At 58.5% G+C, this 51779-nt stretch carries 49 protein-coding genes and 3 pseudogenes; 26 read left to right on the plus strand and 26 right to left on the minus strand.

All coding sequences use genetic code 11. From position 1 onward, the window contains the following. Positions 1-40 precede the first annotated feature (40 nt). Both APH41_RS20375 and APH41_RS20380 read right to left on the minus strand, forming a co-directional pair. The gene (locus APH41_RS20375; RefSeq protein ID WP_054897718.1) at positions 41-529 is read right to left on the minus strand and encodes a type II toxin-antitoxin system MqsA family antitoxin; all 489 of its coding nucleotides are present in this window, start codon (positions 527-529) and stop codon (positions 41-43) included. Beyond that, a complete protein-coding gene (locus APH41_RS20380) occupies positions 526-837 on the minus strand; it encodes a type II toxin-antitoxin system MqsR family toxin (RefSeq protein ID WP_054897719.1) in 312 nt (103 codons plus the stop codon). Before APH41_RS20380 ends, APH41_RS20375 begins: the two co-directional genes overlap by 4 nt. Before the next feature lie 159 nt (positions 838-996). Between APH41_RS20380 and APH41_RS20385 the strand changes: the two genes are divergently transcribed. Then, on the plus strand, positions 997-1656 hold the full coding sequence (locus APH41_RS20385) for a FadR/GntR family transcriptional regulator (protein ID WP_054897720.1): 660 nt from the start codon (positions 997-999) through the stop codon (positions 1654-1656). After that, positions 1646-2911 (plus strand): CynX/NimT family MFS transporter, encoded by a 1266-nt coding sequence (locus APH41_RS20390; protein WP_054921056.1) that lies wholly within the window; start codon positions 1646-1648, stop codon positions 2909-2911. Before APH41_RS20385 ends, APH41_RS20390 begins: the two co-directional genes overlap by 11 nt. Here the strand turns inward: APH41_RS20390 and APH41_RS20395 are convergent. The 8 genes from APH41_RS20395 to APH41_RS20430 all read right to left on the minus strand — a co-directional run bounded on the left by APH41_RS20395 (position 2908) and on the right by APH41_RS20430 (position 10623). Beyond that, positions 2908-3552 carry a DUF1120 domain-containing protein gene (locus tag APH41_RS20395; protein ID WP_034128692.1) on the minus strand — a complete coding sequence of 215 codons (645 nt, stop codon included), beginning with the start codon at positions 3550-3552 and terminating at the stop codon, positions 2908-2910. The two genes, APH41_RS20390 and APH41_RS20395, sit on opposite strands and share 4 nt — an antisense overlap. Positions 3553-3563: 11 nt before the next feature. Next, on the minus strand, positions 3564-4703 hold the full coding sequence (locus tag APH41_RS20400; RefSeq protein ID WP_054921059.1) for a DUF1120 domain-containing protein: 1140 nt from the start codon (positions 4701-4703) through the stop codon (positions 3564-3566). An 11-nt stretch (positions 4704-4714) separates the two neighbouring features. After that, positions 4715-7129, minus strand: coding sequence for a fimbria/pilus outer membrane usher protein (locus APH41_RS20405; protein WP_054921116.1), 2415 nt, complete (start codon positions 7127-7129; stop codon positions 4715-4717). Between the two features lie 138 nt (positions 7130-7267). Beyond that, positions 7268-7972 carry a fimbria/pilus chaperone family protein gene (locus APH41_RS20410; RefSeq protein WP_034128691.1) on the minus strand — a complete coding sequence of 235 codons (705 nt, stop codon included), beginning with the start codon at positions 7970-7972 and terminating at the stop codon, positions 7268-7270. A gap of 31 nt (positions 7973-8003) precedes the next feature. Beyond that, positions 8004-8633, minus strand: coding sequence for a DUF1120 domain-containing protein (locus tag APH41_RS20415; protein ID WP_054921061.1), 630 nt, complete (start codon positions 8631-8633; stop codon positions 8004-8006). 80 nt (positions 8634-8713) lie between these two features. After that, positions 8714-9337, minus strand: coding sequence for a DUF1120 domain-containing protein (locus APH41_RS20420; RefSeq protein WP_054921063.1), 624 nt, complete (start codon positions 9335-9337; stop codon positions 8714-8716). A 12-nt stretch (positions 9338-9349) separates the two neighbouring features. Then, positions 9350-9964: a DUF1120 domain-containing protein gene (locus tag APH41_RS20425; RefSeq protein ID WP_054921065.1), complete on the minus strand. Its 615-nt coding sequence runs from the start codon at positions 9962-9964 to the stop codon at positions 9350-9352. 35 nt (positions 9965-9999) lie between these two features. Beyond that, positions 10000-10623, minus strand: coding sequence for a DUF1120 domain-containing protein (locus APH41_RS20430; RefSeq protein WP_054921067.1), 624 nt, complete (start codon positions 10621-10623; stop codon positions 10000-10002). A gap of 396 nt (positions 10624-11019) precedes the next feature. Here APH41_RS20430 and APH41_RS20435 point away from each other — a divergent pair, with 396 nt between their 5' ends. From APH41_RS20435 to dacB, 6 genes are all read left to right on the plus strand, one after another. Next, a complete protein-coding gene (locus APH41_RS20435; protein ID WP_034128687.1) occupies positions 11020-11838 on the plus strand; it encodes a response regulator in 819 nt (272 codons plus the stop codon). Between the two features lie 196 nt (positions 11839-12034). Further along, entirely contained in the window at positions 12035-12670 is a 636-nt protein-coding gene (locus tag APH41_RS20440) for a response regulator transcription factor (RefSeq protein ID WP_034128686.1), read from the plus strand. Between the two features lie 422 nt (positions 12671-13092). Beyond that, entirely contained in the window at positions 13093-13563 is a 471-nt protein-coding gene (locus APH41_RS20445) for a nuclear transport factor 2 family protein (RefSeq protein ID WP_054921068.1), read from the plus strand. A gap of 37 nt (positions 13564-13600) precedes the next feature. After that, positions 13601-13906 carry a GIY-YIG nuclease family protein gene (locus APH41_RS20450; protein ID WP_034128684.1) on the plus strand — a complete coding sequence of 102 codons (306 nt, stop codon included), beginning with the start codon at positions 13601-13603 and terminating at the stop codon, positions 13904-13906. 83 nt (positions 13907-13989) lie between these two features. Beyond that, positions 13990-16404 carry a TonB-dependent receptor gene (locus APH41_RS20455; protein ID WP_054921075.1) on the plus strand — a complete coding sequence of 805 codons (2415 nt, stop codon included), beginning with the start codon at positions 13990-13992 and terminating at the stop codon, positions 16402-16404. Between the two features lie 169 nt (positions 16405-16573). Beyond that, complete coding sequence (gene dacB, locus APH41_RS20460; protein WP_054921076.1) at positions 16574-18031, plus strand: D-alanyl-D-alanine carboxypeptidase/D-alanyl-D-alanine-endopeptidase; 1458 nt, start codon at positions 16574-16576, stop codon at positions 18029-18031. Between the two features lies 1 nt (position 18032). Here the strand turns inward: dacB and APH41_RS20465 are convergent, their stop codons facing one another. After that, on the minus strand, positions 18033-18812 hold the full coding sequence (locus APH41_RS20465) for an IclR family transcriptional regulator (RefSeq protein ID WP_054897733.1): 780 nt from the start codon (positions 18810-18812) through the stop codon (positions 18033-18035). Between the two features lie 120 nt (positions 18813-18932). Here APH41_RS20465 and hmgA point away from each other — a divergent pair, with 120 nt between their 5' ends. From hmgA to APH41_RS20485, 4 genes and pseudogenes are all read left to right on the plus strand, one after another. Further along, positions 18933-20216 (plus strand): homogentisate 1,2-dioxygenase, encoded by a 1284-nt coding sequence (hmgA, locus tag APH41_RS20470; RefSeq protein ID WP_054921078.1) that lies wholly within the window; start codon positions 18933-18935, stop codon positions 20214-20216. A gap of 3 nt (positions 20217-20219) precedes the next feature. Then, entirely contained in the window at positions 20220-21506 is a 1287-nt protein-coding gene (fahA, locus tag APH41_RS20475; RefSeq protein ID WP_054921080.1) for a fumarylacetoacetase, read from the plus strand. 12 nt (positions 21507-21518) lie between these two features. After that, a complete protein-coding gene (gene maiA / locus APH41_RS20480; RefSeq protein ID WP_054921081.1) occupies positions 21519-22154 on the plus strand; it encodes a maleylacetoacetate isomerase in 636 nt (211 codons plus the stop codon). A gap of 147 nt (positions 22155-22301) precedes the next feature. Beyond that, a pseudogene (locus tag APH41_RS20485) lies at positions 22302-23618 on the plus strand (MFS transporter). Between the two features lie 99 nt (positions 23619-23717). On the opposite strand, the gene APH41_RS20490 reads toward APH41_RS20485, so the two are convergent. Then, positions 23718-24521, minus strand: a complete 804-nt coding sequence (locus tag APH41_RS20490) for a SirB1 family protein (RefSeq protein WP_054921083.1) — start codon at positions 24519-24521, stop codon at positions 23718-23720. Positions 24522-24708: 187 nt separating this feature from the next. Between APH41_RS20490 and APH41_RS20495 the strand changes: the two genes are divergently transcribed. Further along, the gene (locus tag APH41_RS20495; RefSeq protein ID WP_014717048.1) at positions 24709-25728 is read left to right on the plus strand and encodes a Glu/Leu/Phe/Val dehydrogenase dimerization domain-containing protein; all 1020 of its coding nucleotides are present in this window, start codon (positions 24709-24711) and stop codon (positions 25726-25728) included. Positions 25729-25783: 55 nt separating this feature from the next. Here the strand turns inward: APH41_RS20495 and APH41_RS20500 are convergent, their stop codons facing one another. Then, entirely contained in the window at positions 25784-26044 is a 261-nt protein-coding gene (locus APH41_RS20500) for a YebG family protein (protein ID WP_003188807.1), read from the minus strand. Positions 26045-26461: 417 nt separating this feature from the next. Here APH41_RS20500 and APH41_RS20505 point away from each other — a divergent pair, with 417 nt between their 5' ends. Together APH41_RS20505 and APH41_RS20510 are read left to right on the plus strand one after the other, a co-directional pair. Continuing rightward, positions 26462-26785 carry a phosphate-starvation-inducible protein PsiE gene (locus tag APH41_RS20505; protein WP_054921085.1) on the plus strand — a complete coding sequence of 108 codons (324 nt, stop codon included), beginning with the start codon at positions 26462-26464 and terminating at the stop codon, positions 26783-26785. 63 nt (positions 26786-26848) lie between these two features. Beyond that, positions 26849-27301, plus strand: coding sequence for a phosphate-starvation-inducible protein PsiE (locus APH41_RS20510; RefSeq protein WP_054921089.1), 453 nt, complete (start codon positions 26849-26851; stop codon positions 27299-27301). A gap of 83 nt (positions 27302-27384) precedes the next feature. On the opposite strand, the gene APH41_RS20515 is transcribed toward APH41_RS20510, so the two are convergent. Then, positions 27385-29025: a DUF4435 domain-containing protein gene (locus APH41_RS20515; RefSeq protein ID WP_054921092.1), complete on the minus strand. Its 1641-nt coding sequence runs from the start codon at positions 29023-29025 to the stop codon at positions 27385-27387. 481 nt (positions 29026-29506) lie between these two features. Here APH41_RS20515 and APH41_RS20520 point away from each other — a divergent pair. Next, positions 29507-29964 (plus strand): annotated as a pseudogene (locus APH41_RS20520) (phosphate-starvation-inducible protein PsiE). An 81-nt stretch (positions 29965-30045) separates the two neighbouring features. Here the strand turns inward: APH41_RS20520 and APH41_RS28875 are convergent. Genes APH41_RS28875 through APH41_RS20530 form a run of 3 tightly spaced genes read right to left on the minus strand, consistent with a single transcriptional unit; the run spans position 30046 to position 33067 of the window. Further along, positions 30046-30891, minus strand: coding sequence for a hypothetical protein (locus tag APH41_RS28875; RefSeq protein WP_156359072.1), 846 nt, complete (start codon positions 30889-30891; stop codon positions 30046-30048). A gap of 35 nt (positions 30892-30926) precedes the next feature. Continuing rightward, entirely contained in the window at positions 30927-31814 is an 888-nt protein-coding gene (locus tag APH41_RS20525; RefSeq protein WP_054921094.1) for a DUF4435 domain-containing protein, read from the minus strand. Next, positions 31811-33067: an AAA family ATPase gene (locus APH41_RS20530; protein WP_082430479.1), complete on the minus strand. Its 1257-nt coding sequence runs from the start codon at positions 33065-33067 to the stop codon at positions 31811-31813. The genes APH41_RS20525 and APH41_RS20530 overlap by 4 nt, the downstream gene beginning before the upstream one ends. A gap of 436 nt (positions 33068-33503) precedes the next feature. On the opposite strand from APH41_RS20530, the pseudogene APH41_RS20535 reads away from it, so the two are divergent. Next, positions 33504-33755 (plus strand): annotated as a pseudogene (locus tag APH41_RS20535) (phosphate-starvation-inducible PsiE family protein); the annotation flags it as partial. Here the strand turns inward: APH41_RS20535 and APH41_RS20540 are convergent. From APH41_RS20540 to APH41_RS20550, 3 genes are all read right to left on the minus strand, one after another. Beyond that, positions 33752-34069 (minus strand): DUF3509 domain-containing protein, encoded by a 318-nt coding sequence (locus APH41_RS20540; RefSeq protein WP_034128674.1) that lies wholly within the window; start codon positions 34067-34069, stop codon positions 33752-33754. The pseudogene APH41_RS20535 and the gene APH41_RS20540 sit on opposite strands and share 4 nt — an antisense overlap. Before the next feature lie 265 nt (positions 34070-34334). Continuing rightward, positions 34335-35624, minus strand: a complete 1290-nt coding sequence (locus APH41_RS20545) for a serine/threonine transporter (RefSeq protein WP_014717054.1) — start codon at positions 35622-35624, stop codon at positions 34335-34337. A gap of 61 nt (positions 35625-35685) precedes the next feature. Next, a complete protein-coding gene (locus APH41_RS20550; protein WP_054921101.1) occupies positions 35686-37062 on the minus strand; it encodes an L-serine ammonia-lyase in 1377 nt (458 codons plus the stop codon). 137 nt (positions 37063-37199) lie between these two features. On the opposite strand from APH41_RS20550, the gene APH41_RS20555 reads away from it, so the two are divergent. Both APH41_RS20555 and APH41_RS20560 read left to right on the plus strand, forming a co-directional pair. Next, positions 37200-38147 (plus strand): LysR substrate-binding domain-containing protein, encoded by a 948-nt coding sequence (locus APH41_RS20555; protein WP_034128671.1) that lies wholly within the window; start codon positions 37200-37202, stop codon positions 38145-38147. 213 nt (positions 38148-38360) lie between these two features. Then, positions 38361-38771, plus strand: coding sequence for an HPF/RaiA family ribosome-associated protein (locus tag APH41_RS20560; protein ID WP_003188815.1), 411 nt, complete (start codon positions 38361-38363; stop codon positions 38769-38771). A 54-nt stretch (positions 38772-38825) separates the two neighbouring features. Here the strand turns inward: APH41_RS20560 and APH41_RS20565 are convergent, their stop codons facing one another. Further along, positions 38826-40337, minus strand: coding sequence for an MFS transporter (locus APH41_RS20565; RefSeq protein ID WP_054921104.1), 1512 nt, complete (start codon positions 40335-40337; stop codon positions 38826-38828). A 104-nt stretch (positions 40338-40441) separates the two neighbouring features. Here APH41_RS20565 and APH41_RS20570 point away from each other — a divergent pair, with 104 nt between their 5' ends. Then, entirely contained in the window at positions 40442-41314 is an 873-nt protein-coding gene (locus tag APH41_RS20570; protein WP_054897742.1) for a LysR family transcriptional regulator, read from the plus strand. Between the two features lie 132 nt (positions 41315-41446). Here APH41_RS20570 and fecA read toward each other — a convergent pair whose 3' ends face one another. From fecA to APH41_RS20585, 3 genes are all read right to left on the minus strand, one after another. Continuing rightward, positions 41447-43783, minus strand: coding sequence for a TonB-dependent Fe(3+) dicitrate receptor FecA (gene fecA / locus APH41_RS20575; protein WP_054921107.1), 2337 nt, complete (start codon positions 43781-43783; stop codon positions 41447-41449). Positions 43784-44004: 221 nt separating this feature from the next. Beyond that, entirely contained in the window at positions 44005-44946 is a 942-nt protein-coding gene (locus APH41_RS20580) for a FecR domain-containing protein (RefSeq protein WP_054897744.1), read from the minus strand. Next, positions 44943-45431, minus strand: a complete 489-nt coding sequence (locus tag APH41_RS20585; RefSeq protein WP_014717061.1) for a sigma-70 family RNA polymerase sigma factor — start codon at positions 45429-45431, stop codon at positions 44943-44945. Before APH41_RS20585 ends, APH41_RS20580 begins: the two co-directional genes overlap by 4 nt. A 171-nt stretch (positions 45432-45602) precedes the next feature. On the opposite strand from APH41_RS20585, the gene APH41_RS20590 reads away from it, so the two are divergent. Genes APH41_RS20590 through APH41_RS20610 form a run of 5 tightly spaced genes read left to right on the plus strand, consistent with a single transcriptional unit; the run spans position 45603 to position 49362 of the window. Beyond that, on the plus strand, positions 45603-45905 hold the full coding sequence (locus APH41_RS20590) for a DUF3649 domain-containing protein (RefSeq protein ID WP_014717062.1): 303 nt from the start codon (positions 45603-45605) through the stop codon (positions 45903-45905). Next, a complete protein-coding gene (locus tag APH41_RS20595) occupies positions 45902-47476 on the plus strand; it encodes a PepSY domain-containing protein (protein WP_054921110.1) in 1575 nt (524 codons plus the stop codon). Before APH41_RS20590 ends, APH41_RS20595 begins: the two co-directional genes overlap by 4 nt. Further along, positions 47476-47802, plus strand: a complete 327-nt coding sequence (locus tag APH41_RS20600) for a DUF3325 domain-containing protein (protein ID WP_034128665.1) — start codon at positions 47476-47478, stop codon at positions 47800-47802. Before APH41_RS20595 ends, APH41_RS20600 begins: the two co-directional genes overlap by 1 nt. A 7-nt stretch (positions 47803-47809) precedes the next feature. Continuing rightward, entirely contained in the window at positions 47810-48388 is a 579-nt protein-coding gene (locus APH41_RS20605; protein ID WP_054897746.1) for an RNA polymerase sigma factor, read from the plus strand. Further along, complete coding sequence (locus APH41_RS20610) at positions 48385-49362, plus strand: FecR family protein (protein ID WP_054897747.1); 978 nt, start codon at positions 48385-48387, stop codon at positions 49360-49362. Before APH41_RS20605 ends, APH41_RS20610 begins: the two co-directional genes overlap by 4 nt. A gap of 230 nt (positions 49363-49592) precedes the next feature. Here the strand turns inward: APH41_RS20610 and APH41_RS20615 are convergent, their stop codons facing one another. Both APH41_RS20615 and yejK read right to left on the minus strand, forming a co-directional pair. Then, positions 49593-49943 (minus strand): glutaredoxin family protein, encoded by a 351-nt coding sequence (locus APH41_RS20615; protein ID WP_054921114.1) that lies wholly within the window; start codon positions 49941-49943, stop codon positions 49593-49595. Then, entirely contained in the window at positions 49943-50947 is a 1005-nt protein-coding gene (gene yejK, locus APH41_RS20620; RefSeq protein ID WP_003171997.1) for a nucleoid-associated protein YejK, read from the minus strand. The genes APH41_RS20615 and yejK overlap by 1 nt, the downstream gene beginning before the upstream one ends. A gap of 396 nt (positions 50948-51343) precedes the next feature. Here yejK and APH41_RS20625 point away from each other — a divergent pair, with 396 nt between their 5' ends. Continuing rightward, entirely contained in the window at positions 51344-51625 is a 282-nt protein-coding gene (locus APH41_RS20625; protein WP_003188840.1) for an HU family DNA-binding protein, read from the plus strand. The last annotated feature ends 154 nt before the right edge of the window (positions 51626-51779 follow it).

Here is a 51779-nt window from a genome sequence, read left to right on the forward strand (position 1 = left end):
ATTAGCCTGGTGCCGGGTTTATTTTTGCCTGTTGGTCTGTTCAGGATGCTTGTGCCGCACGTTGTTGCTCATCTTTTTCTATGAGCAGGCGATTGAGGTCTTCTCCGACATTGAGCGCCTCGATCTCGGCCAGCAGATGCGGATGCTTATCCAGTAGGCGCATGAGTGTAAACAATGGTTCAGGAGGGAAAACCTCAGCCCTTTCGTAGCGAGAAAATGAGTTTTGCCCGCGCACAGTCAACAGCTTCACTGCCTCCTTCTGAGTGAGGTGCAGTTTGCGACGGATTCGCTTCATTTCAGCCGCGATGACTTTTCTGCCATCAATCAATAATTGGTCACTGGCATCGGAATAACGCTCTGCGCTGTCATCGTCATGATCGAATTCGATTTCCTTACAAACCTGGCATTCCCAGCCCGCGATGTTTGGAATGTCGCGCATCATGCCGCGTGTGTTGATGGTGAAGGTGCGACCTGCGAAATACTGCATTCCATCATGGGTTCCGCAATTCACGCATTGTTGGGTTTTCATAAGGTTTTCTCCTTGAAGGAGATTACGGGAGCTTCGCCGCCTGGGCGGTGAGTCACCTTGATGTAAATCTCCGTACCGTACATCTTGATCAGATAGACGTCCTGCCATATCCGGTGGTCTGCATAGGTTGTCATTGATTTGTACAACATTCGCGTTTCAAGGGCGCAGACCGCCAACCGCATCTGGCCGATGCTCAATTCAAGTTGACGAGCGCTCTCCCGCGCAGTTGCCGTAAAGGCTCTGTGGCCCAGCCGGATGACTTGCGCCTTGATCAAGGCCAGATCGTAATGAGGTGTGTACTTTTCCATAAGACACCTGAGTCCAATAATTATCCTCTGAGGGTAATTTTACCAATCGAAAATACTGCTCCTTTCCCTGCCTAAAAACCCTAGTGCGTTGCCTTTGTAGGCGACTCCTAATAGGCTGTAGGAAAATTCATCCTATGATTGGACGAAAGCGTAAAGCCCATGACAGACATCGCCCCGCTGATCAAACGCTCTCTGGTTGACCAGGCGCTGGAACAACTGCGTCTGCGCATTGCCCAGGGTGCGTGGGCCGTTGGCGAACGCCTGCCCACCGAGCCCGAACTGTGCGCCGAACTGGGGATCAGCCGTAACACCGTGCGTGAAGCCATGCGCGTGTTGGCATTCTCCGGGTTGATCGAAATTCGCCAGGGCGACGGCAGTTATCTGCGCTCGATGACCGACCCGTTGGGCACGATGCGTGCGTTGTCTCATTGCACCCTGGGGCAGGCGCAGGAGACGCGGCAGATTCTGGAAGTGGAAGCCATCGGCCTTGCTGCGCAACGCCGTACTGCAAGTGACCTGCGAGCATTGCGCACAGCGCTGGATGCCAGCGCCGCGCTGTATCAGGGCGACCTCGAGGCCTATATCAGCGCTGACCTGGCGTTTCACCAACGCTTGGTGGACGCCGCACACAACCCGGCCTTGAGCGAGCTGTATCAGTATTTCTCCGCCATCGTCGGCGCGCAGTTGCGTCAGACCCTGAACCTTTCACCGCGTCGCCAGGCCGTGTTCGACTTGCACGTTGCCCTGCTTGACGCCGTGGAGCAGCAAGACCCCGAACGTGCCAAATCCCTCTGCCGGCAGTTGATCAATGAACCCTGAAACCCAACGCACGCCCGAACTTGAAGAGTTGTTGATTGACGCCGAGGCCGATGACGACGAGGTGCAGCACAGCCACCCGCGGGTGAGCCGGCCCTGGTTGCTGTTGCTGGGCCTGATCCTGGTGGCGCTCAACTTGCGCCCGGCCTTGTCGAGCCTGTCGCCGCTGTTGGCCGACGTCTCCAGCAGCCTGGGCCTGTCGGCCGCCCAAGCCGGTTTACTGACCACCCTGCCGGTGTTGTGCCTGGGCCTGTTCGCGCCCATGGCGCCGATCCTGGCCCGACGCTTTGGGGCTGAGCGGGTGGTGTTCGGCGTCTTGCTGACGCTGGCTGGCGGGATCATCCTGCGCAGTTCATTCGGGGAAGTGGGCCTGTTTGCCGGCAGCCTGATCGCCGGCGCCAGCATTGGCATCATCGGCGTATTGCTGCCGGGTATCGTCAAGCGCGACTTCGCCGCACGTGCGGGCGCCATGACCGGCGTCTACACCATGGCCCTGTGCCTGGGCGCCGCATTGGCGGCAGGGGCCACGGTACCGTTGAGTCATTACTTCGGCGACAGTTGGCCCCTTGGTTTGGGGTTCTGGATTCTGCCAGCGCTGTTGGCGGCGTTGTTCTGGTTGCCGCAAGTCGGGCAGAAGCACGGCGCCCATCGCGTCGCCTACCGCGTGAAGGGGCTACTGCGTGACCCGCTGGCCTGGCAAGTGACCTTATACATGGGCCTGCAATCATCCCTGGCCTACATCGTATTCGGCTGGTTGCCGTCGATTCTGATCGGTCGTGGCCTGAGTGCCACGGAGGCGGGACTGGCGTTGTCCGGCTCGATCATTGTGCAATTGTTCAGTTCCCTGGCCGCGCCATGGCTGGCCACCCGTGGCAAGGACCAGCGCCTGGCGATCGTGGTGGTGATGCTGCTGACCCTCGGCGGCCTGTTCGGCTGCCTGTATGCGCCGCTGGACGGTTTGTGGGGTTGGGCGATTCTGCTCGGTCTGGGGCAGGGCGGTACCTTCAGCCTGGCGCTGACCTTGATTGTGCTGCGCTCGCGTGACGCTCACGTAGCCGCCAACCTGTCGAGCATGGCCCAGGGGATCGGTTATACCCTGGCGTCCCTTGGCCCTTTCGCTGTGGGCGTGGTGCATGACTGGACCAGCGGCTGGACGGCCATCGGCTGGATCTTCGCAGTGATCGGCCTCGGCGCCATCGTGGCGGGCCTGGGCGCCGGACGTGCGCGCTACGTGCGCGTCACCTGTGAGAAGGTCTAGAGATAAACCACTTCCAGCGTGGCCGAACCGTCAATCGGGGTTTGCGTGCTCAAGTCCAGATTCTTGCGAGCATTGATCACGGTCTGCACCGTGACGTGGCTGCCTATTATGCCAATGGCGGTGGGGCCGCTGACGCTGCCCTCGATCGACGTAAAACCCAGGTAGCTCCTGGAACCGATGTCGATGGGGTTGAGGTTGGACGTGCGCCATGCCAGCCCCCCGGTGGTGGATTCGGTGCCGTAGAGCTGCCCGTTGTTGCTGGCCTGGGTCTGCCGAGGATCGAAGGTCATGGAGTAAACGCCCAGGGGCGTGCCGTTGCTGTCGAAACCCAGCCCGTAGTAAATCTCGCTTTCGACCAGGGTCGAGTCGCTGCGGTTGTCTTGCATGCGCAGGGCATAACGTACCGGGCCGGTACACGCCATGCCGAAGAACAGGGTCTTGGCGGGAAGACGGGTGCGAGTTTCCAGGTTCAAGTCTTGTTGAGATATTTTGCCGTAGTCGATCAGGCCGCCGTTTGACAGTTGCGGCAGGCACGCGGCGGGCGTGACCAGCCCCTGGACGCTTAGGTCCACCGTCGAGGCCGCCAGCGCCGCCTGGGTGCTGGTCAATAATAGAAGGCTGCAAAGGGCAGGAATTTTCATGGTACGCACTCCTACAAGTAAATGATTTCGAGGGTGCCGGACCCATTGATACGCACGACGTCGCGCAGATCCAGCGATTGGATGGGGGCCAGGTACGTCTTGATGCGCATCGTGCCGGTCAGGACCTGTATGGCGAGCGGGCCCGTAGTCACGCCGGTCTTGTCGGTAAAGCCCATGAGGCTGTTGGCAGCCATGGGGATCTGCCGCGCAGTGGAACTGCTCCAGGCTGCGCCATTGCTGGTGGAGTCGGTGCGATACAGCGTGGACACGCTGTCGGCGCTGAATTCCGCAGGGTCGATCGTCAGGTAGAAGCGTCCGATTTTGTTGTTGCTGGCGTCCAGGTCCAGGCCATAGGCCGTTTCATCGGTGCCGCCGGTGGCTGAGCCATCGCGATTGTCTTTCATGCGCAGGCCGAAGCGGGCCGGAGCATCGCAGGTCACGCTCAGGCGCACGGTGCGCGTGGGTAGCGGTGTTTCGTGGGTGGCACTCAGATCCTTGGCGTACAGCGTGCCGTAGTCCACGACGCCCTGGTCCGACAGTGTCGGTTGGCAGGCGGTCGGCGCGAAGTGGGCGCGCAACGTGAGGTCGCGGTAACGCCCGCTTGCGCTGTGGTACATCATCCCGCTGACTTCCCAGGTGGTGGCGTCGCGTACCTGGGTGGCGGCCGGGTCGGCCCAGGCGCGCAGAGTCAACTGCAATGCCAGGGTTTTCCCCTGCAACACCGTGCCCTGGTGCAGCGGCGCGATGCCATGGTCGGGCCGCCATTCCAGCACGCTGGCGCTGCTCACCGGCGCCTGGCCTGCGCCGGGTAACAAGCCCAGTTCCACCGCCCGGCCGTCGAGCACGGCGTTGCCGACTTCTATGGCATAGCTGCCGTTGGGAGTGAATTGCAGACGTTGCGCGGAGGCGGCGGTGCCGCGATAAAACAGGCTCAGGTCCTGGGCCTGGGGGCAGGTGAACGTCAGGCTCAAACGGCGCTCGCCGAGCAGGCGTTGCGGCGCGCTGTCGCTTTGCGCCAGGCGACTCATCAAGCCCAAATCCACCAGCGGTTCGCTGAGGTTGAATTGGCATTCCTCAAAGGCTTGAGCAGTGCCGGCAAACGCGAGCAATAACCCCAGGCTCACGTAGCGCAAACAGATTGCAGGGTGCATGGCAGTAGTCCTCATGGTGTGTGGCAACGAGCAGGTGCGGTTTCGAAATACACCGTGGGGTCGGCTTTTGCCGGCAGTTCGTAGCGCAATTCACAGCGGTTGCCTTGGGAGGTGGTGATCCACAGCGCTCCTTGGTCCAGCACATTGGGCAGGAACACCTGGCTGGCGTCCTGCACCAAGGTGATGAACTCACCTGTGTTCGTCGTAACGGACGCTCCCACGGGCATGGGGTTTCCCTGATCGTCGCTGACGGTGAGCAGCATGCGGCGGGTCAGGCCCACGCCGAATTCGACCCGATCGACAGCGCCACGCCCGGCCGAGATCATGGCCAGGCCATTGTTGATATCGGCGTTGCGCGGTAGAGAGCGGGTCTGCACTTCCACTGGGCTGCGCCCGTAGGCGGCCACCTGCGACACCACGGCCTGGCCTTGCCAGTCGGTCCAGACCGGGCCACTGGGGGTGCTGAGTTTGATGCCGCTCATGTCGCCGACGGAAACCAGAGCGAAGGTGTCGCGCACCGGGTAGGGGGTAAATGTCATACCGTCGCCATGCACGACTACACCGCCGCGGGCGCCGCCCTGGTAGCTCGAACGCTCGGCATCGGAGCGGCTGTAGCTCAAGTCGAGTTGGGTATAGCGTGGCAATGCCGAAATGCCCACGCTGGTTTCCACCTCATGGTCACTGCTGTCGTGTTCGGCGCTGACGCGGTAGCTCAATTGGTCGTCAAGCTGTTCGGTCAGGCCCAGACCGGTACGGTTTTGGCCGCCGGAGTTGCGCACCCAACTGCGCACCCGGCGGCTTTCGCCCAACGGCACGCTGACAGTGAGGTAGACCGCGTTGTCCTGTTGCTGGCGTCCGCCCATCTGCCACTCGGCGCTGGCCGATAACGAGACTGCGCCAATGCTCGTGCCCCACGCTGCGAGCGCGCGGCTGCTGCTGTTGCCCTCGAAGGTACTCGAACGTGAAACGCCGGCGCTGAATGCGCCCAGCTGCGGATGTGACCACCCCAGGTTGATACTTTGTTGATCGCGATAGCGTGAGTTGCGCTGACTGCCGTCGCGCTCGTAGGTGCTTTCCTCCAGTTCGCGGTAGCCGCTGCTGCGCCAGGAGTTGGCGGCGCTGAACGACCATCGCTCGCTCAGGCGCTGTGACCAGGAAAGATCAGTCTGCACGCCCGAGACTTTTTCCCACGACTGGGTGTTGGACAATTGGGCGGACACCTGGATCTGACTGTCCAGCCACGGCAGCCAGCCCAGGCTGGCGCCCGCCGAGCGATACTCGCCGGTCGCCAGCACGCCACTGCCCAGGGTCAGTTGCGGATGCAAGTTCCCGGTCCAACCGGCGCTGACCACCCACGGCGCCTCTGCCTCGGCCCCGCCGACGTTACGTACGCGCCCCGCTGCGACCGAATAGCCGGGTGCAGGCAGGCCGAGACCGAGCATGGCGGCGGGTACGGTGAAACGTCGTTCCCCGCCGACACTTTCCTTGACCGTGACTTCGACGTCCGAGCGCGTATTCAGGCGACGTACATCGTTCAGCACAAACGGCCCGGCAGGCACCACGGTGGAGTGAATCAGCGCGCCGTTCTGGCGCACTTCTACCTGTGCCGGGCTGTTGGCGATCCCCTGGATTTGCGCGCTCTGGCCTTGCTCCTGAAGGGCGTGCTCGGTCAGCACCTGCACGCCGGTGATCTGTGCGCCAGACAACACCGGGTTATAGAGGTTGATCTGCCCGGCCTGCAGCACTGCCTGATGGCTGGCGAAGGTCCGTTGCGCATAGGCCTCCAAGTGGACGCTGCGCGATAAGCCATCCTGCCAGGTCTGCACCTGGCGGCTGCGCACGATCCAGTCGCCGGCGTTGAAGCCGATTTCGGTATTGGCTGAGCCAAACCGGCTGGCGTCTTCGCCAAAGCGGTTGTAGAACCCGCTCAGGTCGTAGTTGAGCATCCCGGCAAACCCGCCGGTCTGGTAGCCCGAGATGTCCTGTTGCACGGGGCGCAGTGCTTCGGTGGGCACGACCAGTGCCAACGTCAGTGTCGACGGGTCCGGTTCCACCAGGCTTTGCGGATACCGCACGAGAAAATCCTCACAACCCACGGGTTCAGCGGGTATCACCAGGTTGGCGGCGTCCAGCAACGCACGGTCCAGGCAGGGGTTGCCCTGTTGATCGAAACTGACCTCCAGGCGTCCCCGGCGCAGGCCATTGACCCGCAGGTTGACGTTATGACGGCCGGCGGCAAAGCGCGGTGTTGCCAGCAGCAGGCTGGCCAACTGTGGATCGATGCCGCGCTGATGCAAGGTCTGGGCGTCGAAGCCTGCGGGGCTGGTGTCGTCGGCCCACGCCTTGTCCGGCATAAGCGCATACAGCAGCAACACCAGCGGCAAGGCTGGACGAATGGGCACGGCTTCGCCGTCACGGTAACTCAATACTGTTTTCACGCAAGGTACTCGCTTAGTGAACGCACAGCCCTCATTGGGCTCGGGGCTTTGGGCGTTCTGGTGACGGTCGATAAGCCGTCACTTCGTTATCCAGGCGGCGGTCTTGGCGACGCCTGTGGTTTTCTGTCAGAGGGTGATGGGGGCGTCGTAGGCCTTGACCGCAAACCCGTACACAGTGGCCGGTTGTAGCCTCACCGTCTTGGCTTGGCCACCGCTGGCAGGCACGCTCAAGGCTTCACCTGGCAGCACGTAGGTGCGCGGCAGCATCGCCTTGCCGTCGCCGGGCAACAGCCGCAGCTCCTGGGCCAGGCGCACCACATAGGGTGTGTCATTACGCACCTGCAATTGGCCGTCGCGCAGGGTCCATGTCAGGCCGGTCCAGGGGCTGCGATTGGGTGCCAGGCCCTTGGGATGCACAATCACCGGCAGGTTCTGGCGCACGGTCACGCCCACGCGGGCATGACCGGCGGCAGTGGCTGCGCGGCCCTGGGGCATGCCTTCGAACACGGCGCGTTTGAGCCGCTGGGTGAGCAACGGTTTTTGGTTTTGCAGAATAAAGCGCACCAACTGGGATTTGGACGCTTCGACTCGAGACAGCGGCGGCGTCACCACCAGCAGGGGTTCGGTGTCTTCCGGAATGTCCTGCAAGGTCACATGCAACAACGAGAGCTGGCTGTCGGAGTTGGTCACCGAAACGGAAGCTTCACCATCGGCCTCGTGGACGATCACCACGGATGTGTCCGGGACCATGCCGTCAGCCTTTGCTTGGTTGCCGAATATCAGCAGCAGGGCAATAAGGCCGAACGCGGTGTTTGAGCATGTCATCGTCATGATGGGTTTTCCATTAGGCGAAATGAGTGGGTCAGAGGTAACGCAAATCCAGAACGATGGAGCCGTCGAGGGGCACTTCCTGATTCAGGGTCAGGTACTGCGAAAAGTTGATGGCGGTGTCCACTTGAAGCTGGACCCTCAACTGGCTGATGAAGTCGGGCTGACGGTCGCCCGTCGGAGCAAATGCCATATAGGATCGTGGATAGCCATTGGGCTCGGGCGTCCAGCTTTCGCCGCTGTTGGTGGAGGCCAGGACTTGCATGGCCTGTGAGTCCCCCACTGGGTTGCGGTACGACAACGCCACGGAGCCGAGGCGTTCGTCCGGTGCATGGATGTTTCTGCCCAGCCCATAGAAAAAATCCGGTGCCAGGGAAGACTCCGCACGATTGTCGATACCCACCAGCGCAAACAGCATGGGCCTGGCGCATTGCACCTGCAGTTCGAGTTGTCGGCTGGGCAGCACGGTGAATTCGTCGACAAGGAGGGTGTGTGCGGGGATCTTTCCGTGGTCGACAAAGCCTTCATCCGACAGCTCGATATAGCAGGCATCCGGTGTCACACGACCGGTTACCGTAAGCTCGGCAGCGCTGCCCGCACTGGCCTTGGCCGCAGCGCACAGGGATAACAACAGCACGGTAAAGAAACGGGTGAACATAGTCATCGATTCATCACTGGCACGGGTGAGCACAGCCCACGGCGAAGCCCATGCCCTTCAAGGGTAAGGGCATGGGGCGCCATGGGTCAGAGGTACTTCACTTCAAGGGTGGCGGAGCCGTCGATGGTCACTTCGTTGCTCAGGTCCAGGCCGTCGGCGCGGTGAATTGCAGTGCTTACACCCACATCAACGCTCAAGTCCTTGACCGCCAGGGGCAGGGTAAGGTCCTCCATTGAGGCAACTGACATGTACAGGCCTGGGTCCAGGAACTTCTCTTTGAACCAGGTCTGGCCCTGGTCAGTGGAACCGATCGTCTGCACTACAACGCCATCATCGGCGACCGGGTTGCTCAAGGTGAGGAAGTAGTAACCCAGTTTCTGGGTATCGTTGATAAAACCCAGGCCAAAGTACGAGCTGCTCATGCTGGAACTTGCCCGATTATCAATCGGGTGCAGGGCAAACTGAATCGGAGCGTCACAGTTGACCGTCATCGTCAGGGTGCGTTTATCCAGATATGTTGCGTCGTCCAGATTCAGATCCTTGGCGGAAATCTTGCCGTGGTCGACCACGCCACCACCGGACAAGCTGGGTGTGCAAGCGCTGGGCACGATCAGCCCCTTGACGGTCAGGTCAACGGACGATGCAGCGAAGGTTGTCGCCGAGCCGAGCAGCAATACGCCGGCGGCCAGGGTGGTCAATCGGGTTTTCATCGTAGGGACTCCTTAAAGGTAATTGACTTGTACGGTGGCGTGACCGTCGATAGGGACTTCGTCGGTCAACGTCAGGTTGTTGGCAGGTGCGATGTGGGTGATCAGGCGGATCTCGGCGTCCAGTTCCTGAACTGCAATCGGTATCACGTCGTCGCTGTGGGCGATCGCCGTCAGCAAGGTATGGCTGAGCATCACCGAAGGCATCCAGGTCACGCCGCCATCCCTTGAGGTGATGGTGCGCACGGAGACGCCGTCGGCCACGGGCATATAGAGACCCAGCCCGGCATCGCCGACTTTTTCATCGCTGGGTGTGGTGCCCAGCCCATGCCAGCTGAAGTGGCTGGCGGCGGTGCCTGAACGGTTGTCGATGGTGTTGAGGGTGAAGTACGTCGGCCCGTCGCAGCGCACACTCAACAGCATGGTTTCTCTGGGCAGATCGGTGTAGGTGTCGGTGTTGAGGTCCTTGACCGACACCTTGCCGAAGTCCACAGTCCCGCCGCCGGCGATGACTGGTGAGCAAGCGCTGGGGGTGATGCTGCCGCGCACGAGCAAGTCTGTGTTGCTGGCGGCGAATGCGGTCGGGCTGAGGAGCAAGGCGCCTATCAGGCTGGATGCAAAAACATTCATGTCAGTGAATCTCCTTGGGCAGAGGGGGCGAGGTCTTACAGGTACTGGACTTCGAAGGTCGCTGAGCCGTCGATGGCCACTTCGCTGATCAGTGTCAGGTCGCGTGCGGGCCCGATCGAGGTCAAGAGCGTGACGTCCACGATCGCGTCCTTGATCGGGTGAGGCGCCCAACTGCCGTCAATGCGACTGCCCAGCGCTACCCGATCGTTTGGCGCTACTTCATCGTCATCAAAGAGTCGGAACCATTGGTTTCCGTCTTTGTGCATCGTGATTAAGGTGGAAGGCGTTTCAGCGACGGGCCTGCTGAATACCAACCTATAAGCGCCGAGCTTCTGGGTGCCGTTGATCACGCCCAGGCCAAAGGCACCGCCATAAGCGGCCGAGCCCGCACGATTGTCGACGGGGTGGATGGCGAACAGCGTCGCCGCGTCGCAGTTCACGCTCAATTGCACGGTCTTGCGTTCAAGCCAGGTCAGGCTGTCGATGTTCAGGTCTCTTGCCGAGATCTTTCCATAATCGACGTCACCCGAAAAGCTGGGCGCACAGGCGCTGGGCGTGATCAGCCCTTTGACGGCCAGGTCCACGCTGCTGGCTGCGAATACCGATGAACTCATGGCGAGCAGCAGGGCACTGCTCAATAGGGCTACAGGGCTCTTCATTTTTCTGTTTTTTCCATTGCAGGCTGGCAGATAGAGGTGCGTGCAACGCAACGCCCGCGCTGGTGTCGGCGGGTGGTTGTCGGTGCGACGGTCTCGATATTTTTTGCGGCTGCCGGGGAGTGGCAAGCCGTCCCTCTTTTGGGGTGGGGCACAATTTAGCGAGGAGCGTGCGCGGGGGAAATACAACTAATACGACATTGGCAGGGTGGATCGAATAGGGTGAGTTCGCGTTTTTTCGTAGTTGTTGTATCGGCTTTAAGCCATTCAAAAGGTTATTGGTTTTTCGTCGATAGCATTCAAAGGAATGTGGCGATCGTTGCTGCCTAAGTAGGCCTCTATGGCTATTGCGCCAGTGCCGAAGGTTGCTGCCGTATCAATAGCTACGAAGAGGTACTGATGGGTTCGCTGTCAGGTTCAACCGCAGGCGCGAGCCGCAAATCGAGATCGCCTGTTACTCCCCCGCCTCACTGGCGGCAGTTGCATGTCCTGGTGGCGGAGGATCATTCAGCCCACCGTCTATTGCTGGGTTGCTTGCTGCGAAAACTCGGGTTGGACCATGAGCTGGTCGCCGACGGGTATCTCGGGCGAGTGGCTTATGCTCGTCGGCCCTTTGACCTGGTGATCACTGATTGCCAGATGCCCGTCATGGACGGTTACAGCATGGCCCGCGCCATTCGCCAATATGAGCACCACGTCGGCTTGAGGCGAGTGCCGATCATCGCGTTGACCGCCGACCTGCAAAACGACAGCCCCCAGCGCTGCCGCGACGCGGGCATGGATGCCTGGCTGCTCAAGCCTCTGACCCTGGAACAATTAAGTGCCGTTTTGGCGCGATGGCTCCCGGGTGCCGATCACATGCCTATCGGTGCGGAGCCTGTTGCGAAGGTTATGGGGTGGCCCGCCCGCGCGAGCCTGGTCGCGACGTTTGGCAGTGAACAGGTGGTCAATCAACTGTTGGAAAATCTGCTGGTCGAGGCTTGGCAAGATCACGACCTGTTGGGCCGTGCCTGTGCCGCATTGAACGCATCATTGACCGCCGAACGCCTGCATCGATTGACGGGTAGCCTGGTATTTATAGGAGGAACAGGGCTTGAGTCCTGTGCCGTGAGGTTGATCGAGCAGGTTCAGCGCGATGGCGTGTCTGCGCACCAGGCGGAGTTGACATCGTTCCAGGCACGCTTGCGCACCTATCTGGATTATCTGTCCACTCTGTGAAAGGTGTTTACAGAGGGTTTAAGTTATTTGGAAGTCTAGTTTTTGCTGTAGGTGGTTTCCTATTATGTTGTAGTCCAAAAAATAGCCGCTACTAAACATTGGCTTCGGCTGCAAGTGGGTCTTTGTTAGTAGTTGTTGATGAGCGCTGACAGAGGTATTTTGCGCGGATTCAAGTTGCCACCATTCGTAGGTATCTATGCTTCGAGTAATTATTGCTGACGATCACCCTATTGTTCGAGTCGGGCAGAGAGTCGTGATTGAGGCGAATGGCAAGTGCAAGGTGGTCGGCGAAGCCGACGGTCCCGATCAATTGCTCGGGGTATTGAGTACTACGGCATGTGATGTGCTGGTCACCGATTTTGCCATGCCGGGCGGTCAGCAAGCTGATGGCTACAGCCTGTTGAGCCTGTTGCGTCGTCAGTACCCGAACGTGCCAGTGATCCTGGTGACGATGTTCGCCAACGTTGCCACCCTGCGTGCCTCCTTCGCCCATGGTGCCAAGGCAGTGGTCGCCAAAAGTGCCTCTGCCAAGGAGTTGCCCCTGGCGATCAAAGCCGTGTGCGCCGGCCAGACCTTCGCCAGTGAATGCCTGCGGGTGCAACTGGTGGAGGCGGGGACAGGCAATCAGTCCCATGAGCCGCAGTTGTCCGGCAAGGAGAGCGAGGTGGTGCGTATGTTGGCCAGCGGCATGACTGTCAGCCAGATCGCGGCCAAGGTCCACCGGAGTATTTCCACTATCAGCAAACAGAAAAGTACAGCGATGCAGCGGCTGAGTATCTCTACCGATGTTGAACTGTTCGCCTATGCGCGTGCATCGGGAATGGTGCCTTAGAAAGTTGCAGTTTTATGACAGTGGTTTAACTAAAGGCCAAGTGCAGGATTCGTATTAGTTGTATGGGGCTGGTGCGCTAAGTGCTCTAACTTGTTGTTGGCGCCTGCTGGCATTAGTTGAGGGTTGTTTAAATTCCCGGTCAAATTAGTTGAGACGAAATACCCATTGTGCGATGTACTTGCTTGTGCCCGCGTAACCGCTGGTTAATCGACCGTAAGTGATGCGACCCTGACGGAGGTCAGTTGCAACGCGCCTGCATTGATAGCCGTCAAGGCCGCGCGGCTAGTGTTCAAGTCCGCACTGCCGACCGCTGAAGAGATCCAGATCGACGGCAGCGCTATTTTTGTCATGAATGCCCATGGTCTTCGCGGCCTGTGCGGATTATCGTGCAGGCCTGACAATAATTGCTGCGGAACCTGCCCATGAGTGCTGCCCACGATGCTCTGATCCACCGCTTCTATGAGGCCTTTCAGCGCCTTGACGCCGAGGCCATGGCCGCTTGCTACACCGACGATGTGGTCTTCAGCGACCCGGCGTTCGGCGAACTGCGCGGGCGGGATGCCGGTGATATGTGGCGCATGCTTACCACGCGGGCCAAGGATTTTTCCCTGACGTTCGACCATGTGCGCAGCGATGACAGCACCGGCAGTGCCCATTGGGTGGCGACGTATTTGTTCAGCGCCACCGGCAATACCGTGGTCAACGATATCGGTGCGCGGTTCGTGTTCCGTGACGGCAAGATCTGTGAACACCACGACCACTTCGAGCTGTGGCGTTGGTCGCGCCAGGCGTTGGGCCTCAAGGGCCTGTTGCTGGGTTGGTCGCCCGCGCTGAAAAACGCGGTACGTGCCCAGGCGCTCAAAGGCTTGAAGGCATTTCAGGCCGGGCGTTGATAAGCTTGGCGCTCTTCTGGTTTGCCGACATCGACTTGTGACTGATCCCTCTGAACCCAAACCCTGGTTCGTCTATCTGGTGCGGGCCGCCAATGGCTCGCTGTACTGCGGTATCAGCAATGACCCCGTGCGCCGGTTTGCCTCGCACCAAAGCGGCAAGGGCGCACGGTTTTTTCTGTCCAGCCCTGCCGTGGCCTTGGTCTATACCGAGCAATGTGCGAGCAAGGGCGAGGCGCTGCGTCAGGAGCGCTTGATCAAGAAATTGAAGAAGAGTGCCAAGGAGTGCCTGGCCGCGAGTGGCCTCGAGAGCGGCATACACAAAAATAGTTGCGAACCCATGTGAGGTAAACCTGCGCCCCATCCGTGTAGTGCTTGAAACTGCGATCTATTCGCATTAACAGCGTTTTCAACACGGGTTCTCAGAGCATGAAGTCGACGGCGGGCGGTTGGGTAAAACAGTGGCTGGGAGCTTCGGTCTTGGCGGTGTCGGGGCTGGCGTTGCTGCCCTTGAGCGTTGCGCGTGCGCAGGAGCAGCACAGCGCTCAGTTCAATTTTGCCCTGGCAGCCAAACCACTGCCCCAGGCCCTGAGCGAGTTCAGCCGGGTCACCGGCATCAGCGTGATCTATACCGATGAAGCGCCCTACGGCCTCAATGCCCCGGCAGTCAGCGGGCCGATGACGGCGAGCCAGGCGCTGCAACGCCTGCTGAGCCGATCCGGCTTCACGTTCCGCCAGATCGATGCCCGCACCCTGGCGCTGGAGCCGGTGCCAACCGACGGCGCGGTCAACCTCGGCGCTACCACCATCAGCGGCGCCAACCTCACCCAGGACAGCACCAGCTACCAACCGCCGCCGACCAGCTCGGTAATGCGTTCCCATGGGTTGCTGTTGGAAACCCCACAAACCGTCAACGTAGTGCCTGCTCAAGTGCTGCGCGACCAGCAACCGCGCAACCTGGATGACGCGCTGGGCAATATCAGCGGTATCACCCAGACAAACACCCTCGGCAGCACCCAGGACGCGGTGATGTTGCGCGGCTTTGGCGACAACCGTAACGGCTCGATCATGAAGGACGGTATGCCGATGGTGCAGGGCCGTGCCTTGAACGCGACAGCCGAGCGCGTCGAAGTGCTCAAGGGCCCGTCGTCGCTGTTGTATGGCATCCAGGACCCAGGCGGTGTAGTCAATATCGTCAGCAAAAAGCCTGAGCTGGTGCAGTCCACCTCCCTGACCGCACGCGGTTCGACCTTCGGCAGCGGCAAGAACGGCAGCGGCGGTAACCTCGACACCACCGGGCCCCTGGGTGACAGCGGCCTGGCTTATCGCCTGATCCTCGACCATGAAGACGAAGATTACTGGCGCAACTACGGCACCCACCGCGAAACCCTGGTGGCGCCGTCCCTGGCCTGGTATGGCGACACCACCCAAGTGCTGCTGGCCTATGAGCACCGCGAATTTCTCGCCCCGTTCGACCGTGGCACCGCCATCGATCCCAAGACCAACCATCCGTTGAACATCCCCGCCACTCGCCGTCTGGATGAGCCGTTCAACAACATGGAAGGCCGCTCCGATCTGTATCGCCTGACTGTCGATCATGATCTGAACGACGACTGGAAAGCCCACTTCGGTTACAGCTGGAACCGCGAGACCTACGACGCCAGCCAGGTGCGCGTGGTCAAGGTCAACACCAACGGTACCCTGACCCGCAGCATGGACGGCACCCAGGGCGCGCTGACCACCGACCGCTTCGCCACCGCCAGCCTCGAAGGCAAGGTAGATGTCGCGGGTATGCAGCACGACCTGGTGTTCGGCCTGGACGATGAGTACCGCAAGATCTACCGCGCCGACCTGATCCGCCAGGCACCGCGGGGCAGCTTTGATTACACCAATCCGGTATACGGCAACGAAGTCGCCGGTTCCAAAGTCAGCGCGCCGGACAGCAACCAGACCGATCTTTTGCGCAGCGATTCGCTGTTCTTCCAGGATGCTATCCACCTCAACGATCAATGGATTCTGGTCGGCGGTGCGCGCTACCAGATGTACGACCAATACGCCGGCAAAGGCGTGCCGTTCACCGCCAACACCGACGGCAATGGCCAGAAGTGGGTGCCTCGGGCCGGGTTGGTGTATCGCTACAGTGACGAATTGTCGTTCTACGGCAGCTACACCGAGTCGTTCAAACCCAACTCCACCATCGCGCCACTGGCCAATAAAACCGTGTTGAATGGCAGTTTGCAGCCGGAGGAATCCAAAGCCTGGGAGCTGGGTACCAAGTTCGACCTGCCGGGGCGTATCACCGCCAGCGCAGCGTTGTTCACCATCGATAAACGCAACGTGTTGGTGCAGGTAGGCGAGGGCCTGACCTCGGAGTACAGCGTGGCCGGCAAAGTGCGCTCCCGTGGTCTGGAGTTGGATGCCAGCGGCCAGCTGACGGATAGGTGGAGCCTGATCGGCAGCTATGCCTACACCGATGCCGAGGTCACCGAAGACCCCAAGCTCAAAGGCAACCGCCTGCAGAACGTGGCAAAAAGCACCGGCTCGCTGTCAGCGGTGTATGACTTCGGCAGCATCCTGGGCGGTGATCAACTGCGCGTCGGCGCCGGGGCGCGTTATGTCGGCGAGCGGGCAGGGGACGCGGCCAACAGTTTCGAGCTGCCCAGCTACACCGTGGCTGATGTGTTCGCCAGCTACGACACCAAGCTTGAGGGGCAAAAGGTCAAGTTCCAGCTCAACGTGAAAAACCTGTTCGACCGTACCTACTACACGTCCTCGGTGAATACGCAGTTTGTGTCCATGGGCGATGCGCGGCAGGTGTCGGTGTCCAGCACGCTTACCTTCTGATTCATTTATCTGTGGGAGCTGGCTTGCCTGCGATGGCATCGACTGGGTTTGCCTGATACACCGAGTTGTCTGCATCGCAGGCAAGCCAGCTCCCACAGGAAAGCGGTCGCCACATTGATAGCGAGCTGTTAGCGTTGCCGCCATTGCATGCTTATGGAAAACGCTACTGATGTACTTTGGAAAATGGCTACGCACCGGCACCCTGCTGGTCGGTTTGAGTTTTTTACTGGGGGGCTGCGCCAGCGTCTCCCACACTTCCACTCCGGCAACCCTGGATAAACTGCTGAGCGATCCGGCGCTGCAAGGTGCTACGGTCTCGCTGATGGTGCGTGACGCCCGCACGGGCACCACGCTGTATCAGCACAACCCACGCAGCCGGTTGGTGCCCGCGTCCAACCTCAAGCTGTTGACAACGGCGGCGGCCATGGATGTGCTGGGGCCGCAATACCGCTTCGCCACCCAACTGCTGAGCAACGGCATACGCCAGGGCGACCGCCTGACCGGCAACCTGTACCTGCGTGGCCTGGGCGACCCGAGCATTCAGTTTGCCGACTACCAGGCGCTGGCCGCGCAATTGGCCAGCCAGGGCGTGCGCCAGGTGCAGGGTGATCTGGTGTTCGATGACACCTGGTTCGATGCCGAGCGATTGGGGGTGGATTGGTCCCATGACGATGAAACCACCTACTACGGCGCGCAGATTTCGGCGCTGACCGTGGCGCCCAATGCGGATTTTGATGCGGGCAGCGTGCTGGTTACGGCCAAGGCGCCATTGCTGGCCGGCTCGCCGGTGAGTGTCGATATTTTCCCGCCTACTGATTACCTGCAACTGAGCAACCGTGCCATGAGCGGACCGGGCAACAGCTATGGAATCAATCGCCGTCACGGCACCAACCTGTTGCAACTCAGCGGCGCAGTAGCGCCGGGAAAGCAGAGCCAGCAATTGGTCAGCGTCTGGGAGCCAACGCAACTGGTCGCGAATCTGTTTGAACAAGCCCTGGCGCAGCAGGGCATTACCGTACTGGGGCGTCGGGTGATGGGCGGGGCAAGCCCGGCGGCGGTAACGGTGCTGGCCGAGCACCAATCGGCGCCGTTACAGGCGTTGATCACACCGCTGCTCAAGCTTTCGAACAACAATATGTCTGAAGCCTTGCTCAAGGCCATGGGGCGCAAGACGGCCAATAGCGGCACGGCAGCGGCGGGCGCTGTGGCGGTGGCCGGGTTCCTCAAGCGCCAGGGGCTGGAAACCGCCACATTCAGTCAGGTCGACGGCTCAGGCCTGTCGCGGCGCAACCTGGTGTCGTCGCAAACCCTCACCGACCTGCTGCTGGCCGCCAGCAAACAGCCGTGGTTTGACGCCTGGTACAACGCGCTGCCGATTGCCGGCAACACCGACCGCATGACCGGCGGCAGCCTGCGCTATCGCTTGCGCGACACACAGGCGCAAAACAACCTGCACGCCAAGACCGGCTCCATGGGCGGCGTGTCGTCATTGAGTGGGTACATCACCGATGCCGGCGGGCGCAAGCTGGTGTTCTCGATGCTGACCAACAACTACGTGGTGGCCGGCGCGCAGGTCAAGGCGTTGGAGGATCGCGTGGCCGTGGCGCTGGCGCGCAGCGACGATTGATTCAGGGCTGATAGCCCATCCGCCAACTCACGGCCCGGGTCGCCGCCAGCAGATGCTGCGCCGCCGGGCCATCTTCATCGGCATGGAACAGCGAGGTTGGGCCGACCACGGTCATCACCGCCGCGACTTGCCCGACCGCATTGAACACCGGCGCCGACAACGCATCCACGCCGGGCATCAGCAGGCCATGTACAAAGTGCAGGCCGCGGCTGCGGATTTGCTCGCACACGCTGGCATAGGCCTGATCGTCCGCCAAGGTGTGAGCGGTGCCGGCTTGAACCTCGCGTTCGCGCAGCTCCACGGTTTCCCGCGACGGCAAGTAGGCGCTGAACACCAGCCCGGTGGACGAACTGAGCAGCGGCAACACCGAGCCCAACTGCGTCACCACGGTGACGGCGCGCACGGCCGGCTCAATCTGCACCACGGTCGCGCCCTGGTTGCCCCACACCGCCAGAAAGCAGGTTTCATTCAACTCATCGCGCAGTTCGGCCAAGGGCATGGCGCCGACTTTCAACACATCCATGCTGCCCAGCGCCGCCAGCCCCACGCGCAACGCTTCGCGGCCCAGGCCGTAATGGTTGGTGGCGCTGTTCTGTTCGGCAAAACCCGAGGCGATCAGCGCCTGCAAATAGCGGTGGACCTTGCTCGCTGGCATCTGCACATGCTCGGCCAGGCGTGACAGCGAGGTGGCCGGGGACAGTTCGGCCAGGGCCTTGAGAATATCGGTGCCGACTTCCGCCGAGCGGACTTTCTGTTTACCGGTGTCGCGGGGCTTTTCCATGGAAGGGCGAGAATCCGAGAGATGAATGGGCGTCTTTATAGCTTGACGGTCGACAGTGATCAAATTACGTTATGCGTAACTGGATTACGATAAAAACAACTTCTGTACAGAGGAAGATCCATGGACCTCGAATACCTTTCGGGTTTCGGCAACGAATTCGCCAGCGAAGCCTTGCCTGGCGCGCTGCCGGTCGGCCAGAACTCGCCGCAAAAAGCCCCCTACGGGCTCTACACCGAACTGTTTTCCGGCACTGCCTTCACTATGGCGCGTAGCGAAGCCCGGCGCACTTGGCTGTACCGCATCCAGCCGTCCGCCAATCACCCGGCGTTCGTCAAACTTGCGCGGCAATTGGCCGGTGGCCCGCTGGGGGCGGTGACGCCCAACCGCCTGCGCTGGAACCCGCTGGATATTCCGGGTGAACCCACGGACTTTATCGATGGACTGGTCGGCATGGTTGCCAACTCGGGGTCGGAAAAACCTTCGGGCATCAGCATTTATAACTACCGCGCCAATCGTTCCATGGAGCGCGTGTTCTTCAACGCCGACGGCGAGTTGCTGATCGTGCCGGAGCAGGGCCGCTTGCGCATCGCCACCGAACTGGGCGTGCTGGATGTCGAGCCGCTGGAAATCGTGGTGCTGCCCCGTGGCCTCAAGTTCCGTATCGAACTGCTGGACGCGCAAGCCCGCGGCTACGTCGCTGAAAACCATGGCGCCCCGCTGCGCCTGCCTGACCTGGGGCCGATTGGCAGCAACGGCCTGGCTAACCCGCGCGATTTCCTCACGCCCGTCGCCCGTTACGAAGACCTCAAGCAACCGACCACGCTGGTACAGAAATTCCTCGGCGAACTGTGGGCCTGCGAGCTGGATCACTCACCGCTCAACGTGGTCGCCTGGCACGGTAATAACGTGCCGTACAAATACGACCTGCGTCGCTTCAACACCATTGGCACGGTGAGTTTTGACCATCCGGATCCGTCGATCTTCACCGTGCTGACCTCGCCCACCAGCGTGCACGGCCTGGCCAACCTCGACTTCGTGATCTTCCCGCCGCGCTGGATGGTGGCCGAGAACACCTTCCGGCCGCCGTGGTTCCATCGCAACCTCATGAACGAATACATGGGCCTGATCCAGGGCGCCTACGATGCCAAGGCCGAAGGCTTCCTGCCGGGCGGCGCGTCGCTGCACAGTTGTATGAGCGCCCACGGCCCGGATGGCGAAACTTGCACCAAGGCCATCAACGTGGACCTGGCGCCGCACAAGATCGATAACACCATGGCCTTCATGTTCGAGACCAGCCAAGTGCTGCGTCCGACCCAGTTCGCCCTGGAGTGCCCCCAACTGCAACCTGCTTACGACGCGTGCTGGGCCTCGCTGCCCGCCACCTTCAACCCGAACCGGAGATAACCCATGACTCAACCAACGCAGACCCGCAGCTGGGTGGCCTCGGCCAATGGTCACGCGGATTTCCCCCTGCAAAACCTGCCCCTGGGCGTGTTCAGTATCAACGGCTCGGCCCCGCGCAGTGGCGTGGCGATTGGCGACATGATCCTCGACCTGCACGCCGCGCTGGATGAGTTTGACGGTGACGCCCGGCGCGCCGTCGAAGCCACTGCGGGCGGGCAGTTGAACGCGTTTTTCGAACTGGGCCGTGGGCCTCGCGTTGCCCTGCGCCAGCGCCTGCTGGAACTGCTGGCCGAAGGCAGCAAGCTGCAAACCCGCGAGGCGCAAGTGCTGCACCGTGCCGCCGATTGCCAGATGCACCTGCCGGCCAAGATCAATGACTACACCGACTTCTACGTCGGCATCGAGCACGCGCAAAACGTCGGCAAATTGTTCCGCCCCGATAACCCGCTGTTGCCGAACTACAAGTACGTGCCGATTGGTTACCACGGCCGTGCCTCGACCATTCGTCCCTCGGGTACAGAGGTGCGACGCCCTAAGGGCCAGACCTTGCCAGCCGGTCAGTCCGAGCCGACCTTTGGCCCATGCGCGCGCCTGGACTATGAGTTGGAGCTGGGCATCTGGATCGGCCAGGGCAATGCCATGGGCGATGCGATTGCCATTGGTGATGCCGCCGAGCATATCGCCGGTTTCTGCCTGCTCAACGACTGGTCGGCGCGGGATATCCAGGCCTGGGAGTACCAGCCGCTGGGGCCGTTCTTGTCGAAAAGCTTTATCACCAGCATCTCGCCGTGGGTGGTGACTGCCGAAGCCTTGGAGCCTTTCCGCAAAGCCCAGCCGCCGCGCCCTGAAGGTGATCCGCAACCGCTGCCTTACCTGTTGGATAAGCGTGATCAGAACGCGGGCGCCTTTGATATCGAACTGCAAGTGCTGCTCACCACGGCCTCGATGCGTGAGCAAAACCTGCCCGCCCATCGCCTGACCCTGAGCAACACCGAGCATATGTACTGGACCGTGGCGCAAATGGTGGCGCACCACAGCGTCAATGGCTGCCAGTTGCAGGCGGGTGACCTGTTTGGTTCGGGCACGTTGTCTGGCCCGCAGCCGGGGCAGTTCGGCAGCCTGTTGGAAATTACCGAAGGCGGCAAGAAGCCGATTGAATTGGCCTCCGGCGAGGTACGTAAATTCCTTGAAGACGGCGACGAAATCATTCTGCGTGCCCGTTGCAGCCGAGAGGGTTTTGCCTCCATCGGCTTCGGCGAATGCCGCGGTACCGTGGTCGCGGCGCGCTGAGAGGGCAGGGCCATGGAACTCTATACTTACTACCGTTCCACCGCGTCGTATCGAGTACGTATTGCCCTGGCCCTCAAAGGCCTGGATTTCACCGCGCTGCCGGTCAACCTGCTGGTGCCGGCAGGCGGCGCCAACCGCCAGCCTGAATACCTGGCGATCAACCCCCAAGGGCGCGTGCCGGCATTGCGTACTGATGAAGGGGCGTTGCTGATCCAGTCACAGGCGATCATTGAGTACCTGGAAGAGCGTTATCCACAGGTGCCGATGTTCTCCAGGGATTTGCTCGTCAGGGCTCATGAGCGGGCGGTGGCGTCGATCATCGCCTGTGATATCCACCCGTTGCATAACTCCAGCACCCAGAACTTGCTGCGCAAGTGGGGGCACGATGAGGCGCAATTGCTGGAGTGGATCGGGCACTGGATCAGCCAGGGCCTGGGCGCGGTGGAGCAGTTGATTGGCGACACCGGGTTTTGCTTTGGTGAGCAGCCGGGCTTGGCCGATGCGTTTCTGATCCCGCAGTTGTATGCGGCCGAGCGCTTCAAGGTGCCCTTGGCGGCATACCCACGCATTGGGCGGGTGGCGGCGTTGGCGGCCCAACATCCAGCCTTCATGCAGGCCCACCCCGCCAATCAACCTGACACCCCCTGAACCCCCTGTAATGATCGTTCCTACGCTCAGCGTGGGAACGCCTCATGTGACGCTCTGCGTCACGGCTCTAAAAACGGACGCGGAGCGTCCAGGGCTGTATTCCCACGCAGAGCGTGGGAACAATCATAAAAAAACAGGTACCTTGCGATGCACAATCAGATTGCCAGCTTTCGTGCGGCACTCGACGCCCGTCCGGTGTCGCGCTACCAATGGTTGATTCTCCTGCTGCTGGCACTGCTACTGGTCACCGATGGCTATGACGCTCAGGTGCTGGGCTATGTAGTGCCGGCGCTGGCCCAGGATTGGGGCCTGGAAAAGTCCGCGTTTGGCCCCGTGTTCAGCGCCAACTTGCTGGGCCTCACCCTGGGCTCGCTGCTGGTGACACCGCTGGCGGATCGGTTTGGCGTGCGACGTATTCTGCTGGCGTGCGTGCTGATCTACGCCAGCCTCACGGTATTGATGGTGTTCGCCAATTCCCTGACCACGTTGATGGCGGCGCGATTTATCTGCGGCATTGGTATGGGGGGCGCGATGCCCAGTGCCATGGCATTGATGTCTGAATATTCGCCGCCGCGGATGCGCACCTTGATGGTGACCCTGGCGGCCTGCGGCTTCTCGTTCGGCGGCGCGGCAGGCGGCTTTGTGGCGGCCGGGTTTATCGATGGTTTTGGTTGGCAGGCGGTGTTCCTGGCGGGGGGGGGGACGCCGCTGCTGCTGTTCCCGTTCCTGGTGTGGCTGTTGCCCGAATCCTTGCCGCGCCTGTTGCGCGATGCGCCGCCGTATCTGCGTTTGCGCAAAGTCACGGTGCGGATGCTGCCCGATTGGCAACCGCCACCGGCGACCGAAGCTGAAAACTTGCAGGAGCAAGGCAGCAAACTGACGGTGGTGGAGCTGTTTCGCAACGGCTATGCGCGCCCGACGCTGCTGATCTGGGCGACTTTCTTTGTCAGCCTGATCCTGCTGTATTTCATGATCAGTTGGTTGCCGTCGCTATTGCTCGAAAGCGGCCTGGCGTTGAACGAAGCCAACCTGGTCACCTCCATGTTCCTGTTCGCCGGCACCTTGGGCGCCATCCTCATGGCCTGGTTTGCCGACCGTCTGAAAAGCAAAGTGCGGTTACTGTCCGGCGTGCTGGCGGCGGCAGCGCTGTGCACCATCCTGCTGGGCTTGAACCACGACAACCCACGTTACCTGGTGGCTTGCGTGTTTGCAGCAGGGTTCTGCATCATCGGCGGGCAACTGACCCTCAATGCCTTCGCGAGTAACTTTTACCCGGCGCAGGTGCGCGCCACCGGCACGGGCTGGGCGTTGGGTGTGGGGCGGTTCGGGTCAATTCTGGGGCCGCTGTTTGGCAGCCTGTTGTTGGCGATGCATATACCGGTCGAGTAGATTTTCTTCTTCTGCGCGATTCCGGCGGTGATTGCAGCGTTGTTGATTATTCAAGTGCGGGCGCCTTCACTGTAGGAGCGAGCTTGCTCGCGAAGGCCGCAAGGACAGCGCGTTAAACCAGGATGCCTGCGTTATCGTTCACGTTCTTCGCGAGCAAGCTCGCTCCTACAGGGGTCAGTGCACCACTGAGTTGGGCGGCAGGTGCCCCAGCCGCTCGGTCAGGCGCAGGCGCTGAATCGGGTCGTCGCTGAGCAGCAGGGCGTGTTCCAGGTCGAAGCGTTCGGCGCTGGGGCAGTCCAGGCGTTGATACAGGCTGGCCCGCGCCAGGTAGTCGGAGGCGCTGGCGTTGCCCAGTTCCAGTACGCGCTCGGCGTCCACCAGGGCGGCCAGTGGCTCGTCGTTGGCAAGGTAGAGTTGGCGCAGGTTGCGCGACAGCCGTTGCAGGATGGCCCGTGGCTCGGCGGTCAGTAGGTGGTCGGCCTGCAATTTCAGTTTCGCCCCGTACTGGCGCGCCAGCAACTCGCGACAGTCGTTGGGGTACAGGCGCCGGCCGCCGCAAGGGTCCAACAGGTGGTCGGCTCCCGGTACCCGCAGCAGGAAGTGCCCAGGGAAGTTCACGCCGACCAGGGGGATATCCAGGCGCCGTGCCATCTCCAGTGCGATCAGGCCCATGGCCAAGGGTTGCCCGCGTTTGCGTTGCAGCACTTTGTCCAGCAGCGCGGCGGCGGGGCGCAACGGCGTGTGGTCATCCTGGGCAAACCCCAGGTCATTCATGCGCCGCAGTAGCGGCTGGCCGAGTTCATCCGCCGGTAGCAAGGGCATGCCCAGGCTCACCTGTTGTTGTAGCGCACCAAGGTCGTGCAGTATCAACGCGGGCTGCACGCTGGCGTCATGCTCGGCAGCAATCCACAGCGCGGCCTCAAACAGCGCGGGGGGTGAACGGTCCAGGCAGGCGAAAAAGGCGGTGCGGGGATTCATTGAGTTCTCCGGCATATGCCCCCGTTTTAGCCTTGCTGCGAATTTTCGTCCAGCATCTTGAGAGATATCCCACGCTCTTATGTCGTAGATCCCACGAAAACGCGCGGCTTATTCCAGTGCAATCCAGCAGTTTTCTGCCGCAAGCCTATACTTGGCCCACTACCAGAAGTGATTCGGGAGCTCATTGATGTTTGCGCTCATGCACAGCACCCGCCTTGAATCGCTGCACCTGAGCGTTGATCCGGTGACCGGCTTGAAGGCGATCATCGCCATCCACAACAGTCGCCTGGGCCCAGCGTTGGGTGGCTGTCGTTACCTGGCTTACCCTAATGATGAAACCGCCGTGGCCGATGCCGCGCGCCTGGCGCAAGGCATGAGCTACAAAGCGGCACTGGCCGGGCTGCCGGTGGGCGGCGGCACCGCGGTGATCATCCGCCCCGTGCACGTGGAAAGCCGTGCGGCGCTGTTCGAGGCGTTTGGCCGTTGTGTGGAAAAACTCGATGGCCGCTTTATCACCTCGATCGACAGCGGTACCTCGGTCGCCGACATGGACTGCATCGCCCAGAACACTCGCTTTGTCACGAGCACCACCGCCGCCGGCGACCCTGCGCCCCATGCCGCCATGGGGGTATTCGCCGGTATCCGCACCACCGCCATGGCGCGCCTGGGCAGCGACAACCTCGAGGGCCTGCGCGTGGCGGTGCAAGGCCTGGGCAACGTCGGTTACGCCTTGGCCGAACAACTGCACGCCGCGGGTGCCGAGCTGCTGGTCAGCGACATCGACCACGGCAAGGTGCAACTGGCCATGGAGCAATTGGGCGCCCACCCGATTGCCAACGACGCCTTGCTCAGCACGCCCTGCGACATCCTCGCACCGTGCGGCGTCGGCGCCGTATTCAACCGTAACAGCGTCGGCCAGTTGCGTTGCGCCGCCGTGGCGGGTGCCGCCAGCGCACAACTGACCAACCTGGACATCGCCGACCAATTGGAAGGCCGCGGCATCCTCTACGCACCGGACTATGTGATCAACTCTGGTGGGCTGATCTACGTCGCCCTCAAACACGCCGGCACCGACCTGCCAGGCATCACCGCGCACCTGTCGAACATCGGCAGCCGCCTGACCGAAATCTTTGCCCATGCCCAAGCCGAAAAACGCTCCCCCGCACGGGTGGCCGATGAACTGGCCGAACGCCTGCTGTACAAATAGGCCAGGCATTAAAAAGGCCCTGAATCCATGATTCAGGGCCCGTTCAATTCGGGCTTTACTCCGCCGCCGGGTTCAGCAACTCGGACAATGCGTCCGGTTGGCTCTTGAACGCCTTGGCAAATACATCACGGTTCTTCGCCATGTAGATCCCGGCTTCTTCCACCTGCTGCTCGCTCAACGACGGCACGGCTTTTTGCAACACCTCTGCCAGCAACTCAGCGAGTTCAAGCATCTTGTCATGACGGTCAGCTTCGGCTTTATCCATGAACAAACGCTCCAGATCTCGGCTGCTGCGGTATACCACTTCGACGGCCATTCACCACCTCACATGCCTTCACGATAGTTGTCTTTTGCGACTACTGTATTTATATACAGCGAAAAGGATAAGCCAAACGCCGGGGTTTGGGTAGTAGGTTTTTAATGTAGTTGGGAAATGGGGGGCTGAACCGGAAATTTCGCACGGCACGCTGAGGTCGATGGTCGATCGTTCCCACGCTCCGCGTGGGAATGCATCCCATGACGCTCCGCGTCACCCACGAGCAGGTCTGAGGGACGCGGAGCGTCCCAGGCGGCGTTCCCACGCGGAGCGTGGGAACGATCGGGGGGTAATTTAAGTGCCTCGTGTCACACGGCCACCATCTTATTCCCCAGCCCTGGCCTTTTTTCTGCATGCAGAACAACCGTCACGTCCACCCCGCATTATCCGGTCGAGCCGACCTAAGGAAGCATCATCGTGAAAATCAATTGGGCCGAAAGGCTGCGTCAGCAAGTACATGGGCTGGCCGAGTCGTTGGGTAATCTGTTTGTCGAGTCGTTCCATTACCTGGCGCTGTTCGCCATTGGTGCGGTGACCGCCTGGGCAGCGGTGATGGAGTTCTTGGGGATGCTGGAGAATGGGCACATCAAGATCGATGACATCTTGCTGCTGTTCATCTACCTGGAACTGGGCGCCATGGTCGGGATTTACTTCAAGACGAAGGTACACGTTACTAACAATTTATTTATGGGTGCCCAAAACCTTGAAAACCCCGTCAATGCTGGGGCACGGTGTGCATAACCCGTCTCTGACAGGCTGTGAGGTTGGCTTGAATCACTCAAATTTTGAGGGTGGTAGAATAGGATGACTGAGCAAGTGAAATGGGCTGAAAGCCTACGCAAAAAGCTGCATGGTGGTGCTGACTCGATTGGCAATCTGTTCGTAGAAACGTTTCACTATCTCGCCTTGTTCGGAATTGGAGTGGTAACGGTTTACGCGGGAATTTCAACGTTTATAGATATGCTGCAACAGCCTAAAATCTCGGTCGATGACATTTTGCTGCTTTTCATTTTTCTTGAATTGCTGGCTATGGCGGGCATTTATTTTCGTACAAATCACATGCCTTTACGTTTCTTGCTTTACATCGGCGTAACGGCTTTGATTAGACTGTTGATTAGCGACGTTTCACATCACAACGCCCCTGATATGGGTATTCTTTACGTTTGTGGTGGTGTGCTTTTGCTTTCTGTGTCGATTCTTGTTGTTAGGTATTCCTCTTCAAAATATCCCTCGGTAAGAGATAGGACTGAAAGTTAAGATTTTTTATACTAGTCCGCTTATGGCGAATCGACGGTAAAGCTCGCCTTTCCCTGTATTGGAAAGGCGATGCTCTTATCGTGTCATTTTGCTGTTTGGTGTTTTTTAATGATTTGTTGAAAGTTTCCGAAATAGTAAACCAGTGCATCAGTGATTTTTGAGTTTAAGTCACTTCTCGCTAAGCGTACTACTAGCTCTGGTAGAGCCCCGTTTGCGAGTCCCATTGCTGTTCCGACTTGCGAGGATAGTGATTTTCTGTTGTAAAGTAGTAGAAGTTTTTCATAGTCTTCACTATCGATCACGGAGTTGAAGTTTTCTAATGTTGAGCTGTATATGCTTTCAATGTCGATGCCGTTGCAAAGGTTTTTTAGGGCTTCTTGAAGTGCGGCTGAACCCTTTGCTCTGTCGTTAAAGAAGTTAAGCAGAAATTTAATTTCACCTGCGACATGTAATGATACTTGCGTGTCGATTTCCGAGCGAAGTCGTGAGAATACAGTTTTGGAAGCCTCTCTAAAATCCCCGTTTGCATCCCTGGCCAGCCTATTACTTACAATCTCTAATAGCTCTTTGGTGCAAAATAGATTTTCCACCTCTGCGACGTTTAGCACAAAGATTGAGTCTTTCTCTAGTGCGTCAACTTCTGTCTTTACTCGTCGGTCTCTATCAATTATTCCGTATATCTCAAGGGTGTGTAACTGTGGATTGCACTTAAGTGCTTTTACACTTTGGATGACTTGAGTGCAACTACCACGAGGTATCACTAAAAATGAAGGCAGAATGGCACGATACAATGAGACGTCATGGCTTCCGTTATCGCCCTCTACAAACACTACTGGCTTTCGGCTGCCGAGAACTTCTATTAATAGGTCATTAGGTAAGGCATCATCTTCTAGAAGTTCTTCCCAGTCCCAGTTCTGTCCATCAAATGACTTTAACCATACGCGTTTTGAGTTTTCTTTGGCCGCTGCAAAGTCAACGTCGTGAGTAAGATAAACAAATAGGCAGTCTTGTCTAAGTTTTTCGATTTCTGCCCATAAAGGTGTCTGGACGGATTTGTGAAGGTGTAGTTCAGGTTCGTCGATTATGATTATCCCATTTGCCCGAGCCGCCAAGCATTGTCCGATTAAGTAGAAAATTACTCTCTCACCATCACTCATTTCTGAAGAGTTATATATTTTGTCGGGAGAGTTTTTGACCCTAGTTTGAATCCTTAAACCACCTACAATTAGCTCGCGATGGGGGAGTATTTTCTCCCAAAGATCTTTCAGTAGGTCGAGCTTGGTTTTGGGAGGCTCAATACGAATTGAGTTAAGCTTTTGTTGTGCTTTGTATTTTGCATTTGCTTCTGTTTCATCGGAAAATAAGTAAACCATTAGTTTTTGGAAGTCATTTAACATGAATATAGCAGGTTTGCTATTCCATTTGGAGCCGTCTTTATATACATGTTCACTTCCTAATGGGGCGTCGGCATACCCAAATAGAAGATCTTTTTCGGCAAGCTCAATCGATACGGGGGTGGTCGAGTCCGGCATTGCCAAGGACTTTTGCGCTGAAATTCGGTGGACTAACTTTGACTGCGGTGACTGCATTTCAATCCACGTGCCGAGTCGGGTTTTTCCCGAGCCATTAGCGCCGACTAATAATATGCTTTGGTGTGAATTTATATTTTTAGTCTCGGAGTTTTTTGTTGGGAGAGATAAGATTCGTTCTTCAGTGGCTTTCATATTTTGTCTGCTTTGAGTTTTTATAAAGTGTCAGAATGGTTGGTTATGTTGGTTAGTCTGTAATAGTTGAGTAGCTTGGCGGTTAGTGTTTTATGCAGGTCTAGAAATTGTGTTTTTTGAAATAAAATCTTGATTTTTTCAAGTGGTGTAAATCAGTATTTTTGGATGAAAAATGCCCAATTTCGTTTCTGGTAATGGTTCAATGCTACTTCGAGGGGCGGTAAATGCGCTAGCGTTTTTCGAACTTTGGGCGCAAGGGGATAGCACCCGTAAAATTCATACTGTGGGCTATATTTAATGTTCGGTATTCAAAAATTAGGGAGGCCCCGCCGTCAAGACGAAGGTATACGTTTCTAACATTCCTTTTAGTGATTGCCAGATGCTTGCAAGCCCTGATAACGCTGGGGCGTGGGGTGCATGACCCGCTTCTGATGCGGCGTATGGTTAGCTTTTTTTGCTCAATTTTTGAACAGTGGTGAGTATGGTGACGCAAGAAGTGAAATGGGCTGAAAGCCTGCGTAAAAAGCTGCGCGGTGGTGCTGATTCGATTGGGAATTTATTCGTAGAAACGTTCCATTACCTCGTCCTTTTCGCAATTGGATTAATCACCGTTTGGGCTGGAATATCTACATTTATAGGTATGCTTCAACAGTCGAAAATAACGGTTGATGATATTTTACTGCTTTTTATCAATTTAGAATTGTTAGCCATGGCGGGCATTTTATTTTAATAACTAATTACATGCCACTGAGAATTTTGCTGTATATCGGAGTAACCGCATTGATTCGATTGCTGATAAGTGATGTTTCTCATCACAATGCGCCGGATACCGGGATCCTTTATGTGTGTGGCGGTGTGTTGTTACTGGCAATTTCAATTCTGGTGGTCAGATACTCGTCTTCAAAGTATCCGTCAGTAAAAGAAAAATCTGATAGTTAACTTGGTATATATAATGCGAATATTGCAAGGCCTTATATTCGCATTGTCTTCGCTAGTCGTGAGGTGATTTTTAACCCGCAGTTACTGTTGGTTGCCTTTATCATGTCTGGTTAAGTGTTTGTGAGTTTTTTGAAAGGTGTCAGGGTCTAAAATCCAGCTGTCTATATTCTCAAAGTCAAATACAGGTCGACCGGAAAGAAAAACCTTTCCATCATTTTTATTTGGCCAGTGTATCGCTAAATGCCTTGAAGTCATGTGCTGGCATATGGATAAAAGTTGTGGCGCTCCGCCTATTGTTGAATTTAACTCCGCAGTTCGCAACATATCCCTTATGACTTCAAATGGTTCCATGTCGTAACGCTTGAAAAGTGGCGCACCTTTGATTACTGATGCATCTCCATGTCGAGCTCTCAGTAGCCTGTAAAGATTGTCTCTTGCCTCTCGAGATTTGTCTCCGATAAATGCAATTTTACCAAATTCACCTATTTCTTTTTGAATTGAATGTACTTCAAACTTCTTGCTATTGGGCATGAATACAAGCCTGTCTATGCAGAATTCTTTTTTGAACCATGAATATCCACAAAGTAAGAAGTCATAATTAGGTTTCTTGAATTCGTCAATGTACGTTTCGAAGCTGCTAAATAGGGTGTTTAGTAATTTAACCGTGTATGTTCTGAAGGGGATGTAGTCAATGACGCCGTCTCTCATCGGAGTGTGTGAGTTAATAGCCTGTGACATTTGAAGTAGTAGTGGATAGGCGAGGAATGTATCGCCACAAAATGCAAGTACAGAGTCTTTTCTCGGAAGTTGAAAGGTTTTAGGCGCACAGTCTAAAATGCCACCTCCATTCAATCTGCTATCAGAGCAAACTATAAGCTCTTCCGCCCCTCTTTTCGAGGTCCGTACCCAAGCTGCGACTATCGTCATATAGTACCTTCGATCTCTAGGTGTGCATCTACAGGCTACATAGCTGCGGCGGCTTGCTTCACCGAATGTTCATAATAATTGCAGAGGTCTGGGTCGAATTGATACGCTGTATTTTTTGAAATAGCAGTGGCCACTAACTGATCTGCATGTTGTCGATTCAAAACTTTTAGACCTGTGATTTTTTTATAAAATTCAGTCATTACGCCAAAGGCGAATTCAGCAAATAGCTTTCCGTAGCAGTCTGTAATGGGGTTTATTTTAGAATTTCCAATGTATTTAAAGGGCGTTTTTTTGTTTTCTTTTGCTTTCTTAATTAGTTTTTTGAATTCATCTTTCCTAATGCGACATTGGACCCCGTTGAAAACTTCAACAACAGATCCGAAATCTTCTGGGATTCCGGGAAGATCCTGTGCTGAACATAATATGTCAAACAGCACCACACGATTGATTGTTTTAGAGAAATGCAAATATCTAGATAGAATCTCATCGATGGTTTTTTGCGAGATCATGCCATTTGGATGAAGCTCGCATAGTGCGCAGATAAGTATTCCAGCACGCCAAGCGTCATTTTCCCAGCTATAGCCTTGAGTATAAATTACACAAGGGTGGGATATTAGCTTGTTGTTGTATAAGTCAAAATCACGATCCATCACTGCGATGCTTGAGGACACCTCATTAGCAAGAATTTTTTCTGCATATGGCAGTACGTTATTTTTACTCCCAAGGGATTTGATTCTAACAGTAATATTAGGTAAATATTTAAGAAAAATGGTCCTCCAGAAAATTGAGTCAATCGACCACACGTCGTCATCTGGATTGTCAATTATCCTACCAATATTTCCGCCTTCTGAGAAAATTATGATGTCAGAGTTGAGAAAATTTTTATAGTTGGAAATGCCATTGGATGATCTTGTAAATGTCATTTTATGCATCGCTCCATGGGGATTATATTTTCCTGTAAGGCCCCAACTACATCTGGAGAATGAGTTGCGAAAATTACCTGTGCTGATGGATTTAGTGTCTTAATATTTGTGGCGAGATACTCTTGCCAATCGATATGCAATGACAGCTCAGGTTCGTCTGCCATATATATATATGTTTTGTTTTCTTGTAGTAGTGCTTCACCAAATATGATTAGTATCTGTTTTTCGCCGGATGATAGCTGGCGAGTAGTTAGGTATTTTCCAGACTGTGTTGTGATTACAATTTCGTTTCGCTCGTTAAGAGTCAGCTCTTTTTTTTGCATTAATTTGTTGAGTAGTCCCATGAATTTGTCGCGTGGAGCTAATAGCTTGTTTTTTTCAATCGTCACTTGCTCCCAGAAATCCACAGATTTTTCTATTCTTTTCAAATCTATGATGGTCATATACTCATCGATAGAAAGATGTGTTTCGTGGGTTATTTTTGAGTTGAGCTTTTCAATTGCACTAAAATGATCTTCAATTTTTTGGCTGTAATTCTTTTTGTCGATAGAAAACTGCGCAAATATTTGTAGAAGTGCTAGCTTTTCTTTTTCTACTTTTTTAGCGGCGGGTATCGCCAGTGATGCGCTTCTTTCTGTTGAAAGAAGCGAAAGGAAAACCTGCTCCTGGAAGCTCTCGTAAAGCCTATTGACTTGTTTGCCGACTGCAGAAAGGTATCTTACTAATCTATTTGATAAGTCTTCGAGCTTATGATCGAGGGGATCTGTAATTTCATTTGTTGCATTGCCCCTCTGAACTGATAGCCAAGTTAAATTTACGAGCTCTGTGAGGTGTTTATTGAGCGTCCTTCCTGCTGCCATGTTTCCAATAAGCCTGCTTCTTAATCTTATCGTGCTAGGATTGAAGCCCTCTAGTATATCCATGTCTGAGAGTTCGTAGTTGAAGGGCTTTTCGCTGGAGTTTTCGGTGATTTTGTAATTAACTAAAAAAAAGGGCACATCTTTGTCTTTGATTGCTTCGATAGATGGTTTTTTTCTTGAGTTTGGGCTTTTTAAGATTATTTTGATACTGTCGAATTCATGTTTTGCTAGAATGGATTTGTTGCCTTGAAGGACTCCTGCTATCAAATTAAACATGGTGGTTTTGCCAGAGCCGTTTGCGCCGATTACAAAGTTGTAGTCATCTTTCATATCTATCAGGATAGCGTGATTTCCCCAAAATCCTTTAATTTCTACTCTATCTATTAAATGCATATTTATCTCGGTCTTGTTAAGAAATTGTATTTAAACAGTTATTTGATATGTGGGCGTTCATGTTTTTCTACACGATGCCGAAGAAATAGTAGCGCCAAGAGCTTTTCTGGCTGAGTGCGTTAAAATGTTCGGTTGAATAGGGGCGAGTTGAGATGGGCTTGACAGTGCTGAATGGTTGTGTGACTTGGTATAAGTTTGCAGATTGGGGGCAGTAGACTATTGTATTATCAAAACTCTTTTTGTTCTTAACTTCTATAAAATCCATTTTTGAACAACTCCTTTTGATAGCATCTCGACCTCCAAGTCGATTTTTTACTATTAAGTTATGAATCTAGCCTCGAGGTGTCTAAATGATATCATGACGCTTTCTTCGGCAGCCAGCTATAGGCGTATGCGTCACGAGTGTATTTGACCGAAATAGGGAAACCCTGTCGTCAAGACCAACCGCATGCCGGTGCGCTTCCTGATCTACGTGGCGATTACCGCGCTCACGCGTTTGCTGATCTCCAACGTGTCTCATCACAACCCGCCAGACCTGGGCATCATCTACCTGTGCGGCGGGATTCTGCTGTTGGCGTTTGCGATCCTGGTGGTGCGCTATGCGTCGTCTGCCTTCCCTTCGGTGAAGGTCGAAAGCCCGCGTCGCAAGGGCGAGGCGAGCCTTGAGACCGAGAAAGGCGAGCTTTAAAGCCCCACGCTGAAGGGCAGGGTACGGGCGGGCGGTCGCTGCAGGAGTTTGTGGCTGTCGCCGTCCGTCATCAGCTCCAGGATTTCCACGGCGCTGTGGCCCTGTTCGATGGCGATGCCGAACTGGATGCTTTGCACCAGGCGCCTGAGGCGCTGCGGGTCGTTGCGTTGTTCGGCGCTGATCATGCGCTTGGCCACTACGCCAGTCTCGTCAGAGAGGGTGAGCATGATGCTGCCGTCCAGCCGTTGGATGCTCAGGTTGACGCGGTATTGGGGGCTGAACGTGTCGGTGATGATCTGAAAAGGATTGTCCATGGTGCGTTACCGCCTGATAAGAACATGCAGTCATTGACGGCCGGTGTCGGGATTAGTTCGCATTGCCTGACCACTGGCCAAATTCCGTTTTCCTCAAAAGTTCTACAGCAAAGGCCGTGCCGTACAGCGATTTACCCGGCACAGAAATCCAAATGTGGGAGCGGGCTTGCCCGCGATTGCGGTGTATCAGCCAATCAATAGTTGGCTGAATGATCGCTATCGCGGGCAAGCCCGCTCCCACATTGGATGTATGTCGTGAGCTAATTCAGGGCATTACGGAAAAAACGATCGCAGACAGCGCAATCAGGCCGATGACCACCACAAACACATTCGATACCTGACCTGAATACTGGCGCAAAGATGGCACGCGGCGAATCGCGTACATCGGCATCAGGAACAGCAGGCACGCGATGATCGGCCCGCCCATGGTTTCGATCATGCCCAGGATGCTCGGGTTGAAGGTGGCCACGGCCCAGCAGGTCAGCACCATGAACAACGCGGTGCAGCGTTCCAGCCATTTCGCCGACATCGAACGGTTGCGCCCACGCAGGGATTTGACGATCAGCCCCTGGAAGCCTTCGCTGGCACCAATGTAGTGACCCAGGAAGGACTTGGTAATCGCCACCAGCGCGATCAACGGTGCGGCGTAGGCAATCACCGGCGTCTGGAAGTGGTTGGCCAGGTACGACAGGATCGAGATGTTCTGCGCCTTGGCAGCGGCCAGGTCAGCCGGTGACAGCGCCAGCACGCAGCTGAAGCAGAAGAACATCACGGTCAGCACCATCATGCCGTGGGCGGTGGCCAGGATGCCGCTGCTTTTGCGCTCGGCCTGGGCGCCGTAGACGCGCTTCTGGTCCACGGCAAAGGCGGAGATGATCGGCGAATGGTTGAACGAGAACACCATCACCGGGATCGCCAGCCACAGCGTTTTGAAGAACAGCGGCAGCGGCATGCCCTCGCTGGCCGAGGCGAAGAATGCGCCGTTCCAGTTGGGAATCAGGCTGAACGCCAGCAGCAGCAAGGCGGCCACGAAGGGGTACACCAGCACGCTCATGGCCTTGACGATCACGCCCTGGCCGCAACGCACGATGGCCATCAGGCCAAGGATCAGCACCAGCGACAGAATCGCCCGGGGCGGCGGCGCCATGTGCAATTGGTGCTCCATGAAACTGCCGAGGGTGTTGGTCAGCGCCACGCTGTACACCAGCAGGATCGGGAAGATCGCAAAGAAATACAGCAGGGTGATCAGCTTGCCGGCGCCGACACCAAAGTGTTCCTCGACCACTTCGGTGATGTCGCCGGATTTGCCCGACAGCACAAAGCGCGTCAGCCCACGGTGGGCGAAGAAGGTCATCGGAAATGCCAGCAATGCCAGCACGATCAGCGGCCAGAAGCCGCCTACGCCGGCATTGATCGGCAGGAACAGGGTGCCCGCGCCGATGGCGGTGCCATAGAGGCCGAGCATCCAGGTGGTATCGTGTTTGGTCCAGCCGGTGGTTACTGTGCTTTCTCTGACATCGGGATTTTCGGCAGCAGGTGTACGTACATCAGTCATCGGTATTGCCTCGTTATTATTTTTGCGCGGGCTCACGTTGGGGCGGGTAGCAGTGCTCCGATCAGCACTCCACCCAGCTGACCGCCAGGCCGCCCCGTGAAGTTTCTTTGTATTTGTCATGCATATCGGCGCCGGTATCGCGCATGGTGCGGATGACCCGGTCGAGGGAGATGAAGTGTTTGCCGTCGCCGCGCAGGGCCATCTGCGTGGCGTTGATCGCCTTGACCGCCGCAATGGCATTGCGCTCGATGCACGGCACCTGCACCAGGCCACCGACCGGGTCGCAGGTCAGGCCGAGGTTGTGTTCCAGGCCGATTTCGGCAGCGTTTTCCAGTTGCTCCGGGGTGGCACCGAGGATATCGGCCAGGCCTGCGGCGGCCATGGCACAGGCCGAGCCCACTTCGCCCTGGCAGCCGACTTCGGCGCCGGAGATGGAGGCGTTTTTCTTGCAGAGGATACCGACGGCAGCGGCGGCCAGGAAGAAATTGACCACGTCGTCGTCAGACGCGTCGGCGTTGAATTTCATGTAGTAATGCAGCACTGCCGGGATAATTCCGGCCGCGCCATTGGTCGGGGCGGTGACCATGCGCCCGCCGGCGGCGTTTTCTTCGTTGACGGCGAGGGCGAACAGGTTGACCCATTCCATCGCCGACAAGGTCGAGGTGATCACATTGGGTTTGCCGATTTCCAGCAGGCTGCGATGCAGTTTCGCCGCCCTGCGCGGTACGTCCAGGCCGCCGGGCAGGATGCCTTCATCGCGCAGGCCCTGTTCCACGCATTCGCGCATCACCGACCAGATATGCAGCAGGCCGCTGCGGATCTCTTCATCGCTGCGCCACGCCCGTTCGTTGGCCATCATCAGCTCGGATACCCGCAGGCCGTGCTTGTTGCACAAGGCCAGCAGTTCTACGGCGCTGGAAAAGTCGTAGGGCAATTGCACGTCGCTGGTCGGCGCAATGCCTGATGCAGCTTCGGCGGCTTCGATGATGAAACCACCGCCCACCGAGTAATAGGTTTGTTCGCTCAGCAGGCCGCTGTCGCCATAGGCGTGCAAGGACATGGCGTTGGGGTGGTACGGCAGGCTTTCGTCCAGCAGCAGCAAGTCGGTGTGCCAGTTGAAAGTAATTGCCTGAGAGCCCGCCAGCAGCAATTGGCCGGACTCGCGCAGTTGCTGGATACGCGCATTGATCGAGGTGGGGTCGACGCGATCTGGCCATTCGCCCATCAAGCCCATGGCACAGGCGCGGTCGGTGGCATGGCCGACACCGGTAGCGGACAGCGAGCCATACAGGCGCACTTCGACGCGACGGGTTTGGCTGAGCAAATGCAGGTCGGTCAGGGCTTGGGCGAATGTCGCGGCAGCGCGCATCGGGCCAACGGTGTGGGAGCTGGAAGGGCCGATGCCCACCTTGAATAGATCGAAAACACTGATAGCCATGCTAAAGCCTTACAAGCAATGGAGTAGAAATCGCTGCCATGTTTTGTAGAGCAGGCGGAATTGGCGCGATACTGAGCCTCTGGATCGGTACTGACCAACGAATTATCCTAAGACACCCTTTAGCAGGACTAAACGCTATGACTCGCCCCCTCCATGGCCAGACCTATGTCTGGCTGCATGTGTTTTCCTGCGCTGCGCGGCATCTATCGTTCACCCGCTGCGCCGAGGAACTGCACATCACGCCGGGAGCGGTGAGCCAACAAATTCGCCAGCTAGAAGAGCGCCTGGGCTTTCGACTGTTTCATCGGCGTGCGCGAGGCGTTGAACTCAGCGCCGAGGGGCAGCGCCTGGCGGCCGTGGTGGGTGAGGCTTATGGCAGCATTGATGCCGAACTGCAGCGCCTGGACGCCGGGATGATCAGCGGCACCTTGCGCCTGCGTTCTATTCCCTCGTTTCTGGGCAAGTGGCTGACCCCGCGTCTGCCACGTTTTCAGCAGCGCTTTCCGGACATTCAACTGCGCATGGTCGCCGAAGACAGCAGCATCGCCCTGCATGAAGGCGACTTCGACCTGGCCATCGACCTCAACGACGGCAGCTACCCTGGCTTGTTATCCACAGCCCTGTTGGACGAACAGATATTCCCGGTGTGCGCCCCCAGCCTGTTGCGTGGCCGCCCACCCTTGCATGGCCCGGCGGACCTGGCCCATTTCCCGCTGCTGCACGACATCACGGCCTGGCGTGGGAGTTATGAATATGCCGAATGGGAGTTTTACCTCAATGCCATCGGCTACCACGGTGCCGACGTACGGCGCGGGCACACCTTCAACCGCAATCATCTGACTATCGAAGCCGCCATCGCCGGCATGGGCGTGGCGATTGCGCGGCGCACCTTGCTGAACGATGAGCTGGAGCGCGGCACCTTGATCGTGCCGTTCGGCCTGGCCGTGCCCAACCATAAACGCTACGTGCTGCTGTATGCGCCGGGCGCGTTGAACCATCCGGGCGTGCGTGCGGTGCATGACTGGCTGGTGGAGGAAGCGGGGGTTTTTCGCAGCTTGCACCCGTTGGGAGAGGGGCAATTGTGAGGAAAACAGAACGTAAGAAGTTGTAACTAACTCCCCACCCTACCAGCGTTTTTGCTCGTCGTCAGGGTTAATTTGTAATGTAGGATTTATCTTTGCAAAGGGGTTGAAATGTTTCAGCAGGTGCTCAATTGTGTAATCAAGAGGTCATGGTTTCACCACCCCGGTGTTGCAGTTTGTGACCTCTGGCGAGCTAGCTGAAATAAGGGAAGAACTATGCAAATCCAAGTCAATAGCGATAACCATATTGAAAGCAGCATCCGACTGGAGGAGTGGGTACGTACTACCATTGAGAGCACGCTCGAACGCTACGAAGAAGACCTGACCCGTGTAGAGGTCTACCTGCGAGACGAGAACGGCGACAAGCCCGGCCCTCACGATTTGAGTTGCCGCCTGGAAGCACGGCCTAAGGGCCATCAACCAGTTTCCGTGTGCCATAAAGCCGATACGCTGGAGCAAGCGATCGATGGCGCCGCAGTCAAGCTCGACCACGCACTGGAACATCTGTTTGGCAAACTGCAAGGCAAGCCGCGCGCTGCCGGTAAAAACCAGCCAATCAACAAAGTGAACGAAGACGCTTTGGAAGAGGAATTCCTGGAAAACGAAAACGCTGCCATTAACGGCTGATTTTTTCCATTCCCCCAATGAAAACGGGCCTGCACATGCAGGCCCGTTTTTCGTTCAGCGCTCGCGCCGGAAGAAATGCCGGCTCAGCAGCGCCAGCCCGCAGGCGCCCAACCCCGCAAACAGCATGGCCCAGCCGGCGCCGCTGCGCAGTGCTGTTTGCGCATCCAGGATGGTCAGCCCCGGGGCATCCAACTTGCCGGCGGCAATATGCTGGCTGAGGCTTGCCCACTCCATTGCCGTGCTGTCAGGCAGCACATGGGCCAGGTTGTGGCTGATCCCTAACAACAACACAAGGCCCATCAGCGCGATATTGATCGCCAGGGTGATCAGCCGTGCGCTGAAGTCGATGCCCGAGGCCATGCCTGCGCGGTCATTCGAGACGGCGCCGGTGGTGGTGTTGGTAGTGGGCGAATTGGTCAACGCCAGTCCGATACCGGCGATCACGCAACTGAGCAGCACCAGCGCCACGCTGGGTTGTTCGGCGTAATTAACGGCGGCCATTCCCATGAACCCTGCGCCCATTACCCCCAGGCCCAGGGGAATGATGCGTTCGGCGCCAAAGCGTAGGGCCAGGCGTTCGGCCAGCGGCGGTACCAGCAAAGTCGGCAAGGTGTAGGCGAGCAAGGCGGCGCCTGTGGTCAGCGTGTCGTAACCCAGGCCCGCCTGGAAGTACAACGGCAGGTAAATCATGAACGGCCAGAAGCTGAAGTTCATGCCGATCGAGCCCATCAACGCGCCATTGAAACGTTGGATGCGGAACACCGAGAAGTCGAACATCGGATGGGCGCTGCGCCGCTCAATCAAGATAAACAGCAGCAGCCCGAAGACCGACAGGCCAGCCCAGCCGAGCATCGCCGGGGCGCCAAAGCCGATTTCGCTGCCCTGGGTGATGAAATAAACCAGCGCAAACACCGTGAGTGTCATGGTCAGCATGCCGGCGATGTCGAGGCGATGGTTGGCCGGGTCGCGGGACTCCTGCACGCTGATGTGCAACAACGCCAAGGTGAACAGGGTCAGCGGTACATGCACCAGGAACACCCAGCGCCAGTCCGCCACGGCCAGGATCATGGCTCCCACCATCGGTCCGAAACCCAGGCCTACGCCAGCGATCACGCCCCATATCGCAAAGGCCCGCGCACGCGCCGCCGGCTCGCGGAACTGATGGGACAAGATCGCAAATTGGCAAATCATCATGGCCCCGGCGCCAATGCCCTGGACGAAACGCGCTGCGATCAGTGTTGGCGCATCGTTGGCCAAGCCACAGGCCAGCGAGGCCAGGGCGAATACCCACAGACACACCACCAGCACACGCCGACGACCGAAGCGATCCGCCAAGGTCCCCGCCGCCATCAGCACGCTGGTGCAGGCCAGGGTGTAGGCATTCATGATCCATTGGGCGTCTTGAAAGCCCGTGCCCAGTTCCTGTTCCAGCGTCGGCAGGATGACCGGCACGCTGGAGATTTCCAGGCCGAACATCAGGGCCACCAAGCAGACGGCGGTGAGGGCCAGGCCGTTCCTGGCGGTGCGCGGGGGAGTGAGGGCCGAGAGTGCGGCGGCGCGTGGCATACGACATTCCTTTCGAAAGCGGGAGGGGCTATTCTCTCGGGAATAAGGTTCCTTATTGGTGATAACTTTTCCACAAACAAGGGAATACAGGGCGACAATTAAGCATGGCTACCCCACGTTTTGATGGTGTCGAACTCTTTCTGCAGATTGTTGAAAGCGGCAACCTCACCGAAGCCGCCGAACGCCTGAACCTCACGCGTTCTGCGGTGGGCAAGGGCCTGGCGCGTCTGGAGGCGCGCCTGGGCACGTGCCTGTTACAGCGTTCCACCCGGCGCCAGCGGTTGACCGAGGACGGGCAGGCGTACTACGAGCATTGCCTGCGCGCATTGGCAGAGCTGGAGGCCGCCGAGTCCGTGTTGGAAAGCGGCCGCCAGCAACCTCGGGGGCGTTTGCGAGTGAGTGTGCCCCTGGCGTTTGGGCATCACTATGCCGCGCCAGCGTTGTGGGCCTTGCTGGATCGTTATCCGGAACTGGAAATCGACCTTTGTTTTTCCGACCGCATGATCGACTTGGTGCAGGAGGGCTTCGATATGGCCGTGCGCATCGGCCCGTTGCCCGACACCGACCGCCTGAGCGCACGGCGCCTGGGTCAGCAGGTCATGGGGCTGGCAGCGTCGCCGGCGTATTTGCAGCGCAAGGGTGCTATTGGCAGTATCGAAGACCTGGCCGCTCATCGTGGCATTGCCTACCGCAGCAACACCGCGCAGCGCTCGCGCCTGGCTTCGCCCTTGATCGTGGACGACCTCCAGGCGGTAGCCGATGCCGCCATCGCGGGCGTAGGCCTGGCCTGGTTGCCGAGTTGGTTGATTGCCCACTATGCGCTGCGCGGGCAGTTGCAGGCCGTGCTGCCCAGCTACCGTGAGCAACCTGCGCCGATCCATGTGATCTGGCCGACGGCGGCGCATATGCCGGCCAAGACGCGGTGTGCCATTGACGCGTTGGTGGCGGCCACCCCGAGTTGCCTGGCGGGCAGTTAGATCCTGAACATACTGAAAACCATCTGTAGGAGCGAGCTTGCTCGCGAAAAACGTCAACGATAACGCGTGTTTGCTGAATGAACGCGGCGCCTGTGAGTTTTTCGCGAGCAAGCTCGCTCCTACAAAATACAGTTAGAACGCGATAGAGGTTTGTACATACACCGTACGCGGCTCACCCACGTACTTGCCCTTGTTGTTGTCATCGAACGAGCGGGTGTAGTACTGCTTGTTGAAGATGTTCTTCACCCCCACCGCCACATTCAAGTCCGACAACTGCGGGCCGAAATCGTAGGCTGCGCGGCTGCTGAACAGCATGTAGCCGGGGATGCGCCCATTGGCACCGTCGGCGCTTTCGGCCTGGGTGTTGGCGTTGTCGGCGAACTGGCTGCTCTGGTAACTGCTGTCCACATTCAGCTTCCAAGGGCCTTCGGTGTAACCCACGCCGAGGGTGCCTTTGTGCTTGGAGGAGAAGGGCACGCGGTTGCCTTTGTTGGGGCCGTCTTCGCGGATGGTCGCATCCACATAGGCGTAGGTGGCGTACACATCGAAGCCGGCCAGTGCGGGGCTCAGGCCGTCGAGGGCGTAGTTGATGCTCGACTCGATGCCTTGGTGGCGAGTTTCACCGCGGGCGATCACGGTGTCGTTGGTCTGGTTGCTGTCGTACTGGTTGTCGAAGTTGATCAGGAATGCGCCGATTTCTGCGCGCAAGCTGCCGTTGTCGTAGCGCGTGCCGAGTTCCCAGGTGCGGGCTTTTTCCGGTTTCACTTCGCCACTGTTCACACGGTTGGGCATCTGGCTGTACTGCACGCTGCCGAACGAGCCTTCGGTGTTGGCGTAGAGGTTCCAATCATCGGTGAGGTGATAGAGCACGTTCAGCGCTGGCAGTGCGGTGTTGTAGTCGCCCTTGTATTTGACGTTGCTCAGGTTGTTAGTCTGCTGGGACTCGATCATCTCGTAGCGAATGCCTGGGGTGATGGTCCACTTGCCGATGTCGATGCGGTCGTCGATGAAGAACGCATTGGCTTCGGTGCCGCCGCGCGTGTCGCGGTCGTTGCGGCTGTTGGTGGTGGGGATTTGCTGGTTGACGGCAATCGGCGTGCGGTAGCGCAGCTCGTGGCCGGCTTCATTGATGTAGCGGTAGCCAACACCCACTTCGTGGCTGGTGGGGCCGAGGTCGAAGCCCTGGGCGAAGCGCGTTTCCAGGCCACGTACCCAATATTCCCGTGGCGACAGCGACAGGAAGCTGCCTTGGTCCAGGTAGCCGCTGCGCAGGGTCTTGGTGAAGAAACTGTTGACCGTGAATTCGCGGCGGTCCTGCTCGTAGCGATAGCCCACATTGAACATCGTGCGGCGGCCCCAGAACTTGTCATACGGGCGGGTGGACTGGTACGGATCAGCCTTGTAGTCCTTGACGTTCAAACCGCCCGGCATGTCGGCTTGGCCTTCGTAGTACTGCGCCATGGCGTTGAAGCTATTGGCGTCGTCCAACTGGTATTTGCCCTTGAGGATCAGGTCGTCGATGCGCGTGTTGCTGTTTTCGCGCCAGTCGCCGCCGCGGGTGCCGGAGTACAGCAGCGCGCCACCCAACCCATTGTCGGCGGTGCCGCCAGCCAGCAAGTTGCCGGTGGTCTTGAAGCCGTCGTGGCTGGAGGAGGGGCTGGTCTCGGTCTGCAAACCACCCTTGACCGTCGGCGCATCCGGGATGGCACGGGTGACGAAGTTGACGATGCCACCGACGTTTTGCGGGCCATAGCGCACCGCACCGCCGCCACGTACTACATCCACCGCGTCCATATTGCCCATGCTGATCGGTGCGAAGGAGAGTTGCGGCTGGCCGTAAGGCGCGAAGGGCACCGGGATGCCATCCATCAGCACGGTGGAGCGCGACGCCAGGCGCGGGTTGAGCCCGCGAATGCCGAAGTTCAGCGCCATGTCGTGGCTACCGGTGCCGTTGTTGTCCGGGGCGTTGACGCCAGGGATGCGGTTGAGCACATCGCGGGCCTGGGTGGCGCCCTGGCGTTCGAATTCTTCACGGCGGATCACATCTCGGGCGCCGGGGTGTTCGAACACGTTGGTTTGCGCCGCGTCTCCGAGCCAGTCGCCGACCACGTTGGAGGTCTGCAACTCCAGTGTGGCGGGGGCGCCGGCCGGTTGCAGGCTGTAGGCGTTATCCCCCTCGGCGCGGGCTTGCAGGCCGGTGCCCTCCAGTAGTTTTTGCAGGCCCTCGGCAGTGCTGTAGCTGCCCGATAACCCAGGGCTTTGCATCCCTGCCGTCACGGCGGAGCCGAAGGACACCAGTACGCCTGCTTCACGACCGAATTGATTCAGGGCTGCTTCCAGGGTGGTCGGGGCGATATGGTACGCCTTGGCGTCGGCTGCCATAACCGCCGGCAGTGTGGTCAGGCTGAGACTGGCACCGAGCAGGAGTTGGCGCAGTGTACGGGCGAGAAGCGTCGGGTGCTGGGGCATGAAGGGCGGTCCTGAGAAGGAAGGATCAAGGTGGCTTTCCTTCTCTGTCACGCCAGGTGCGGAAAACGGCTCACAGCTGCAAAAAATATTTCGAGCTCACCGCCCACTGTAGGAGCGAGCTTGCTCGCGAAGGTCGTCAACGATCACGCGGGTTGTCTGGTTTAACGCGGTGGGTTGAGGTTTTTCGCGAGCAAGCTCGCTCCTACAAAAAGCGCTATGCATCACGCACGTGCCTGCACGGTCACCCAATAACGGGTAAAGCGCCGTACTTTCACCGGCAGGCTGATCTCCAGCAGGTCGAGGATGCGTTCGCTGTCATCCAGTGGGTAACTGCCGGACAGCAGCAGGTTGGCGACTTGTGGATCGCAATGGAGCTGGCCGCGACGGTAGCGTCCCAATTCATTGAGGAAGTCTTCCAGGCGCATGTGTGCGGCCACCAGCATGCCGTCGGCCCAGGCGCCGCTGTTGGCGTCGGTGGGGCGCGGGGTGTCCCAGCCTTTGCGGGTGAAATTGACTTGGTGCGCGGCGTCGACACTAAGCGGCAGGCCGTTGTAGCGGTTGGGCATCACCTCGACCTGACCGGCCAGTACCGCCAGTTGGGTGTGGTCGTTGAACTGGCGCACAGTCAAGCGCGCCGCCGGGCTGCTGAGCAGGCCCTGGCCGGTCAGCACGTGCAACGGCGCCTGGCCTGCACGGGCGGTGAGCAGGATTTCACCTTCAAGCAGGCGCACCAGGCGCTGTTGGCCGTCGAAATGCACATCCACCGCGCTGCCGGTGTTGAGCTGCAACTGGCTGCCGTCGGCCAGTTGTACTGTGCGGCGCTGGCCCACCGGGCTGCGATAGTCAGCCGTCAACGGCGGCAAGATATGTTGCTGGCGCAGGCTCCAGGCGGCGGCCGAACCGGCACCCAGAATCAACAGCAATTTAAGCGCCTGACGCCGGCTGGTGGAGGTGGGCGCGTTCAACGCCGCGTGGGCCAGGGGCGAGGGCACGCCGCGCAGGCGTTGGTTGACGCGCTGGATCTGCTCCCACGCGCGTTGGTGTTCGCTGTGGGCATTCAACCATTGCTGCCAGGCCGCCTGTTGGCGTGGGTTGAGCGCGCCTTGCTGCATTTCCAGCAACCAGTGCACGGCTTGTTCGGCGACTTGGCTGGAGACATTCATAGGGCGAAGTAGCAGCGCATGGCCGCTTTGGTCAGGTGGCGTTTGACCGTGGCGATGGAGATGCCCAGTTGCGCGCCGATTTGCGCGTAGGTCAGGCCGTCGAGTTGGGCCAGCAGGAAGGCGCGTTTGACCTGCTTGGGCAAGCCGTCGAGCAGTTGGTCCAGTTCCAGCAGGGTCTGCAGGATGATTGCGCGGTCTTCTTCCGACGGCGCCACGTGTTCGGGCATCTGCGCCAAGGCCTCGAGGTAGGCGCGCTCCAGGTCCTGGCGGCGGTAGAAGTTGAACAGCACACGCTTGGCCACGGTGGTGAGGAAGGCGCGCGGCTCGATCAGCGTTGGCGCTTCCCGGGCACTGAGCACGCGGATAAAGGTGTCCTGAGCCAGGTCGGCGGCGTTTTCCGGGCAGCCGAGCTTGCGTCGCAACCAGCCGGTGAGCCAGTGGTGATGGTCGTTGTACAACACTTCGACGGGGTTGGACGGCTGCAACGCGATCACTCCACAAGCATTCGACATGCTTTAGAGAACAAGAATTGTTCGCATTGTAGGGCGCATGACAAGGTTCGGCAATCGGCCAAGGCAGGTGATTCATCCGTTCTCTTTTGCTTATGAGAATATTTATCATTAATATTGCGCGCTGATGAACCAGGCGCCTGCCGCATGAAAAGCAAAACCTCATTGCCCGTGTCCTACCGCCTCGCCGTCACCTCGCGCGTGCTGGCGGCGGTGATTGGCGGTTACCTGATGGCTTCCCTGGCCGCCATTTGCCTGGCGCTCTGGCTGCCCACCTCCCGTGCCGATGCGGTGGTCACCGGCATGATGAGTTCCTTTGTGTTCTACCTGCTGGCGGTGCTCTGGTGTTTTGCCTGCCGCACGGCATGGCGCGCCTGGGCAGGGGTGATGGTGCCGAGCGCACTCTTGGCCACCCTGGCCGGCATCGGTTTTTGGATGGCTCGCACATGAAAGAGGGCTTTCGCCAGGCCATGGCCTGGCTGCACACCTGGGCAGGCTTGATCTTCGGCTGGCTGCTGTTCGCGATTTTCCTGACCGGCACCCTGGCCTATTTCAAAGATGAAATAACCCACTGGATGCAGCCCGAAGTGCAGGCCCATCCCCTGGACAATGAGCGCAGCCTCGCCGTCGCGCAAAACTATCTGCAACAGCAGGCGCCTACCGCCGCACGCTGGTTCATTACCTTGCCGAACCGCCGCGACCCCGGCTTGTCGGTGATGTGGCAAGACAAGGTCGAGCCCGGCAAGCGCGGCACTTTCATCCAGAAAGTCCTCGACCCCGTCACCGGCCAACCGGTGCAGGCCCGGGAAAGCAAGGGCGGTGAGTTCTTCTATCGCTTCCACTTCCAACTGCAAATGCCTTACCCGTGGGGCCGCTGGCTGTCGACCATCGCTGCCATGGTGATGTTCGTCGCGCTGATCACGGGCATCATCACCCACAAGAAAATCTTCAAGGACTTCTTCACCTTCCGCCCGCGCAAAGGCCAGCGCTCCTGGCTGGACGGGCATAACGCGGTGGGTGTGCTGGTGCTGCCGTTTCACCTGATGATCACCTACAGCAGCCTGGTGATTTTCATGAGCATGGTCATGCCCGCGCCCATCGTGGCGTCCTACGGTGACGACAGCCGGGCGTTTTTCAGTGAGCTGTTCCCCGCTACTGACAATGCGCCGGCCCTCGGCCAGCCGGGCAAACTGCTGCCGTTGATGCCGATGTACCAGCAGGCGCGGGAGCAGTGGGCAGGTGGTCATGTAGGGCGTGTGGCGGTCAACAACCCTGGCGATGTCAACGCCTCGGTCAATGTGTTCCGCGCCGGCTCCGACAGCGTAGTGCATGCGTCGGGCAGTACGTTGTCGTTTAGCGGCACCACTGGCGAGCTGTTGCGGGCCAGTGCCGAGCCATCGTTGCCAGCGGTCGTTGGTGGCAGTTTCTACGGTTTGCACATGGGCCATTTCGCCGGCCCGGTGCTGCGCTGGCTGTACTTTATCTGCGGCCTGGCGGGCACGGCGATGATCGGCACAGGCTTGGTGATCTGGCTGGGCAAACGTCAGCTCAAACACGCCAAGGCCTCGGTGATGCCCTTTGAACTGCGTTTGGTGGAGGTGCTGAATATCGCCAGCATGTCCGGATTGATGATCGCCATTGCAGCGTTTTTCTGGGCCAACCGCCTGCTGCCGGTGAGCTTCACCGAGCGTTCGGACTGGGAAGTGCAGGCGTTCTTTATCGCCTGGGGCCTGAGCCTGTTGCACGCCTTGCTGCGGCGCGGTCGCCAGGGCTGGGTCGAGCAACTGAGCCTCGGCGCGCTATTGTTTGCCGCCATTCCATTGCTTAACGCCATCACCACCTCGCACCACTTGGGCGTCTCCGTGCCAAGTGGCGACTGGGCCATGGCCGGCTTCGACCTCACCTGCCTGGCGAGTGGCGTGTTCCTCGCCTGGGCAGCCTGGACGATGCACCACCGCAGCGCGCCGCTACCCAAGGCCGAGCGTGCCCGCGGGTTAACACTCAAGCAGCAGGCCAACTGATGCTTCTGGCGCTATTGATGTGCTACGCCGGGTTCATGGCACTGTGCTTGTCCACCGACCGTCACCACGGCGAACTGCTGCACAGCAAACCCACGCCCATTCGGCGCTTGGGGTTGCGGGTGGGCGGTTGGTTGCTGCTGGGCGTGTCGATCTGGCCATCGGTGCTGGGCGCCGGTTGGAGTCAGGGCCTGGTGGAGTGGTGCGCGGTGTTGATGCTCAGCGCCTTGCTACTGGTGTTGCTGTTGCCGTATCGGCCGAGGCTGGCCTTGATCCTCGCGGGGCTCGCTCTTCTGGCCAGCCCTGTTGCGGCGTTCGCCCTCTCTTGAGCCGGCCATGAGGACCCAACCACCGCAATCTTCTCAGGACACTCCGCACCCGGATGCAGCGGGTGGACGCGCGCATTTCCTGCAGGTGTTTTTGTCCCAGCGCTCGCAAATGGAGGCGTTGGTCAGCCGCCGTGTGGGTTGCCGCGCCACGGCAGCCGACCTGGTGCAGGATCTGTTCCTGCGCTTCTGGCGTCGCCCGCTGGTGCAGGTCGAAGAGCTGAGCACCTACCTGCTGCGCTGCGCCGGCAACATCGCCATCGACCACCTGCGCAGCGAAAGCGCACGGGCGCGCAGCAGCGAAGGCTGGCTACCGGAACAATCCGACCACCAAGGCTGCGAACCCCAGGCAGCGCTGGAGGCGGGCAATGATCTGCGTCATGTGGAAGCCGCCTTGCGCAGCTTGCCCGAGCGCACCCGCCAGATTTTCCTGCTTAACCGCATCCACGGGCGCAAGTACACCGAAATTGCCAAGGCCATGGGCCTGTCCCAAAGCGCCGTGGAAAAACATATGATGCGCGCCCTCGAAGCCTGCAAGGCCAGCCTTCGCGAACCATCGCCTCCACGCACGCCAGGGAACGCCCCGTGAACGTCACGCCCACGCCCGCCCAGGAACAGGCCGCGCTCGATTGGTTGTGCCTGCTGCATGACCAGCCCAGCAGCGGCGACCAGGCCACGTTCAGCCGCTGGTTACGCGCAGATCCCGCACACGTCGAGGCATACTCCCAAGCCCAGGTGCTCTGGGAATTAAGCGAAGTACCGGCGCGCCAGCTGGCCGACGAGGACGCGCTCGCGTTGCAGGGCTACCTCAACACGATCAACGCCTCCAAACGCTCCCGGGTAGCGCGTTGGTCTGGTGCCTTGGCCGTCGCCGCCTGCTTGCTGCTGATGGTGTCGATGGGCGTCGGTTGGCAGCCGTCACGCTGGGTCGATGAGTGGGGCGCCGATTATGTGACGGCGCCGGGGGAGGTGAAGACCTTCACCCTGGCCGATCAATCCAAGGTCACCCTCGACGCCGACAGCGCCATCGCCGTGGATTTCAGCCAGGGCGAACGGCACATCCAATTGCGCCGTGGTGCAGGTTTTTTCAGCGTGACCCACACCGGCCAACCCTTCGTGGTGGAGGCGAGCGGCGGTGAAACGCGAGTACTGGGAACTCAGTTTGAAGTGCGCCTGCAACCTGACGGCGCCGAGGTCACTGTGCTGTCCGGCCGTGTGGGCGTGACTCCCTCCAAACAGGGCCAGCAACAGGTGCTGACAGCAGGCCAGCAAGTGGCCTACGCCGATGGTATTGCCGACCCTTTGCATGGGGTCGACAGCGCCTCACGCCTGGCCTGGCGCGAGGGTTGGCTCAACTACTACAAGGCCCCCCTGGCCGATGTGGTCGAGGACCTGAGGCGTTATTACCCCGGTCGAATTCTTCTGCTTAACGAGGACATGGCCGCAAAACGCGTCAGCGGCAGCTTTCCGAGCCAGGACCCTGTAGCGGTCTTGAACGCCTTGCAAGCGGTGCTGGGTTTTGAACAGCACAGCCTGTTGGGCCGCATGATTGTGCTGCGCTAGGGCTGCGTTGGGGTTTTCGCTGCTGAATCTGTCAGGCAAGAAATACCTCAGCTCGACACGCTCGGCGATGGTGTCGCTGGAGGCCAATTTTAAATCACACCCCAGAGCTCGATGCGCAGAGCAGACTTGTGTGGGAGCTGGCTTGCCTGCGATAGCGGTGTGTCAGTCACAGGTATTGAACCTGTTACACCGCCATCGCAGGCAAGCCAGCTCCTACATTTGATTGGGTGTTACTTCAGGGCGGCCATGATTGCTTCGGGGTTGTAGTCGCGAATCAAGGTGCCGTTCACGTCCACAAACGGAATCCCGCCACCGCCCAGCGCCTCATACGCCTTGCGCGCCTTGGCATCCTTCTCGATATCGACGGCTTGGTACGGGATACCCTTCTGGTCCAGAAAACGCCGGATCTGCTTGCAGTACCCACACCACTCGGTGGCATAGAGCACCACCCGCGCAGAGGCACGTACGTGCTCGGGCGCCACCTGGGACGGGTTGAACAGCCGCTCCACCTTGCCCCAGTTCTGGATCGCAACCACCACCAGCAACACCAGCAGGACTTTCTTGAGCACCCCGCCCAGCATCAGTTACGGCGCTTGAGCTGGTCGGTCAGTTGGGTCGGCAGGCCCTTGATGATCAAGGTGCCGGCGGCTTCGTCGTACTCGATCTTGTCGCCCAGCAGGTGCGCTTCAAAGCTGATGGACAGGCCCTCGGCGCGCCCGGTGAAGCGGCGGAACTGGTTGAGGGTGCGTTTGTCGGCCGGAATCTCCGGCGACAGGCCGTAATCCTTGTTGCGGATATGGTCGTAGAAGGCTTTTGGCCGATCCTCATCGATCAGCCCGGAGAGCTCTTCCAGGCCCATGGGTTCGCCGAGCTTGGCCTGGCTGCTGGCGTAGTCCACCAGGGTCTTGGTTTTCTCGCGGGCGGACTCGTCGGGCAGGTCTTCGCTTTCAACGAAGTCACTGAACGCCTTGAGCAGGGTGCGGGTTTCGCCCGGGCCATCCACGCCTTCCTGGCAGCCGATAAAGTCGCGGAAGTACTCCGAGACCTTCTTGCCGTTCTTGCCTTTGATGAAGGAGATGTACTGCTTGGACTGCTTGTTGTTCTGCCACTCGGAGACGTTGATACGCGCCGCCAGGTGCAGTTGGCCCAGGTCCAGGTGACGCGAGGGCGTCACGTCCAGCTCGTCGGTCACTGCCACGCCTTCGCTGTGGTGCAGCAGGGCGATAGCCAGGTAGTCGGTCATGCCTTGCTGGTAATGGGCAAACAGCACATGGCCGCCGGTGGAGAGGTTGGATTCCTCCATCAGCTTTTGCAGGTGCTCTACCGCCGTGCGGCTGAAGGTGGTGAAGTCCTGGCCACCGTCAAAGTATTCCTTCAACCAACCGCTGAACGGGTGCGCGCCGGACTCGGCATGGAAGAAACCCCAGGCCTTGCCTTGTTTGGCGTTGTAGCTCTCGTTGAGGTCGGCAAGCATGTTCTCGATGGCGGCGGACTCGGACAGCTCCGAGTCGCGGGCGTGAAGAACTGCGGGTGTGCCGTCGGGTTTTTTGTCGATCAGGTGGACGATGCAATGACGGATCGGCATAGGCTTCTCGGCTGGTTGAAGGGGAGCGGTTGGCCTCCCCGAAAAGTCGCCCAGTGTACCGCACCCATTGGTCAAGACGTGCCCCGAACGGCATTTTGCACGCCCTCCCACTGGCCATATGCCTTTTTTTCACGGTTTAGAGCGATAAAGCTGACCAAATGGGTATGTTGAGGCGGATATTTCCCCGTCTCTGTGCTAGTTTTGCCCCGTCTTACGCCAAGTCTCGGCGTTAAGCGTGCATTCAGCATTTGTCAGGTCGAACCAATCCCCGTTTCAAGCATCTATAACCCCGATCTCCGTGGTTATGGCCGGGGATGCCAGGCCATGACGGTCGGGCTCGACGGCTGACACTGCACTCTGCAATCCATATGAATTTGATAGGGAAGGAACACCACAATGGCTATTACTAAAGACCAACTGATCGCTGACCTGGCTGAAGCAGTAGACGCACCGAAAACTACCGTGCGCGCTCTGCTGGACCAACTGAGCCAAGTTGTTGCTGATCAGCTGGAAAATGGCGGCGAAATCACTCTGCCAGGCGTTGGCAAACTGAAAGTGACCGAGCGTCCTGCCCGTACTGGCCGTAACCCTTCGACTGGCGCTGCCATCGAAATCGCTGCCAAGAAAGTTATCAAGCTGGTTGTGGCTAAAGGCCTGACCGACGCTGTTAACAAGTAAGACGCAGCAAAAAAACCGTGCTTCGGAGTGATCCGGGCACGGTTTTTTATTGCCTGCGATTTTATTGTAGAGCGCGGTTATTGTGGCGAGGGAGCTTGCTCCCGCTGGAGTGCGCAGCGCTCCCAGGATTTTGGGGCCGCTGCGCTGCCCAGCG

Source organism: Pseudomonas sp. NBRC 111138, assembly GCF_001320835.1.
In the GTDB taxonomy this organism is placed as follows: Bacteria; Pseudomonadota; Gammaproteobacteria; order Pseudomonadales; family Pseudomonadaceae; genus Aquipseudomonas; species Aquipseudomonas paracarnis.

Excerpts from the sequence above, each read along its gene's own strand:
- APH41_RS20415 (WP_054921061.1), bottom strand. The coding sequence starts at position 8,633 with ATGACTATGTTCACCCGTTTCTTTACCGTGCTGTTGTTATCCCTGTGC.
- APH41_RS20410 (WP_034128691.1), bottom strand. The coding sequence starts at position 7,972 with ATGACGATGACATGCTCAAACACCGCGTTCGGCCTTATTGCCCTGCTG.
- APH41_RS20495 (WP_014717048.1), top strand. The coding sequence starts at position 24,709 with ATGTTTGCGCTCATGCACAGCACCCGCCTTGAATCGCTGCACCTGAGC.
- APH41_RS20625 (WP_003188840.1), top strand. The coding sequence starts at position 51,344 with ATGGCTATTACTAAAGACCAACTGATCGCTGACCTGGCTGAAGCAGTA.
- maiA (WP_054921081.1), top strand. The coding sequence starts at position 21,519 with ATGGAACTCTATACTTACTACCGTTCCACCGCGTCGTATCGAGTACGT.
- yejK (WP_003171997.1), bottom strand. The coding sequence starts at position 50,947 with ATGCCGATCCGTCATTGCATCGTCCACCTGATCGACAAAAAACCCGAC.
- hmgA (WP_054921078.1), top strand. The coding sequence starts at position 18,933 with ATGGACCTCGAATACCTTTCGGGTTTCGGCAACGAATTCGCCAGCGAA.
- APH41_RS20550 (WP_054921101.1), bottom strand. The coding sequence starts at position 37,062 with ATGGCTATCAGTGTTTTCGATCTATTCAAGGTGGGCATCGGCCCTTCC.
- APH41_RS20600 (WP_034128665.1), top strand. The coding sequence starts at position 47,476 with ATGCTTCTGGCGCTATTGATGTGCTACGCCGGGTTCATGGCACTGTGC.
- APH41_RS20380 (WP_054897719.1), bottom strand. The coding sequence starts at position 837 with ATGGAAAAGTACACACCTCATTACGATCTGGCCTTGATCAAGGCGCAA.
- APH41_RS20445 (WP_054921068.1), top strand. The coding sequence starts at position 13,093 with ATGAGTGCTGCCCACGATGCTCTGATCCACCGCTTCTATGAGGCCTTT.
- APH41_RS20500 (WP_003188807.1), bottom strand. The coding sequence starts at position 26,044 with ATGGCCGTCGAAGTGGTATACCGCAGCAGCCGAGATCTGGAGCGTTTG.
- APH41_RS20490 (WP_054921083.1), bottom strand. The coding sequence starts at position 24,521 with ATGAATCCCCGCACCGCCTTTTTCGCCTGCCTGGACCGTTCACCCCCC.
- APH41_RS20400 (WP_054921059.1), bottom strand. The coding sequence starts at position 4,703 with ATGCACCCTGCAATCTGTTTGCGCTACGTGAGCCTGGGGTTATTGCTC.
- APH41_RS28875 (WP_156359072.1), bottom strand. The coding sequence starts at position 30,891 with ATGACGATAGTCGCAGCTTGGGTACGGACCTCGAAAAGAGGGGCGGAA.
- APH41_RS20570 (WP_054897742.1), top strand. The coding sequence starts at position 40,442 with ATGGCTACCCCACGTTTTGATGGTGTCGAACTCTTTCTGCAGATTGTT.
- APH41_RS20560 (WP_003188815.1), top strand. The coding sequence starts at position 38,361 with ATGCAAATCCAAGTCAATAGCGATAACCATATTGAAAGCAGCATCCGA.
- APH41_RS20385 (WP_054897720.1), top strand. The coding sequence starts at position 997 with ATGACAGACATCGCCCCGCTGATCAAACGCTCTCTGGTTGACCAGGCG.
- fahA (WP_054921080.1), top strand. The coding sequence starts at position 20,220 with ATGACTCAACCAACGCAGACCCGCAGCTGGGTGGCCTCGGCCAATGGT.
- APH41_RS20590 (WP_014717062.1), top strand. The coding sequence starts at position 45,603 with ATGAAAAGCAAAACCTCATTGCCCGTGTCCTACCGCCTCGCCGTCACC.
- APH41_RS20545 (WP_014717054.1), bottom strand. The coding sequence starts at position 35,624 with ATGACTGATGTACGTACACCTGCTGCCGAAAATCCCGATGTCAGAGAA.
- APH41_RS20510 (WP_054921089.1), top strand. The coding sequence starts at position 26,849 with ATGACTGAGCAAGTGAAATGGGCTGAAAGCCTACGCAAAAAGCTGCAT.
- APH41_RS20565 (WP_054921104.1), bottom strand. The coding sequence starts at position 40,337 with ATGCCACGCGCCGCCGCACTCTCGGCCCTCACTCCCCCGCGCACCGCC.
- APH41_RS20420 (WP_054921063.1), bottom strand. The coding sequence starts at position 9,337 with ATGAAAACCCGATTGACCACCCTGGCCGCCGGCGTATTGCTGCTCGGC.
- APH41_RS20390 (WP_054921056.1), top strand. The coding sequence starts at position 1,646 with ATGAACCCTGAAACCCAACGCACGCCCGAACTTGAAGAGTTGTTGATT.
- APH41_RS20595 (WP_054921110.1), top strand. The coding sequence starts at position 45,902 with ATGAAAGAGGGCTTTCGCCAGGCCATGGCCTGGCTGCACACCTGGGCA.
- APH41_RS20555 (WP_034128671.1), top strand. The coding sequence starts at position 37,200 with ATGACTCGCCCCCTCCATGGCCAGACCTATGTCTGGCTGCATGTGTTT.
- APH41_RS20530 (WP_082430479.1), bottom strand. The coding sequence starts at position 33,067 with ATGCATTTAATAGATAGAGTAGAAATTAAAGGATTTTGGGGAAATCAC.
- APH41_RS20395 (WP_034128692.1), bottom strand. The coding sequence starts at position 3,552 with ATGAAAATTCCTGCCCTTTGCAGCCTTCTATTATTGACCAGCACCCAG.
- APH41_RS20525 (WP_054921094.1), bottom strand. The coding sequence starts at position 31,814 with ATGACATTTACAAGATCATCCAATGGCATTTCCAACTATAAAAATTTT.
- APH41_RS20375 (WP_054897718.1), bottom strand. The coding sequence starts at position 529 with ATGAAAACCCAACAATGCGTGAATTGCGGAACCCATGATGGAATGCAG.
- APH41_RS20515 (WP_054921092.1), bottom strand. The coding sequence starts at position 29,025 with ATGAAAGCCACTGAAGAACGAATCTTATCTCTCCCAACAAAAAACTCC.
- APH41_RS20580 (WP_054897744.1), bottom strand. The coding sequence starts at position 44,946 with ATGAATGTCTCCAGCCAAGTCGCCGAACAAGCCGTGCACTGGTTGCTG.
- APH41_RS20455 (WP_054921075.1), top strand. The coding sequence starts at position 13,990 with ATGAAGTCGACGGCGGGCGGTTGGGTAAAACAGTGGCTGGGAGCTTCG.
- APH41_RS20430 (WP_054921067.1), bottom strand. The coding sequence starts at position 10,623 with ATGAAGAGCCCTGTAGCCCTATTGAGCAGTGCCCTGCTGCTCGCCATG.
- APH41_RS20605 (WP_054897746.1), top strand. The coding sequence starts at position 47,810 with ATGAGGACCCAACCACCGCAATCTTCTCAGGACACTCCGCACCCGGAT.
- APH41_RS20440 (WP_034128686.1), top strand. The coding sequence starts at position 12,035 with ATGCTTCGAGTAATTATTGCTGACGATCACCCTATTGTTCGAGTCGGG.
- APH41_RS20540 (WP_034128674.1), bottom strand. The coding sequence starts at position 34,069 with ATGGACAATCCTTTTCAGATCATCACCGACACGTTCAGCCCCCAATAC.
- dacB (WP_054921076.1), top strand. The coding sequence starts at position 16,574 with ATGTACTTTGGAAAATGGCTACGCACCGGCACCCTGCTGGTCGGTTTG.
- APH41_RS20615 (WP_054921114.1), bottom strand. The coding sequence starts at position 49,943 with ATGCTGGGCGGGGTGCTCAAGAAAGTCCTGCTGGTGTTGCTGGTGGTG.
- APH41_RS20435 (WP_034128687.1), top strand. The coding sequence starts at position 11,020 with ATGGGTTCGCTGTCAGGTTCAACCGCAGGCGCGAGCCGCAAATCGAGA.
- APH41_RS20465 (WP_054897733.1), bottom strand. The coding sequence starts at position 18,812 with ATGGAAAAGCCCCGCGACACCGGTAAACAGAAAGTCCGCTCGGCGGAA.
- APH41_RS20425 (WP_054921065.1), bottom strand. The coding sequence starts at position 9,964 with ATGAATGTTTTTGCATCCAGCCTGATAGGCGCCTTGCTCCTCAGCCCG.
- fecA (WP_054921107.1), bottom strand. The coding sequence starts at position 43,783 with ATGCCCCAGCACCCGACGCTTCTCGCCCGTACACTGCGCCAACTCCTG.